Source organism: Pseudoalteromonas issachenkonii (assembly GCF_002310795.1).
Classification (GTDB): Bacteria; Pseudomonadota; Gammaproteobacteria; order Enterobacterales; family Alteromonadaceae; genus Pseudoalteromonas; species Pseudoalteromonas tetraodonis.
The window spans coordinates 576713-634383 of record NZ_CP011030.1; the positions used below are offsets into that span (position 1 = coordinate 576713).

General features: G+C 39.6%; 55 protein-coding genes (1 of these 55 cut by a window edge). 34 read left to right on the forward strand and 21 right to left on the reverse strand.

What is annotated here, in order from left to right:
* The 9 genes from murD to lpxC form a co-directional block, all read left to right on the forward strand.
* On the forward strand, positions 1-700 hold the 3' portion of the coding sequence (gene murD, locus PISS_RS02665; protein WP_058154150.1) for a UDP-N-acetylmuramoyl-L-alanine--D-glutamate ligase. The gene continues 635 nt to the left of window position 1, outside the view; only the last 700 of its 1335 coding nucleotides appear in the window; its start codon lies off the left edge, out of view; the stop codon is at positions 698-700.
* Positions 697-1872 (forward strand): cell division protein FtsW, encoded by a 1176-nt coding sequence (gene ftsW / locus PISS_RS02670; protein ID WP_008465286.1) that lies wholly within the window; start codon positions 697-699, stop codon positions 1870-1872. The genes murD and ftsW overlap by 4 nt, the downstream gene beginning before the upstream one ends.
* The gene (gene murG / locus PISS_RS02675) at positions 1869-2945 is read left to right on the forward strand and encodes an undecaprenyldiphospho-muramoylpentapeptide beta-N-acetylglucosaminyltransferase (RefSeq protein ID WP_058154151.1); all 1077 of its coding nucleotides are present in this window, start codon (positions 1869-1871) and stop codon (positions 2943-2945) included. The genes ftsW and murG overlap by 4 nt, the downstream gene beginning before the upstream one ends.
* A gap of 42 nt (positions 2946-2987) precedes the next feature.
* A complete protein-coding gene (gene murC / locus PISS_RS02680) occupies positions 2988-4397 on the forward strand; it encodes a UDP-N-acetylmuramate--L-alanine ligase (RefSeq protein ID WP_232311356.1) in 1410 nt (469 codons plus the stop codon).
* Complete coding sequence (locus PISS_RS02685; RefSeq protein ID WP_058154153.1) at positions 4394-5314, forward strand: D-alanine--D-alanine ligase; 921 nt, start codon at positions 4394-4396, stop codon at positions 5312-5314. The genes murC and PISS_RS02685 overlap by 4 nt, the downstream gene beginning before the upstream one ends.
* Position 5315: 1 nt before the next feature.
* Positions 5316-6095, forward strand: a complete 780-nt coding sequence (locus tag PISS_RS02690; protein ID WP_058154154.1) for a cell division protein FtsQ/DivIB — start codon at positions 5316-5318, stop codon at positions 6093-6095.
* Complete coding sequence (gene ftsA, locus PISS_RS02695; RefSeq protein WP_007582937.1) at positions 6092-7324, forward strand: cell division protein FtsA; 1233 nt, start codon at positions 6092-6094, stop codon at positions 7322-7324. The genes PISS_RS02690 and ftsA overlap by 4 nt, the downstream gene beginning before the upstream one ends.
* 21 nt (positions 7325-7345) lie before the next feature.
* Complete coding sequence (ftsZ, locus tag PISS_RS02700; protein WP_058154155.1) at positions 7346-8590, forward strand: cell division protein FtsZ; 1245 nt, start codon at positions 7346-7348, stop codon at positions 8588-8590.
* Positions 8591-8696: 106 nt separating this feature from the next.
* On the forward strand, positions 8697-9608 hold the full coding sequence (lpxC, locus tag PISS_RS02705; RefSeq protein ID WP_058154156.1) for a UDP-3-O-acyl-N-acetylglucosamine deacetylase: 912 nt from the start codon (positions 8697-8699) through the stop codon (positions 9606-9608).
* An 81-nt stretch (positions 9609-9689) separates the two neighbouring features.
* Here the strand turns inward: lpxC and yjjG are convergent, their stop codons facing one another.
* The 3 genes from yjjG to PISS_RS02720 form a co-directional block, all read right to left on the reverse strand.
* Positions 9690-10364 carry a pyrimidine 5'-nucleotidase gene (yjjG, locus tag PISS_RS02710; RefSeq protein WP_058154157.1) on the reverse strand — a complete coding sequence of 225 codons (675 nt, stop codon included), beginning with the start codon at positions 10362-10364 and terminating at the stop codon, positions 9690-9692.
* A 13-nt stretch (positions 10365-10377) separates the two neighbouring features.
* Complete coding sequence (gene yjjX / locus PISS_RS02715) at positions 10378-10923, reverse strand: inosine/xanthosine triphosphatase (RefSeq protein ID WP_096040826.1); 546 nt, start codon at positions 10921-10923, stop codon at positions 10378-10380.
* Between the two features lie 63 nt (positions 10924-10986).
* Complete coding sequence (locus PISS_RS02720; protein WP_058154158.1) at positions 10987-11886, reverse strand: phosphoribulokinase; 900 nt, start codon at positions 11884-11886, stop codon at positions 10987-10989.
* A gap of 157 nt (positions 11887-12043) precedes the next feature.
* Between PISS_RS02720 and PISS_RS02725 the strand changes: the two genes are divergently transcribed.
* Both PISS_RS02725 and PISS_RS02730 read left to right on the forward strand, forming a co-directional pair.
* A complete protein-coding gene (locus tag PISS_RS02725; protein WP_058154159.1) occupies positions 12044-12919 on the forward strand; it encodes a TolB-like translocation protein in 876 nt (291 codons plus the stop codon).
* Between the two features lie 75 nt (positions 12920-12994).
* A complete protein-coding gene (locus PISS_RS02730; protein ID WP_007376965.1) occupies positions 12995-13360 on the forward strand; it encodes a hypothetical protein in 366 nt (121 codons plus the stop codon).
* An 82-nt stretch (positions 13361-13442) separates the two neighbouring features.
* Here the strand turns inward: PISS_RS02730 and PISS_RS02735 are convergent, their stop codons facing one another.
* From PISS_RS02735 to PISS_RS02760, 6 genes are all read right to left on the reverse strand, one after another.
* A complete protein-coding gene (locus PISS_RS02735; protein ID WP_058154160.1) occupies positions 13443-16016 on the reverse strand; it encodes a M1 family metallopeptidase in 2574 nt (857 codons plus the stop codon).
* A 148-nt stretch (positions 16017-16164) separates the two neighbouring features.
* A complete protein-coding gene (locus PISS_RS02740) occupies positions 16165-16845 on the reverse strand; it encodes a site-specific integrase (protein WP_024605975.1) in 681 nt (226 codons plus the stop codon).
* 99 nt (positions 16846-16944) lie between these two features.
* Entirely contained in the window at positions 16945-17295 is a 351-nt protein-coding gene (locus tag PISS_RS02745; protein ID WP_002958007.1) for a DUF2750 domain-containing protein, read from the reverse strand.
* A gap of 17 nt (positions 17296-17312) precedes the next feature.
* Entirely contained in the window at positions 17313-17891 is a 579-nt protein-coding gene (locus PISS_RS02750; protein WP_024605976.1) for a glutathione S-transferase family protein, read from the reverse strand.
* 64 nt (positions 17892-17955) lie between these two features.
* Positions 17956-18237, reverse strand: a complete 282-nt coding sequence (locus PISS_RS02755; RefSeq protein ID WP_002958009.1) for a peptidylprolyl isomerase — start codon at positions 18235-18237, stop codon at positions 17956-17958.
* Between the two features lie 86 nt (positions 18238-18323).
* The gene (locus PISS_RS02760) at positions 18324-18899 is read right to left on the reverse strand and encodes a glutathione peroxidase (protein ID WP_002958010.1); all 576 of its coding nucleotides are present in this window, start codon (positions 18897-18899) and stop codon (positions 18324-18326) included.
* An 81-nt stretch (positions 18900-18980) separates the two neighbouring features.
* Here PISS_RS02760 and PISS_RS02765 point away from each other — a divergent pair, with 81 nt between their 5' ends.
* The 3 genes from PISS_RS02765 (at position 18981) to PISS_RS02775 (ending at position 22765) form a co-directional block, all read left to right on the forward strand.
* Positions 18981-19469, forward strand: coding sequence for a GNAT family N-acetyltransferase (locus PISS_RS02765; RefSeq protein ID WP_058154161.1), 489 nt, complete (start codon positions 18981-18983; stop codon positions 19467-19469).
* 119 nt (positions 19470-19588) lie between these two features.
* Positions 19589-21583: a hybrid sensor histidine kinase/response regulator gene (locus tag PISS_RS02770; RefSeq protein ID WP_058154162.1), complete on the forward strand. Its 1995-nt coding sequence runs from the start codon at positions 19589-19591 to the stop codon at positions 21581-21583.
* Positions 21584-21637: 54 nt separating this feature from the next.
* Positions 21638-22765 carry a response regulator gene (locus tag PISS_RS02775; protein WP_058154163.1) on the forward strand — a complete coding sequence of 376 codons (1128 nt, stop codon included), beginning with the start codon at positions 21638-21640 and terminating at the stop codon, positions 22763-22765.
* Between the two features lie 34 nt (positions 22766-22799).
* Here PISS_RS02775 and queG read toward each other — a convergent pair whose 3' ends face one another.
* The 4 genes from queG to PISS_RS02795 form a co-directional block, all read right to left on the reverse strand.
* Positions 22800-23933: a tRNA epoxyqueuosine(34) reductase QueG gene (gene queG, locus PISS_RS02780; RefSeq protein ID WP_058154164.1), complete on the reverse strand. Its 1134-nt coding sequence runs from the start codon at positions 23931-23933 to the stop codon at positions 22800-22802.
* A gap of 66 nt (positions 23934-23999) precedes the next feature.
* Positions 24000-25220 carry a methyl-accepting chemotaxis protein gene (locus PISS_RS02785; protein ID WP_058154165.1) on the reverse strand — a complete coding sequence of 407 codons (1221 nt, stop codon included), beginning with the start codon at positions 25218-25220 and terminating at the stop codon, positions 24000-24002.
* 45 nt (positions 25221-25265) lie between these two features.
* Positions 25266-25970 carry a glycerophosphodiester phosphodiesterase gene (locus PISS_RS02790; protein ID WP_039485289.1) on the reverse strand — a complete coding sequence of 235 codons (705 nt, stop codon included), beginning with the start codon at positions 25968-25970 and terminating at the stop codon, positions 25266-25268.
* The gene (locus PISS_RS02795; RefSeq protein WP_002958018.1) at positions 25967-26833 is read right to left on the reverse strand and encodes a DMT family transporter; all 867 of its coding nucleotides are present in this window, start codon (positions 26831-26833) and stop codon (positions 25967-25969) included. The genes PISS_RS02790 and PISS_RS02795 overlap by 4 nt, the downstream gene beginning before the upstream one ends.
* Positions 26834-26991: 158 nt before the next feature.
* Between PISS_RS02795 and PISS_RS18865 the strand changes: the two genes are divergently transcribed.
* From PISS_RS18865 to rlmB, 6 genes are all read left to right on the forward strand, one after another.
* Positions 26992-27162, forward strand: a complete 171-nt coding sequence (locus PISS_RS18865; RefSeq protein ID WP_167380508.1) for a hypothetical protein — start codon at positions 26992-26994, stop codon at positions 27160-27162.
* Positions 27159-28259, forward strand: a complete 1101-nt coding sequence (locus PISS_RS02800; RefSeq protein ID WP_058154166.1) for a sensor histidine kinase — start codon at positions 27159-27161, stop codon at positions 28257-28259. Before PISS_RS18865 ends, PISS_RS02800 begins: the two co-directional genes overlap by 4 nt.
* A complete protein-coding gene (locus tag PISS_RS02805; RefSeq protein WP_058154167.1) occupies positions 28259-28873 on the forward strand; it encodes a response regulator transcription factor in 615 nt (204 codons plus the stop codon). Before PISS_RS02800 ends, PISS_RS02805 begins: the two co-directional genes overlap by 1 nt.
* 100 nt (positions 28874-28973) lie before the next feature.
* Positions 28974-29708 carry an enoyl-CoA hydratase/isomerase family protein gene (locus PISS_RS02810; protein WP_058154168.1) on the forward strand — a complete coding sequence of 245 codons (735 nt, stop codon included), beginning with the start codon at positions 28974-28976 and terminating at the stop codon, positions 29706-29708.
* Positions 29709-29909: 201 nt separating this feature from the next.
* Entirely contained in the window at positions 29910-32405 is a 2496-nt protein-coding gene (rnr, locus tag PISS_RS02815; RefSeq protein ID WP_058154169.1) for a ribonuclease R, read from the forward strand.
* On the forward strand, positions 32402-33145 hold the full coding sequence (gene rlmB / locus PISS_RS02820; RefSeq protein ID WP_002958023.1) for a 23S rRNA (guanosine(2251)-2'-O)-methyltransferase RlmB: 744 nt from the start codon (positions 32402-32404) through the stop codon (positions 33143-33145). The genes rnr and rlmB overlap by 4 nt, the downstream gene beginning before the upstream one ends.
* Positions 33146-33474: 329 nt before the next feature.
* On the opposite strand, the gene PISS_RS02825 is transcribed toward rlmB, so the two are convergent.
* Positions 33475-35631: a TonB-dependent receptor family protein gene (locus PISS_RS02825; protein WP_058154170.1), complete on the reverse strand. Its 2157-nt coding sequence runs from the start codon at positions 35629-35631 to the stop codon at positions 33475-33477.
* 212 nt (positions 35632-35843) lie between these two features.
* Entirely contained in the window at positions 35844-36689 is an 846-nt protein-coding gene (locus PISS_RS02830; RefSeq protein WP_058154171.1) for a LysR family transcriptional regulator, read from the reverse strand.
* 126 nt (positions 36690-36815) lie between these two features.
* Between PISS_RS02830 and PISS_RS02835 the strand changes: the two genes are divergently transcribed.
* The 6 genes from PISS_RS02835 to PISS_RS02860 all read left to right on the forward strand — a co-directional run bounded on the left by PISS_RS02835 (position 36816) and on the right by PISS_RS02860 (position 44685).
* A complete protein-coding gene (locus PISS_RS02835) occupies positions 36816-37415 on the forward strand; it encodes a hypothetical protein (RefSeq protein ID WP_058154172.1) in 600 nt (199 codons plus the stop codon).
* A gap of 98 nt (positions 37416-37513) precedes the next feature.
* Positions 37514-38596 carry a glycine cleavage system aminomethyltransferase GcvT gene (gcvT, locus tag PISS_RS02840; RefSeq protein ID WP_058154173.1) on the forward strand — a complete coding sequence of 361 codons (1083 nt, stop codon included), beginning with the start codon at positions 37514-37516 and terminating at the stop codon, positions 38594-38596.
* A 73-nt stretch (positions 38597-38669) separates the two neighbouring features.
* On the forward strand, positions 38670-39059 hold the full coding sequence (gene gcvH / locus PISS_RS02845) for a glycine cleavage system protein GcvH (RefSeq protein WP_024590231.1): 390 nt from the start codon (positions 38670-38672) through the stop codon (positions 39057-39059).
* A gap of 161 nt (positions 39060-39220) precedes the next feature.
* Positions 39221-42112 carry an aminomethyl-transferring glycine dehydrogenase gene (gene gcvP / locus PISS_RS02850; protein ID WP_058154174.1) on the forward strand — a complete coding sequence of 964 codons (2892 nt, stop codon included), beginning with the start codon at positions 39221-39223 and terminating at the stop codon, positions 42110-42112.
* Between the two features lie 995 nt (positions 42113-43107).
* A protein-coding gene (locus PISS_RS02855; protein ID WP_096040827.1) for an IS3 family transposase occupies positions 43108-44255 on the forward strand; the annotation gives its coding sequence in 2 pieces (ribosomal slippage) (positions 43108-43345 and positions 43345-44255; 1149 coding nt in all).
* Positions 44256-44277: 22 nt separating this feature from the next.
* Positions 44278-44685, forward strand: a complete 408-nt coding sequence (locus PISS_RS02860) for a hypothetical protein (protein ID WP_058154176.1) — start codon at positions 44278-44280, stop codon at positions 44683-44685.
* On the opposite strand, the gene PISS_RS02865 is transcribed toward PISS_RS02860, so the two are convergent.
* Positions 44682-45650 carry an IS30 family transposase gene (locus PISS_RS02865; RefSeq protein WP_058154177.1) on the reverse strand — a complete coding sequence of 323 codons (969 nt, stop codon included), beginning with the start codon at positions 45648-45650 and terminating at the stop codon, positions 44682-44684. The two genes, PISS_RS02860 and PISS_RS02865, sit on opposite strands and share 4 nt — an antisense overlap.
* A 97-nt stretch (positions 45651-45747) precedes the next feature.
* On the opposite strand from PISS_RS02865, the gene PISS_RS02870 reads away from it, so the two are divergent.
* Positions 45748-46395 carry a hypothetical protein gene (locus tag PISS_RS02870; RefSeq protein ID WP_157066900.1) on the forward strand — a complete coding sequence of 216 codons (648 nt, stop codon included), beginning with the start codon at positions 45748-45750 and terminating at the stop codon, positions 46393-46395.
* Between the two features lie 164 nt (positions 46396-46559).
* On the opposite strand, the gene PISS_RS02875 is transcribed toward PISS_RS02870, so the two are convergent.
* Positions 46560-47708 (reverse strand): hypothetical protein, encoded by a 1149-nt coding sequence (locus PISS_RS02875; RefSeq protein ID WP_058154179.1) that lies wholly within the window; start codon positions 47706-47708, stop codon positions 46560-46562.
* A 1229-nt stretch (positions 47709-48937) separates the two neighbouring features.
* On the opposite strand from PISS_RS02875, the gene PISS_RS02880 reads away from it, so the two are divergent.
* Positions 48938-49576: a hypothetical protein gene (locus PISS_RS02880; RefSeq protein ID WP_058154180.1), complete on the forward strand. Its 639-nt coding sequence runs from the start codon at positions 48938-48940 to the stop codon at positions 49574-49576.
* A 266-nt stretch (positions 49577-49842) separates the two neighbouring features.
* Positions 49843-50256: a hypothetical protein gene (locus tag PISS_RS02890; protein ID WP_058154182.1), complete on the forward strand. Its 414-nt coding sequence runs from the start codon at positions 49843-49845 to the stop codon at positions 50254-50256.
* 497 nt (positions 50257-50753) lie between these two features.
* Here the strand turns inward: PISS_RS02890 and PISS_RS02900 are convergent, their stop codons facing one another.
* From PISS_RS02900 to PISS_RS02915, 4 genes are all read right to left on the reverse strand, one after another.
* Entirely contained in the window at positions 50754-51062 is a 309-nt protein-coding gene (locus PISS_RS02900) for a hypothetical protein (protein WP_024596321.1), read from the reverse strand.
* Positions 51063-51446: 384 nt separating this feature from the next.
* On the reverse strand, positions 51447-51692 hold the full coding sequence (locus tag PISS_RS02905) for a DUF4235 domain-containing protein (RefSeq protein WP_002958040.1): 246 nt from the start codon (positions 51690-51692) through the stop codon (positions 51447-51449).
* A 271-nt stretch (positions 51693-51963) separates the two neighbouring features.
* Positions 51964-52347 (reverse strand): hypothetical protein, encoded by a 384-nt coding sequence (locus PISS_RS02910; protein WP_058154183.1) that lies wholly within the window; start codon positions 52345-52347, stop codon positions 51964-51966.
* Positions 52348-52721: 374 nt separating this feature from the next.
* Positions 52722-53690, reverse strand: coding sequence for an IS30 family transposase (locus tag PISS_RS02915; RefSeq protein WP_058154177.1), 969 nt, complete (start codon positions 53688-53690; stop codon positions 52722-52724).
* A 219-nt stretch (positions 53691-53909) separates the two neighbouring features.
* Here PISS_RS02915 and PISS_RS02920 point away from each other — a divergent pair, with 219 nt between their 5' ends.
* The 5 genes from PISS_RS02920 to PISS_RS02940 all read left to right on the forward strand — a co-directional run bounded on the left by PISS_RS02920 (position 53910) and on the right by PISS_RS02940 (position 57660).
* Positions 53910-54404 (forward strand): hypothetical protein, encoded by a 495-nt coding sequence (locus PISS_RS02920; protein ID WP_007378461.1) that lies wholly within the window; start codon positions 53910-53912, stop codon positions 54402-54404.
* Between the two features lie 573 nt (positions 54405-54977).
* Positions 54978-55547, forward strand: coding sequence for a superoxide dismutase family protein (gene sodC, locus PISS_RS02925; RefSeq protein ID WP_083494648.1), 570 nt, complete (start codon positions 54978-54980; stop codon positions 55545-55547).
* A gap of 16 nt (positions 55548-55563) precedes the next feature.
* Complete coding sequence (locus tag PISS_RS02930) at positions 55564-55797, forward strand: ChaB family protein (RefSeq protein ID WP_058154184.1); 234 nt, start codon at positions 55564-55566, stop codon at positions 55795-55797.
* A gap of 228 nt (positions 55798-56025) precedes the next feature.
* The gene (locus PISS_RS02935; RefSeq protein WP_058154185.1) at positions 56026-56625 is read left to right on the forward strand and encodes an acyl carrier protein phosphodiesterase; all 600 of its coding nucleotides are present in this window, start codon (positions 56026-56028) and stop codon (positions 56623-56625) included.
* A gap of 99 nt (positions 56626-56724) precedes the next feature.
* Positions 56725-57660, forward strand: coding sequence for a hypothetical protein (locus PISS_RS02940; RefSeq protein WP_058154186.1), 936 nt, complete (start codon positions 56725-56727; stop codon positions 57658-57660).
* The last annotated feature ends 11 nt before the right edge of the window (positions 57661-57671 follow it).

Here is a 57671-nt window from a genome sequence, read left to right on the forward strand (position 1 = left end):
ACACTTAGTGATTAATGCTGACGATAAGCAAACACACCCTGTGAGTCGCACGTTAGCACCACAACTGAGTTTTGGTGAAACACAAGGCAATTACCACTTAGCACAGCACAATAACGAAGCGCACTTTATGGTAAAGGACGAAGCTTATTTACCAGTAAGTGCTTTAGCCGTTGTGGGTAAGCATAACTATTTAAATACGTTGGCAGTGATGGCATTACTCAGCCCATTTGCAATTACTAAGGCGCACTACAAAACCGCATTAGCTCAATTTAATGGCTTAGCGCACCGTTGTCAGTTTGTGGGTGAGTTTAATGGCGTTAAATACTTTAACGACTCTAAAGCCACCAACGTAGGCGCAACAGTGGCGGCAATAGATAGTTTAGCGGGTAAGCACGAAAACCTAGTGGTGATTGCTGGTGGTGATGCTAAAGGTGCTGATTTAGAGGTGTTAAAGCCTTATATTGAAAAGCATGTAAAAGCGCTGATTTGTTTTGGTAAAGATGCCAAAGATTTAGTGGCACTGAGTGCTAAAGGTCATTTAACCAATAATATGTCTGAGGCTGTGGCGCTTGCAAAGCAATTAAGTAAATCGGGCGATACCGTTTTACTCGCACCTGCCTGTGCCAGCATTGATATGTATAACAATTATATGCAACGCGGCGATGATTTTGTGCAATGTGTATTGCAGGGGCAGTCATGATTGCTTTTGCGGATATTAAAGAGGCTCTCACCCCTAAACCTTCAGCGCAGCTTTATGATGTGCCACTGCTTTATTGCATGCTAATGCTGATTGGTGTGGGCTTTGTGATGGTAACCAGTGCCTCAATGCCGACAGCCGATAGACTGTTTGGTAATATTTATCATTTTACTATCCGCCATGGCATTTTTTTAGGGCTATCGTTTTGTTTATTTTGCATTAGTACTCAAGTACCTATGTCGTGGTGGAAAAAAGCTAACCCCTATTTATTACTAATCGGTTTAGTACTGTTATTAGTGGTACTTATTGTAGGACGTGAAGTCAATGGTTCGACCCGCTGGATACCCGTAGGACCGTTTAATATTCAAGCCTCGGAGCTCGCTAAGTTGTTCTTCTTTAGTTATATCGCAGGCTACTTAGTACGTAAGCGCAATGAAGTTCAAGAAAACATAAAAGGCTTTGCTAAACCCATAGCGGTATTTGCAGTTTATGCAGCACTTATTTTAATGCAGCCCGATTTAGGGACTGTGGTGGTGATGTTTGTTACTACGGTTGGTTTGTTGTTTTTAGCCGGTGCCAAGCTTTGGCAGTTTTTTGCACTTATTTTAACCGGTATTGCGCTAGTGGTTGGGCTTATTGTGTTAGAGCCATATCGTATGGCCCGTGTGGTTGGCTTTTTAGAACCTTGGGATGACCCTTTTGGCAAAGGCTATCAATTAGTGCAATCACTAATGGCTTACAGCCAAGGTGATTGGTTTGGCCAAGGCCTAGGAAACAGCGTACAAAAATTACAATATTTACCAGAAGCGCACACCGACTTTATTTTTGCTGTTATTGCTGAAGAGTTAGGTTTTATGGGGGTGCTGAGCATTTTAATGGTACTGGGTACTTTAGTATTTAGAGCTTTACTCATTGGCCAAAACGCGCTTAAAAACGGCAAAGAATATGAAGGCTACTTAGCCTTAGCAATTGGTATTTGGTTTGCGTTTCAAACTATGGTGAATGTGGGCGCCAGTGCCGGTATTTTACCAACCAAAGGATTAACCTTGCCGTTTATTTCTTATGGTGGCTCAAGTTTATTAATGATGACCATAGCAACCGGTATTTTATTACGTGTAGATTTTGAGACCAAGATGGCAACGAAACAAGCCACGTCAGGTGGAGCTAAGCGATGAGTAAAAAAATAGTCGTTGTAGCAGGGGGCACAGGTGGACATATTTTTCCAGGGATTGCCGTTGCTGATTATCTCAAACAGCAAGGTTGGCAAGTTAGCTGGATAGGCACCCCAGATAGAATGGAAGCCAGTGTCGTGCCCAAGCACAACATAGAAATTGATTTTATTGATGTAAAAGGCGTGCGAGGGAATGGTTTAAAACGCCTTATTAAAGCGCCATTCATGGTTATTAATGCAATATTGCAAGCGCGTAAGGTATTAAAACAACAACGCCCTGACGTCGTTTTAGCAATGGGGGGGTATGTAACTGGCCCAACAGGTATTGCGGCAAAAAGTCTGGGTATTCCTTTGGTGATTCACGAACAAAATGCCGTAGCAGGCATGAGTAATAGGTGGTTGGCTAAATGTGCTAATCGCGTGTTAGCGGCTTTCCCCAGTGCTTTTGCCAATGGCAAATCAGAGCTGGTGGGTAATCCTGTACGCCAGAGCGTGATTGATATTACTGAGCGCGAAGTAACCAGCCCTATAAATATTTTAGTGGTGGGTGGTTCGTTAGGTGCGCAAGTGCTCAACCAAATACTACCTGAAGCATTTAAGCGCTTAAATGACACCAGTGCTATTAATATTTGGCATCAAACCGGTAAAGGGCACCTTGCTAGTGTAAGTGAAAGTTACCAGCAGCAACAAATGGGCAATGAGCAAGTGACCGTTGCTGAATTTATTGATGATATGGATACTGCTTATAGCTGGGCAGATATTGTGATTTGTCGTGCGGGTGCGCTTACGGTAAGTGAAATTGCCGCAGCGGGTAAAATGGCGGTATTTGTGCCGTTTCCACACGCGGTTGATGATCATCAAACAGCCAATGCACAGTATTTAGTAATGGCAGAGGGGGCGTTATTAATGCCACAGGGGCAATTTAATAAGCGCAGTATTGTTGAACTTTTAAGCCCCTATTTAGCCGAACCTTTATTAATAACTAAAATGGCTGGCAAAGCAAAACAGCAGGCTATTTTAGATGCCACAGCAAGCGTAGCGATGCACTGTGAGCAAGTAACAAATAAGAGAACATAAGTGAAACAGACATTAGCAAAAGAAAAATATACACGCCCAGCGATGCGCCGCATTGAAACTATTCACTTTGTAGGAATAGGCGGTGCAGGCATGGGCGGCATTGCAGAAGTACTTGCTTTTGAAGGTTACCGTATTACCGGTTCAGATATAGCTCACAGCGCAATGACTGAGCGTTTAATTAAAGCCGGTGCTGAAGTATTTATTGGCCATCATGAAAATAACGTAAAAGACGCCAATGTGGTGGTGGTTTCAAGTGCAATAGATAAAACAAATCCTGAAATTCAAGCCGCGCAAGCTGCGCGTATTCCGGTGGTTCGTCGAGCAGAAATGTTAGCTGAACTGATGCGCTTTCGCCACGGTATCGCCATTGCGGGCACCCATGGTAAAACGACCACAACCAGCTTAATTGCGAGCATTTATGCACAAGCCGGGCTCGATCCAACTTTTATTATTGGTGGTTTGCTTAACAGTGCTGGCAGCAATGCTAAGGTAGGTAAAAGTGACTTTTTAATCGCCGAAGCAGATGAAAGCGATGCCTCATTTTTGCATTTACAGCCTATGGTTTCGGTGATCACTAATATTGAAGAAGATCACATGGAAACCTACGGCGGTAGTTTAGAAAAAATGAAAGATACTTATGTTGAATTCATTCATAACCTGCCTTTTTACGGGTTAGCGGTGGTGTGCATTGATTCAGACGTTGCTGCTGAATTGATCCCCCGTTTTGGTCGTCCAGTGATCACTTACGGTGAGTCACACGAGGCTGATTACCGAATGAGTGACTTTAGCCAAACAGCGAACACATGCCAATTTACGGTGACTAATAAACAAGGTGAGAGTTTAACCGCCAAGCTGAATATGCCGGGTAAACATAATGCCCTTAATGCAACCGCAGCGATTGCCGTGGCTAAAGATCAAAATATTGCGAATCATGCAATTTTAGCGGCTTTAGATACTTTTGAAGGTATTGGCCGTCGTTTTCAGCACTACGGTGAATTTGAAAATGAACGCGGCAGCGTGATGCTTGTTGATGACTATGGCCATCACCCATCAGAAGTGGCTGCTACTATCACTGCAGCACGAGAAGGCTGGCCTGATAAGCGTTTAGTGATGGTGTATCAGCCGCACCGTTATACGCGTACACGCGACTTATACGAAGATTTTGTAAAAGTACTTGCTGATGTAGATCAGTTGCTATTGCTTGATGTGTATAGCGCTGGTGAAGATCCTATTGTAGGGGCCGACAGCAAAAGCTTATGTCGTAGCCTTCGTCAACGTGGCAAAGAGCCGCTACACGTAGCAACAAATGCTGAGCTTGCAGGTGTTTTGGCCGCAAATTTACAAAACAATGATTTAGTATTAACCCAAGGCGCTGGTAATATAGGTCAGTTAGTTAAAACATTAGTTGCAACGGGTATGTCGATAGAAAAACTTAAGCAAGGTGAAGTATGACTCAGGTAAACACACAATTTGGTAAAGTAGCGGTACTGCTAGGTGGTAACTCAGCAGAGCGTGAAGTGTCTTTACGATCGGGTCAGGCTGTTTTAAATGCGCTGCAAAATAGTGGTATTGATGCAATTGCATTTGACCCACAAAGTCGTTCTTTGTGGGAGTTAAAAGAATTAAATGTAGATCGCGTTTTTATCGCTTTGCATGGCCGTGGTGGCGAAGACGGCACAGTGCAGGGAGCACTTGAATTTATGGACTTGCCTTACACGGGCAGTAATGTACTAGGTTCAGCACTTGCTATGGATAAAGTACGTTGTAAGCACTTATTTAAATCAGCGGGTTTAAGCACTGCACCTTATACCGTAGTTGATGCTAAAAAAGGCTTTGATGCTGCAGCCATTATGGATGAATTTAAAAAGGTCATGGTTAAGCCATCGCATGAAGGTTCAAGCATAGGTATGGCGCAAGCAAGTACAACACAAGAGCTTGAAGATGCACTAGCTAATGCATTTAAGTTTGATAACCAAGTACTTGTAGAGCAGTGGATCACTGGTCGTGAGTTTACAATCACAGTGCTTGGCGACGATGTACAACCAGTCATTGAGATGACGACACCTAATGGCTTTTACGATTACCAAGCTAAGTATCAATCAAATACAACCCAGTATCATTGCCCTGCAGATTTATCAGAGCAAGATACTAAGTACTTACAAGCCATATCGCTAGATGCGTTTGATTTAGTGGGTGCAAGTGGTTGGGGTCGTGTTGATGCTATGCAAGACGAGCAAGGGAATTTTTACCTGCTTGAAGTAAATACAGTACCAGGCATGACTGAAAAGTCACTAGTACCGATGGCTGCAAAAGCGAACGGGGCAACTTTTGAACAATTAGTTGTTCGCATTTTGGAGCAAACCCTTTAATATGCATCCCTTTTTAGAGAAAGCGCAGCAACTAAAACAGCAACTTAACTGGTCGCTGATTTTTGGAGTGAGTTTTTTTCTAGCCGTGGTGATAGGGTTAATTGAAATAACCAGTGGGGTTTCGCATTGGTTAGTTGAAAATAAAGATGCACAAATTAAGCATTTAACGGTGCTGGGGTACCCTAAGTACACCGATGAAAAAGCAATAACAGCGGCAATTAAAAAAGCCGATTTAAGTAGTTTTTTTGAACTTGATGTTAAGCACGTGCAGCAGCTAGTTCAAGACTTGCCTTGGGTTGCTACCGCTTCGGTACGTAAACAATGGCCTGATACTATACAGGTGTATGTAGTTGAACATGAAGTAGTTGCTCACTGGAATAGCGACTTGTTGCTCAACCAAAGTGGCCAAGCATTTCAAGCCAGCAGCGATAAGTTAGATGATAACTTACCGCAGTTATATGGCCCAGAAGGTAGCGAAGAAGAGGCGTGGGTTGCTTTTAAGCAATTTGATGAAATGCTCAGAGTTAATGGTTTAACATTAACAAGTTTGGCATTATCGGAGCGTTTTTCGTGGCAACTTTGGCTAGATAACGGAATTCGCTTAAATTTAGGGCGTAAAGATAAAGCCAAGCGTGTACAACGTTTTATAGACGTTTATCCACGAATGGAACAACGTGCAGATGCACAAGTAGATACAATCGATTTACGGTATGATACCGGCCTTGCAGTAAGCTTTAAGCCAATGCAAGAAGAACAATTACAAAATAAGAGTAAGGCATGACTAAGTCAGCAGAAAGAAACCTAGTAATAGGATTAGACGTTGGCACCTCGAAAGTGGTTGCCACGGTAGGTGAAATCACCGCAGATAACAAGCTCAGCATTGTTGGTGTGGGCAGCCAAGTATCTCATGGTATGGATAAAGGCGGCGTTAACGATTTAAACTTAGTGTCTGAGTCTATTCGACGAGCAATAGACGAGGCCGAGTTAATGGCTGATTGTCGTATAAGCTCTGTGTATTTGGGTATTTCTGGCAAACATATACAGTGTCAAAACGAAAGTGGTGTTGTGGCTATTAATAACACCGAAGTAACCGATGAAGACATTGAAAATGTAATACATATTGCGCGTTCTGTGCCTATTTCAGCAGAGCGTAAAATGCTACATGCATTGCCGCAAGAATACAGCATCGATATGCAAGAGGGCATTAAAAACCCACTAGGCATGAGCGGCGTTCGTATGGAAGCGCGTGCACATATCATTACGTGCTCAAACGACATGGCAAAAAATATCGAAAAATGTGTAGAACGCTGTGGTCTTGAAGTCGATCAACTTATCTTTACTGCCCTTGCGTCTTGCTATTCTGTACTAACAGATGACGAAAAAGAGCTAGGTGTTGCAGTACTTGATATTGGTGGCGGTACTATGGATATCACCATTTATATCAATGGTGCACTTCGTCACTCCGCGGTTATTCCAGTGGCGGGTAACCAAGTTACTGGTGATATTGCAAAAATATTTCGCACACCTATATCACATGCCGAGTCACTCAAAGTACAATACGCATGTGCTAGTAGCCAAATGGCAAGTAGCGAAGACACAATTGAAGTACCAAGTGTAGGCGGACGACCAGCAAGATTAATGTCGCGCCATACATTATCTGAGGTGGTAGAGCCTCGTTTTAGAGAATTATTTGAGCTTGCGATGGAAGAAATTCGTCGTTCAGGCTTAGAAGACCAAATTGCGGCAGGTCTCGTTATAACAGGCGGAACCGCTAAAATGACTGGCGCTATGGAAGTGGCAGAAGACATCTTCCAAATGCCAGTAAGAATAGGCAAACCAATCGGGATGGTTGGTTTGACAGACTATGTAGATGATCCTTCGTACGCAACCGCTGTTGGTTTGTTACAATACGGGCGTACCATGCAATCGATGAATGCACAAAAGTCGAAAGCAGAGGATAACAATAATTGGTGGAACCGCATTACTAAATGGTTCCAAGGCGAGTTTTAAGACTCAAGTCGGAGAGTAAACATGTTTGATATAATGGAACAACACAGCGAAGAAGCTGTAATAAAAGTAATCGGCGTGGGCGGTGGTGGCGGTAACGCTGTTGAGCACATGGTAAAACAACAAATAGAAGGCGTACGTTTTATAGCCGCTAATACGGATGCGCAAGCATTACGTAACTCTGCTGCCGATATTACAGTTCAGCTAGGCACGCAAATAACCTCTGGGTTAGGTGCGGGCGCAAACCCTGAAGTAGGCCGTAAGTCGGCTGAAGAAGATGCAGATACAATTCGTGCCAGCCTTGAAGGCGCCGATATGGTATTTATTGCAGCCGGTATGGGCGGTGGTACAGGTACTGGTGCTGCACCGGTAGTTGCTAAAATTGCTAAAGAACTCGGTATTTTAACCGTTGCAGTTGTAACACGTCCTTTTGATTTTGAAGGTAAAAAACGTGCAGCAGCCGCTGAACAAGGCATTAATGAATTGTCAGAAATTGTAGATTCACTTATTACAATTCCTAACAATAAATTGCTTAAAGTTTTAGGGAAAGGGACTACACTTCTAGATGCCTTCGCTAAAGCTAATGACGTATTATTTGGTGCGGTACAAGGTATAGCAGAGCTAATTACACGTTCTGGTTTAATTAACGTGGATTTCGCCGATGTTAGAACAGTAATGTCTGCAATGGGTACTGCAATGATGGGAACAGCGTCTGCGTCAGGTCCTGATCGTGCACAAGAAGCTGCAGAAGCCGCTATCTCAAGCCCACTACTAGAAGACGTTGATTTAACAGGTGCTAAAGGTATCTTAGTTAATATTACCGCTGGTATGGACATTGCGATTGAAGAATTTGAAATTGTTGGTAATCACGTTAAAGCACTTGCGTCAGAAAACGCAACGGTTGTTGTTGGTGCGGTAATCGACCCAGAGATGACTGATGAGCTACGTGTAACGGTTGTTGCAACTGGTTTAGGCGGCGATCGCCGTCCACAGTTTGGTATTGTTGATAACGGCTTTAAAAAAGCATCAGGTTCTGATGTTGCAAGCACATCAAACCAAACGAGCAGCATGTACGTGCCAAGCTTTGCAAGCCAAGATACAAACGCTGAAGAAAACACGACTAAAGAGCAAGCGCAAAGTAAAGAGAAAGCGCCTTCAACGAGTTCAAGTAGTTCAAGTTCTTCAGCGCAAAATAGTAAAAAAGCAGATAAATCAGAAGGTGGTGATTATTTTGATATTCCCGCTTTTTTACGTAAGCAGGCAGATTAACATTTAATAATACTTTTGTTTGAAATATGTACAAATATTGAAAGGCAAAAGGATTTATGTTAAACTCCGCCGTCTAACTGTAACTGATTTAAAAGTGAGCATACCTATGATTAAACAGCGTACGATTGCACAAGTAGTCAAAGCCATAGGAATTGGACTTCATAAAGGTGAGAAGGTCACAATAACTCTCCGACCTGCGAGCGCAAATACTGGGATTGTATTTCGTCGTGTCGACCTTGATCCGGTTGTTGATTTTGAAACAACACCTGAAGCCGTTGGTGATACGCAATTGTGTACCTGTTTAATTAACAAAGATGGTGTTCGCTTATCAACTACTGAGCATCTTATTGCAGCTGTTGCTGCAATGGGCATTGATAATCTAATTGTAGAATTGGACAGCTCAGAAGTGCCGATTATGGATGGTAGTGCATTACCATTCATATATCTGTTACAAAAAGGCGGAATTGAAGAACAAAACGTTGCTAAACGCTTTATCCGTATTAAAGAAAAAGTACGTATTGAAGAAGGTGATAAATGGGCCGAAGTAGAACCTTACGACGGATTCCACATCGATTTCGAAATTGCCTTCGATCACCCAGCTATCAATGAAAGTCGCCAACGTATTGGGTTGGATATAACAACGCAAAGCTTTATTGAAGAAATTAGCCGTGCGCGTACTTTTGGATTTATGAAAGATATTGAATACATGCATGCAAACAACCTAGCGCTAGGTGGTAGCATGGATAGTGCTGTGGTACTTGATGAATTCAAAGTTTTAAATCCTAATGGCTTACGTTATAGCGATGAGTTTGTTAAGCACAAGATATTAGACTGTGTTGGTGACATGTTTATGACAGGTCATAATCTTTTGGGTAAAGTAACTGCATTTAAATCGGGTCATGATTTAAATAATAAATTACTACGTAAAATTATGGCTACAGAGTCAGCATGGGAGTGGGCAACATTTGAAATGCCTGTGACGATGCCTGCACCCGGTCTTGAGTTAGCTCCAGCCTAAAAGCAGTAAAAGAACAGCTCACAAACAGTTATAAAAAATGACGCTAATAAGCGTCATTTTTTTTGCGTAAAATTTACCCTATTATAACTCTAAAAGAGCTTGTAACTGATTTAAATGAGTTACTGTATAGGTTGGTTTTATTCCATCGGCTAATTGCTCACCAGGGTGTTGTAACCAGCAAGTATCAATACCTGCATTGTTGCCGCCAAGTATGTCACTTGCAGCAGTATCACCCACCATAAGTATCTCGCTTTTATCTGGGTTACCCATTAGCTCAAATGTGTGCTCAAAAATCGCTTTATTTGGTTTTGCTATACCCACAAGTTCAGATATTACTAACCATTCAAACATATCTTTTAAGCCAGTATGCTCAAGGCGTACGGTTTGTAAGCGGGCAAATCCGTTAGTAATAATACCTAATCGAGCATTTGGCTTAAGTTTATTTAAAAGCTCAATAGCACCAGGTAATGGCTCGCAAATTTGCGCCATAGCATCTAAAAAAGCATCGTTTAGCTCTTTTGCGGGCACATTGAGTTTTGAAGCCCATTCATTAAAGCGTGCTACTTGTAAGTAATCTGCGCTAATAGTGCCATTTTGATAATCAACCCACAGCTGCTTATTGGTTTTTTGATAATGAATATAGTCGTCTTGGCTAAAATCTACGTTGTAAGCTTTAAACATGCGAGTCATGCCCGCTAAAATATCAAACCTAAATAAGGTTTCGTCTGCATCAAACAATACATAGTTGTATTTCATTAAACTTCCTAAATTAATTTGTTTGGCTGTAGAGATCTACGTGTAGAAAGGGCGCCATAGCTAAAGTGAGTGCTTGTGTATAGGTGCTTTCGCGCGTGGCGTGATTGTTTGTAAGTAACCCAATAGCGCCCCCTTTTTGTTTAACGTTGGTGGTATTAAATGCTTTGTCCATTACATCGCCAAGCTCTTCGCCGTTAAGTAATGCGTTATAAAGCACTTGAGGCAAGGGGAGGTTGCTGCTGCGCCCTACAACCTGATTTAAGGCATTATCAATAACTACGTAAGCAAAGGTTGCTGCACCATAGCTAAATTGCTCTGCACCGCCTTCCATTGCCACGTAGTAGTGAGCTTGGTAATGCTCTTTGCAATAATTAACACGGTTTTGTGCGCCAACACGTGTTTCTTCTTCGCCAATAGGTTGATCTGGCACATTGGATAGGGCATCAACACCTTGGCAATCAATTTCATGTTCAGGGAAATACATTGCAAAAATATGTTTAGCCGCGTTAATTTTTACAGGGTTTTTAGAACCCACAATAATTTTTAATGAGTACAACACAATGTCCCTTATTGTTACTAAAATCAGCAGTGTACGTGAGAGAGCTCAATCTTAGAAGAGGAGTTAAATAGGTATATCCAAAGGTGCTAAGTTTTCCAGTGCACGCTTTTTCAAAATAATATCTTTAATAAGTGGAGTAAGAACCAGCTCCATAGCTAAGCCCATTTTGCCCCCTGGTACTACAAGCGTATTAATACGAGACATAAAACTGCCTTCGATCATCCGTAAATAATAAGGAAAATCAACATCATCAATCCCCCTAAAGCGAATAACTACAAAGCTTTCATCAAGAGATGGAATATCTTTGGCGCTAAATGGGTTTGATGTATCAACGGTCGGCACGCGTTGAAAATTAATATGGGTACGAGAAAACTGCGGGGTAATATGATTTATATAGTCATCCATACTGCGCACAATAGAGCCCATAACCGCTTCGCGAGAGTGGCCTCGTTCGGATGTATCGCGTATTAATTTTTGAATCCATTCAAGGTTAATAATTGGAACCATGCCTATTAATAAATCGACATGCTTTGCAACGTCTACATCTTGATCAACTACACCACCGTGTAACCCTTCATAAAACAAAATGTCAGTATTATGGTAAAGATCTTGCCAAGGTGTAAATGTACCTGGTAATTGATTGTACGGAACGGCTTCATCAAAGGTATGTAAGTAGCGGCGTAACTTTCCTTGACCTGTTTCGCTATAGTTTTCAAACAGCGTTTTTAAAGCGCCAAAGTCATTGGCCTCTCTGCCAAAGTAACTAATATGTTTACCTTCTTGTTGTGCTTCTCGAACTTTTTTATCCATTTCGGGGCGAGTGTAACGATGAAAGCTATCTCCTTCGACAAAAGCCGCTTGAATATTAAGGCTACGGAAAATATGTTTAATTGCATTCGTTGTGGTGGTTGTACCCGCACCAGATGAACCCGTAATCGCAATAATAGGATTTTTAGCTGACATGTTAATTCTCTTTTTTAGGACCAGGTTTTATAACCAGACTAAACTTAACATTATTTTAAGTCGTTTGGGTATCTTAAGAGTTGACTGACTTAGCTCAAGTGACGCCATCAGCAAATAACGTTATCATGAGGTGCTTAAAATTAAAACGAGAGAAAGCATGAAACTTATTAAACCATTACTTGGATTATTTTCTATAGCAGCGCTGAGCCCAATAGTGGTGCAGGCTAGCATGCCAAAAAGCCAAGTATTACTTGCTGATTTAAATACACCTTTCGGGGTACAAGTTAGTATTGTGAGCGATAAAAATAGTTATAACAACCAACCGCACTTAACAAGTACAGGTTTATACTTTACTCATGAAGTAATTAATAAAGGGCAAAGCCAAACTGATATTGCTTATTATGATTTCACGTCAAAAAAAGTTACCAATATAACTAACTCTCCCGTAAGCGAATACTCACCAACAGTTATGCCAAGTGGTGATGCGATATCAGCGATTGTTGTAGAAGCTGACGGTAAGCAAAAATTGTGGCAATACCCACTCAAAAATGAAGATGCGCCACGTCGTATTTTTGATTGGATTGAACCTGTTGGATACCATGCATGGGGTGTCCAAAATGATTTAGTGATGTTTATTTTAGGAAAGCCTCACACGCTTCAATATACTTCTGTTGCACAAGCGAAGGGGGAAATAGCTGCCAGTAATATTGGCCGAACGCTTATTTATAACAACTCAATGGCTGCATTTTTATTTAGTTACACTAAAAACGAGCAACACATTTTAGCGAGTTTTAATCCACAAGATAAACAAGTTGAAGACCTATTAAGGTTACCGGCTCAAGTTCAAGATTTTATTTTAAAAGATAATGCGACCATTGCTTATGCTATTAAAAACCGCGTTTATCAGCGTAAACTTGATGGAAGTGATGAAGTATCGCAATGGCTTAATTTAAGCACCTACTGCGAAACAAATATAACAAGAATGAGTTACAACAATGAAAAACTCGCTTTTGTATGTGATATTACAAAGTGAAGCAGACAAATAAATTCAGATTTTATTGTGTGTATGCGTTAATCTAATACGCAAATTAACTAATAGGGATTACACGTGGCTTATAGTGCAGACGAGCTGACAGAACAGCTCATTAAATTACAGTGCAGAAGTAATTTTAAGATTAAAAATATTGCAGAGTACATGTTAGTAAACTCTAAAGAAGCATTTTATACCCACAGCGAAAGCGGCAAGGGTAAAATAGTAATTCGCCCAGCATTTGAAGTGTTTAGCGATGATTTTAATGATATAGATGGCGTGACGCGTGCGCAAGGGTACTTCCATAGCAGTGAGATGACACGCTTTCCTACGCGCATTTTTAAAAGCGCTCAACCTATTCACTACGGTGTTGCGTTTAAAATAAATTCTGAGCAAGCAGCCAAAGATTTTATAGCCAAGCTAACTATGATTATTGGTAATTAATAAAGCAAAAATATAAACGTAAAAAGCCGCTGAATTTATTTTCAGCGGCTTTTGTATTTTTATAGCTCAATAAACCTAATAATTACTTACTTTTTAAAAAGCTATTAACCGATTCAAGTTCACGTGTTTTAAGCGCGATACAATCGTTTGTGCTTTCTTCAAGCTTACTTAATGTGCGAGCGTAACCAGCTACATCAGCTACTTTTTCGTTAAAGAAGGTTTTTGTTGTCGCTAAACTTTCTGCATCACAGCTTGCAGTTGTAAAGTACGGCAAGTTAGGTATAAAGAACGGCGGTAAGCTTGCTGTTACTTTATCGTAGTTACTGTAAACCCAATCAATAAATAATGCTTGGCGCTCATCTGTGTAACTTTGACCTGACAAAATAGTACGCATGTCAGATGCCGTTACTTCATCCGTTAAGCTATAAGCTAATACCGCTTTTTGTAACTCAGGTTTACCAAAAAAGCCCATAGCTGCAAGCATGTTTGTGCGTACTTGCGGATCTTTAGTCGTTTTAAACGTTGTCATGAATTGATCAAGCAGCGCTTTGTCACCATGAAAAGCAGCAAGAGTTAAGTACGTACCCGCTAAGTATGGGTCTACTTTTTGTGGATCATTTAAATAAACTTGCGTTTGTTCTTTGGCTTTATTGATGACGTTTTGATCTTCACCATCAAAACCTAAGCGTGATACAACGGCCGCACGAAGTTGTGCAATAGCTCCATCTTCACCCGCTTTTGCTTCTAAACCATATTTTTTAGCAGCAGGCGTTACTGCACCGCGAATAAATTCAGGCCATAGGTCTTTATTGCTATCGTCTTTAAAAGTGCGCTGTTGCGACACTAAGTAACCTAGTGCGGTATTTGCTACGCGAGGGTGGCTATCGCTTACGAACACTTCAAGTGTTTGCATTAACTTAGCAGCAGATATAACACCAGCATCAAGTAGCGCATCAGTAGCAGATAGTAACGCTAAGCGTTCACGGTCACTCAGTACGCTTGGCGCCTTTTTAACAAGTGCGCTAAATTGTGCATCATCCATTACCCAGCGGTAGTAGCCTAATGCACCTTGGTCGGGATAAATCCACTCTGGTTCAAAGTCTAAATCTAGTGTTTGGCTTTGTTTATTAAGTAATACGTTTGCTGTTTTCACTTTATCGCCAGCACCATATTTAATTGCCACCGGTACATTCCATAACTGCTCTGGCGCATCAACGCCTGCGTTTACAAAGCGGCTTTGTGAAATAGTTACTTTGCTACCTTGTTGAGTTACTTTAACTAGTGGGAAAGAAGATTGCTCAATAAACGATTTTAAAACACTCGCTACGTCTTTATTTGACGCTTTACCAAGTGCTTCCCATAAGTCGGCCGCTTCAGCATTTTTATATGAAAACTCTTTTAAGTAGCTTTGAATACCTTTTTGAAATGCATCTTCGCCAATCCAGTTTTCAACCATAGCAAGTACTGAGCTGCCTTTACTGTAAGCAAGACCTAAACCGTCCATAATGTCGGCTTCGGTTTTAATTGGCTTACGAATAGGCTTGGTGCTTAGGCGTGCATCAAGTGCCATTACGTTGTTTTGTGGCAGGTCTAAGTGCGATTCAAACTCAGGGTTAAGCTGCTTAGTAATTTTTGCAGCCATCCAGCTAGCAAATGCTTCGTTTAACCATAAGTCGTTCCACCATTTCATGGTTACTAAATTACCATACCATTGGTGAGCAAGTTCGTGAGCAATAATTGATACATTACGCTGTTTTTTACTGCGTGTTGCTGCAGCTAAATCAACTAATAAAATATCTTCTCGGTAGGTTACTAAGCCTGAGTTTTCCATTGCGCCAAATGGAAACTCTGGTACCGCTACTGAGTCTAATTTTTTGTAAACGTAAGGAATACCAAAATACGCTTCAAGTGCGCCCAGTACTTTTGGCATGTTTTCTTTTGCGTATTGGGCTAAGTGAATTTTACCTTGAGGGGTAATTACACGACCAGGAATTGGCATGCCTTTAATATCTAATTCTTCAAATGGGCCAACAGCCATCGCGACTAAGTATGAAGGAATTGGCGGCGTTTTATCAAAAAAGTGTGTGGTCATATCGCCATCAACCGTTGTTTTTAGTTCTGGCGTATTTGAATATACTTTTTGTGATGTAGGCGCAGTAATCGTTAACTGAAATGGAATTTTGTAACTTGGCTCATCAAAAACAGGAAATGCACGGCGTGCATCACTCATTTCAAATTGAGTAAATAAGTAAGGTGTGCCTTGGTCTAACGTTTTGTATAAACCAACACTTTGACGGTTATATGGCGCTGAAAAATCAACTTTAAGGGTGTATTTACCTGGTTGAATTTGCTCATCACAGCTAAATTTAACTTTACCTGTTTTAAGCATTTCGTTGTTTAAGTCACAGTTTTCGTCGCCAAGCAGTTGCGCCATTTTAACAGCGTAAGCTACGCCATTTAATTCAATGTATTTTGTTGGTTTTAGTACTTCTAGGGAAATCTCAGTCATCCCTGTGAATGTATCTTGGCTCGGATCGAGTGTTAACGATACCTGTTGAGAACTTGGTTTTGCGAGTTTTTCAATAACGAATTCGTTAGCGTTTGCAGCACCCATTGCCAAAGCAACGCTCACTGTTAAGAGGCTTTTAAGAAACATAGTGATCCCTAGATTGTTGTTGTTAGAAACTACCCTAAATAGGCTTTTTTATGCTCATATTATTAGGGGGTTAGATATCCTAACAGTTTTTTTTAATAGAGTAATTGATTATAACGGTGACTTTAAGGGGAAATAGTAACAAAGTTTGTCAGTGGCTTTCGCGTGTTATAAAACGCTGCCAATGCAGGTGTGAGTTAATTATACGTATTTTTTGGATCACGTTATTTAATAAAAGCACGTCCTTAAATTCATTATGTGGGTATTCGTTAAATCCCATGAGGTAATTAAAGGCGTCTTTAGAGTTGGCTTGCAGAGCATGTATACGCACTTGTTGCTCAAAGTTAAGACGAAGGCTGCTTATTGCTGTTTTCATACCGAGTTGATCAACGTTTGGTATATCACACTTTTGTAAATAGCCGGCTCGCTCACCTTCACCTGAAAACCAAATACGGACTTTTTCACTGTATCTGCCAGTTTTAGCGGGTAAGTCGAACATTAATCGTTGTTGATTTTGTGATTTCATGAATGCTAAGTATTCATTAAACCCGGCATCTATAAGTGCCTGATGCACTGGAACTAAGCGAGGTTTTATCTTACCGTGAGTATGAAAATTAAAACATAAGACATCTTTTTCAAGAGACAGATCATCAAGCGTTAGATAGCCAATTTCATCGCTATATGCACCACTGTAATATGCAATTAGAGGAAGCCAAAAATGCCAGTGTTTTGGTTGCTCACGTGCAACTTTAAAATCACCGTATATATATCCATTATAAAGAGTGTGCAGTTCCATGGCTGAAAAGGGCCGGCGACCAAGATGGGTTTTCAACGTAATACCTTGAAAATAATGATGTGTTTTATTTTATACCCAACTAGCAGTAGATGCTAGTCGGGTTTTATCCGCTCTTAATATAAAGCGTATAAAGTATTACTCACTTAATGCGCGAGCTAAACCAGTAGGTTCAATCTCTGTACATACTTGGTCATCATTCCAGTTAATGCCAACAAGTGCGTTATCTTCATTTAAATCTTCAACCCATGCATCTAAAAATTCATCAAGATTGATTTCTACAGGGCTGTAGTCTTTCCACTCTTCTTTACATTGCGCTTTAGCTGCTTCTTCACTTTCCCAAAGCAGTAGTACGTCAGTTTCGTCAAATTGGTTAGAATCGCACACTACAAAGCCATTATCTTCTGCACCAAGTGCCCAAATTACTTCGCTAACACGTACTTTTTCTACAAAGTTAACTAGTTGTGATTCAATTTCGATATCGCTCATGTGTTTACCTTTTTAAATTAGTGACGAGGATTAGTATCTATTGCTGCTTGACGCTTGCCATATTGCTTATGAAAAGCAACAAGCTCTGAATACTGACTAAAGTCAGTTAATTCACGAAAGCAAATCCAATCAAGCAGGCAGTATAAACTGATGTTGAGGTATTCACAGCTTTTAAATTCTTCATCGCTTAAATGGGTATTTAAAAAGCTTAATGTTTGTTCAATTCGTTCGTTTTGCAAATTAAAAAAGAGTTTATCGCTTTTGGTGTCAAATCCAGAGCGTTCACATAGCAGCATTTCTACTAGCGAATCGTTACAGGCATTTATAGTCGTAAGTAAGTGCTCTTGCGGCCACGTTAGTTTTGGTTGCCCTGTTTTTTCAAGTAAATAGCGCAATATAGAATTAGAGTCACTAAGTGTTAAGTCGCCATCTACCAGAATGGGAATCTTTCGAGCTGGATTTTTACTGGCCATAGTAGGGCGATCTTGCTCAGAAAATATATCAAGACTCACAAGCTCTAGTTTACAGTTGTTTTGTTGTGCCCAAATTCTAATTCGGCGCACGTAAGGTGAAGGTACAGAACCAATTAATTGCATAATTACTCCATAAAAAAGCCGCATAAGCGGCTTTTATAAAACGTTACTTACGATACAGTTAAATTTATTCTGAACGGCTAGTAACTTCAAGTAAATGATAACCAAATTGAGTTTGCACAGGGCCTTGTACTTGGTTAATTGGAGCTGAAAACACAACTTTATCAAACTCTGGAACCATCATACCAGGACCAAACTCACCAAGTGCACCGCCATCTTGACCTGATGGGCAGTTTGAATGCGCTTTGGCTAATTCAGCAAAGTCTTCGCCTTGCTCAATTTTTGTTTTTAAGTCTAAGCATTGTGCTTCACTGTCTACAAGTATATGTCGTGCGCTTGCTACTGTCATAAAATCTCCCGAGTATAGTGTGGTGTTTTTTTAACCGAATTAAAATATCATTCTAGTTAGTTTGAACTAATTGTACCAGTATAAACTTATTTATCAGAAAGCACAGTTTCAATTGCAGCAATCATTTGTTCTGAATCAGGTGCTGCTTTGCTGTTAAACCGTAAAACCGTCTCACGATCAGCAGACACTAAATACTTATAAAAGTTCCAATTTGGAGAGCTAGTTTGCTCATTCAAATATTTAAAAATTGGATTCGCTTTACTACCACGCACTTCGCTTGTAGCAAACATAGGGAAGGTTACACCATAATTTACAAAGCATACTTTTGCAGTTTCTTTTTCACTATCCTCTTCTTGAAAAAAATCATCAGAAGGGAAGCCTAATACGACTAAACCTTGTTCTTTGTATCGCTGATATAGCGCTTCAAGGCCTTTAAATTGGGGTGTAAAACCGCAGTTGCTTGCCGTGTTTACTATTAATAAAGGCTTATTTTTAAATTGGCATAAATTAATAGATTCTTTTGAGCGCAGCTTTCGAATATCGACATTGGTAAAATCTTGACAGTCTTGGGTAGAGGTTTGGTTTATAGTTGATGATGTTTCAGCGTGGAGTGGGGCATTAATAAATAAAGCCATTAATCCTATTATAATTTTTTTTAGCATTACATTACCTAAACTTTTCAATTGTTTGATTGGATAATCATACGCTAATATGAAACAAATTGATCAACCTTTGAATGACCTATGACAACCCGTTTAGCAACTATTGACGATCTTAGTGAAATTGTAGCCATTTATAACGAAACCATTGCAGGGCGAATGGTAACTGCAGATACGCAAGAAGTTACTGTTGACGAAAAGCGTGACTGGTTTAATAGCCATAACGATAAAAGGCCTATTTATGTTTACTGCGAAAATAACCAAGTACTTGCTTGGGTAAGTTATAAATCGTTTTATGGGCGTCCTGCTTACGATGGCACAGTAGAGATGAGCATTTACATTACCCGTAAAGCACAAGGTAAAGGGCTTGGTAAAAAGCTAATGATATTTGCTCAAACACAAGCTAAGCAATTAAATATTAAAGTATTGCTTGGTTTTATTTTTAGTCATAACTTACCGAGTGTTAAATTGTTTAAGCATTTTGATTTTGCAATATGGGGTGAGTTGCCAAGCGTTGCCATAATGGATGATAAGGCGTATAGCCTTACTATTTTTGGAAAACATCTGGAATAAATTATTTTTCATAATGTTGTAATATTTTTTTACAAAATAAGACGAAGGGTTTATGCCAATTAAATAAAAATAGTCTACGCTATTAACATATTAAGTTTATTAATTTGAAGTGTAGCTTGATGATTCGAAAAATATTAATTGTTGATAGTAGCAGTGTCATCGCAATGCGTGTGAAAGTGCTTTTAGAATTAATAGGATGTGAAGTCGAATTAATTCATTTCAGCATGCTAGACATGTATACCAATATAGGCGACTACGACTTAGTTGTTGTTGCCAATGGTGTGCCTGTTGATTCTATAAAACCGCTTGTAAGCGAAGTAGCGCAAGAGCGTTTTATGCTGCTTGCTCCAAAAGCACAAAGTGGTGAGCAACTAACTGCGTTTAGTGAGCTAAATCATGTTGCGCCTGACGCAACCGTGATATATCCATTTTTTTCTAATAAAGAAATTACTTCTCTTTTAGAGAGCCTACTAGAATTAGGCTCTAATCATATTTTGCAATTACCCGCTATTTTACTCGTCGATCATGTTCCTGAGCGTCTCGAAAAAATGAAAAATAGCTTAATCGGTGCTCATATCGAGACCCATACAGCAACCACCTCTGCAGAAGCTTTAGAAATTACGAAAGAAAAGCAAATCGATATACTGATAAGCGATTTTATTTTAGATGACGGAACCGGTTTAGAAATTTTTTCAAACTTAAAAATAATGCAACCACATTGCCGTTGCTTATTATTTACCTCACGTCCCGATCAAGTTTCAATGATTGAAGCTATTCGTCAAGGTGTAGAAGACGTACTTATTAAGCCATTGAACGACAGCTCATTATTACAATCAATACATAAACTGTGGCAAACAGAGCTATTAAAACGCCATAACGCAGAACTTGTCGAAAGGCTACAAGATACAGTTGATGCCCTGATTGAAAAAGACAGCCTACTTCAGGTTATTTATAAGCATACGCCCGATGCAATTATGTTGTTTGAGAAATGCGGTAGAGTGATAGAAGCTAATGATGCTTGCTTGAGACTATTTAACTTACCGTTTAATGAACTCGAAGGTAAATCAGTATTTGATTTTTTAGATGATGATTCAATTTTAGGTATTAAAGATAAGATTTCGACATTAAATAGTAATCGACAATTTAGCTGCGATTTACGTTTATCTAAAACAGCAGGAGGTTATATACCCTTAGTTGGCTCTTTTAATGAGATAGATCACCATGGCGAAATAGCACTTGCGGTCATATTTAAAAATGTAACCCATCTTAAGCAAAAAGAGGATTTATTACTTGAAGCAAAAGATGTTCTTGAAGAGCAAGTAAGAGCACGTACTTCACAACTCGAGCATGCTAAAAATGTGGCTGAGGCTGCAAACTTAAGTAAATCAGAATTTTTAGCAAACATGTCGCATGAACTTCGAACACCTATGCACTCTATTTTAAGCTTTTCTCGTTTTGGTTTAAGTAAATTAGAAGCTGGAGATTTTGCAAAAGAAAAACTCATTAAGTATTTATCGCGAATAGAGAGTAGTGGTGAGCGTTTACTGTCGTTACTAAATAATTTACTCGACCTATCTAAGCTAGATGTAGGCAAGTTTCCATTTAACCCTCGTCCCTATAATTTAGCGAATATTATTAAAACAAGTATTGATGATGTGTCTGGTACGGCAATGGAAAAAGAAATTGAGATTATATTTACCGCACAGCCATTACCTGTAATTGCACAATGTGATGAAGAGCAAATAAACCAGTTACTTCGAAACGTACTAGGTAACGCACTTAAATTTAGCGAACCTAAAAGTAAAATACGGGTAAATTTAGAGTCAGATAATAAGCTTGCTACTATAGAGGTTACCGATAATGGGGTCGGTATACCAGAAGATGAGTTGGAGCATATTTTTACTAAGTTTGTGCAAAGCAGTAAAACAAATAGTGGTGCTGGTGGCACAGGGTTAGGCCTTGCATTGTGTAGAGAGTTTGTATCTTTACACCAAGGTGAAATCACTGCACGTAACAACGAAAATGGTGGTGCAACTATATCTATACAAGTGCCATTAGAAATAAACTTAGACGAGCATTTAGCTGAAGATCAGTTAATACAACACACTAATTAATTGTTTTTTGGCATACCAAGTAACTTTTTAAAGAATTTAAATGGATGATAAATTATGGCCTTAACTAAAATACTTGCCGTTGATGACGAACCCTTTAACCTTGAAATTATTGAGGAAATTTTAGAGGATCTTGATTTTGAATTACAAGTAGCAACGAATGGTCCTGAGTGTTTAAACATGGTTGAGGGCTATATGCCTCAGGTTATATTGCTCGACGTAAGTATGCCGCAAATGAACGGCTATGAAGTATGTAAGGCACTTAAAGCAAACCCAAATACAGCACACATTATTGTTATGTTTGTGTCTGCTCGTGGCACAGTTGAAGAGCGCATGGAAGGCTACTCGGTTGGTGCAGAAGACTATATTGTAAAACCCTTTGGCCATGATGAACTTAAGTCAAAGCTTAAAAATTTAAATCAAGTACTCGTTGAAAAACAAAGCCTAGAAAAGCAAGTTGAAGATGCAACATCAACTGCATTTAATGCAATGGCCAATAGCAGTGAAATGGGGCAAATAGTTAACTACGTTGAAAACATAGGCTTTATTAACGATCCTCAAGAGCTAGGTAAAGCGCTTGTAGATTGCCTGCAGTCTTTTGATTTACAAAGCAATGTAGAATTTAGAGAAAATAATGAAATTAGCCACTTTGCGCTAAACGGCGTGTGTTCACCTATTGTGGTGGAGCTATTTGAAATGCTGAAAAACAAAGGGCGCTTACATGAGTTTTCGCACCGAATTTTAGTTAACTATGAATTGATTAGCTTACTTATTTTAAATATGCCCGATCATGACCCTGATAAGCATGGTCGTATACGCGACCACGTATGTTTTATTGTCAGTGTTACCGAGCAGCAGCTACGCGCCATCATGACCAAGAAAATGCTTGAATCACAACGAGCGAAACTTAATGCCGTAGCAAGTACTGTTCATAGTAAGTTTCATAGCTTAATTAGCTTGTTGAATGAAAACCGTCAAAACAACGAAAAAGTGTTTAAACAGTTACAAGAAGAGCTCGAAGAACGTATCCCATCAATGGGACTGGATGAAGATCAGGAGGTGTTTATTTATAAAAAAGTAGATGAAACTATCCAAAACTCAGTAGCAAGAGAAGAGTCTGTTAAACAAGTCAAAGCAGCCTTTACAGAGATAGAACAAGATCTATCGTTACTTTTGAAAAACTAGTTACTTCGCAATATAAAGGTTTACTTAAGCGGTGCTATGCATCCCTTGGTAAGCCTTTTTCTACAATTCTAATTAACCTAGCTGTTTTACGAATTTGTAATCGTTGTTTATCGTTTTGCTGAGCAAGTGCCCATTCAATATGCTCTAAAACAAGTTCGCTGCATATTTGGCTTTTATCTTGTAGGGCATTAATAATAGCGGGACTAAACTCTGCATTACCTAAACCAACTGCTAAATTACGTAACCAACGTTCGTGGCCAATGCGACGAATAGGGCTGCCTTCGGTATTTTTTAAAAATGTAGGCTCATCCCAAGCAAACAGCTCAAGTAAATCTTTATCTTTTAATTGAGTGCGAGGATGAAAGTCATTTTCGTCAGTTATTTGTCCATAACGATTCCAAGGACATACCAACTGACAATCATCACAACCATAAACACGATTGCCTAATAAAGAACGGTACTGCTCTGGTATTGGCCCTTGGTGTTCTATGGTTAAATACGATATACATTTACGTGCATCAACAACGTAGGGCTCTACAATTGCACCTGTTGGGCAAAGAGTAATACAAGCAACGCATTTACCGCAGCCTTCAAAGGTGTTTTCTGCATCAATTGGTAGAGGTAAATCAATAAATAGCTCGCCTAAAAAAAACCACGACCCCGCTTCTTGGTTAATTAATAACGAATGCTTACCACGCCACCCTAAACCGGCTTTTTCGGCAAGTTGACGCTCAAGTACAGGGGCTGAATCTACAAAGGGTCTAAAGCCATACTCGCCAACTTCTTGCTCTATTTTTTGGCCGAGTTTTTTTAAACGATTACGCATTAATTTATGGTAATCGCGACCTAATGCATAGCGGCTTATATATGCTTTTTCTTTATTTTTTAAGGTTTTTGCAAAGCCAGCATCGGGAGGCAGATAATTCATTTTTACAGATATAACACGCTGTGTACCAGGTACTAATTCAGCAGGGCGGGCGCGTTTCATACCGTGGGCAGCCATATAATCCATCGAGCCGTGGTAGCCTGCATCAAGCCAACGTTGCAATTGGGCTTCGTGCTTAGATAAGTCAATATCAGTAATGCCCACTTCGCTAAAGCCAAGCTCTTGCCCCCAGGTTTTTATTTGCAGGGCTAATTTTTCATAGTCTGGGGTAGGGTTGCTCACACGCTTTACACACTTAAATTAATAGCTGCGTAATTTACCATATTTCTCTGAGCCCGAAAACGCTTCTTAGTGCACAAAGCGTTTTAACTGTTGTTGGGTTTGCAAGCTTAGCTGTTGAGATTGCTCGCTATCGGCTAATGCCGTATCTATTTGTTGTTTAGCTTGCTCCCCTAAAGCTACGATTTGCTCTACCGATTGGTGAGTCGTACTTTGGGCGCCCTCAAGCAAATGTACAGCACTGGCTATTTGTTGCAGCTGCTGCTGGTTGTGCTCAAACTCACTAAGCATTTTAGTAAAGCCATCACAGGTTGCACTAATTGAGCTTTGTGCGTTATTAGAGTGAGACATTAATTGCTCTGACTCTTTATTTGTCTCGTTTACCAAATCATTCATCTGATTTATAAAGTCGCTAATCTGCCTAGTTGCGCCACTTACCTTTATTGAAAGCGTGCGTACTTCGTCTGCAACTACGGCAAATCCTCTACCAGCTTCACCCGCTCTAGCTGCTTCTATTGCGGCGTTGAGGGCTAACAAATTAGTTTGATCAGAAAATTCTTGAACCATTTTTAAAATACTACGAATGTTTTCACTGTTCTCTTTTAGTCCCGCAATTGTATTTGAAAAGCTACCTAGCATATTAGTAATAAGTTTAACCTGCTCTACTAAAGCAGCGAGTTCTGACGCAGATAGTTTTACAAAGTTAAGGTGTTCATTATTAACGTTATGTACGCTATCTGTATTATTTACTATGTTTTGTAAGCTTTGGGTTATTTGCATACTGGCATTAATAATACTGTGGCTTAACTGTATTTGTTGCTCACTTGATTGCTCAGTATTTTTCATTGATTCAGTGACTTGTGTATTGCTGTGTGCACTAGCTTGAGCACTGTTATATGTTGTGCTGAGTAACTCACTTAAATGGGCAGTAAATATATTGTATTGTGAACTTAAATCTTTAAATTCGTCATAGGAAAAGTGGGGAAGTTTTGCTGCTAAATTTACATCTTGTTGGTTTATTTCTATCAAAGTATCGCGCATAGCAGTAACAGGGCGAACAATTAAAAAACGCATATAAAAAAGAGTAAAAATAAAACCAGATATAATCACAAGCGAAAGCAGCCAAAATAGCCCTGTACTTTGCTGTTGTTCGCTTAAACTCTGATGCAGCCAAAATAACGTAATTGCTTGGAACAATAATACAAAACTTAAATTACCGACTATTTTACGGGTTAACGTAAAAAAGAATGTTTGCTCTATATAGTTATAAATTTTCATAAAACCACTCATTATGCTCAAGCCCTACGATTGTTATTTAAGTGAGGGGAATGTAAGTTAGCCTTTTTGTAACGACAACAAGTAAGCTTTGGTTCGCGCTGGGTAATTTGTAAAAATTCCGTCTATGCCATACTCAAGCATTAGCGCTATATCTTCTTCCCTATCGACTGTATAAGCATAAATCTTTAGGCCTCTTTTTTTTGCATCCTCTGCAAAAGCCTTATTTATAAAGGTTTTATCTGCATGTACGCTATAAGCGTTTAAATCACTAGCAAACTTTGCATAGTTAATTGGAATAGAAGAAGTAAGGGCGCCTATTTTAAGCCATGGTAGCTTGTTTTTAAGCCACTGTAGTTGATGGTGATCAAACGATGATACTAAAATATTGGCTTTCGATATTTTTTTAGCTTCAATGTTTTGTTCTAATTGAGCCACAAACCTTTCTAGTGCAAACGTGTGTTTAAGCTCAATATTTAATAAAGATTTATTGTTATTCCAATCAAACAGCTGCTGAAGAGTAGGGATTTTTTCACCATTTCCAGCATCAAGCTTAGAGAGCTCATGAGCGGTAAAGTTACTCACCCTGCCTTTACCGCTGGTGGTTCTATCAAGCCATGAATCATGTATTACCATGTAATCATCTAAGGAACTTTGAATATCTACTTCAATACCATCAACATCTACTTTTAACGCTTCTAAAATAGCGCTTTTGGTGTTTTCAGGAAAATCCCCACTGGCACCACGGTGTGCAAATACTTTCATTGTCGAGCCTTTTTAGTGATTGACCACGTTTCAAAACAAGCGGCACTCACTATGAGTGCACCACCAACTAACGTCATAATAGTAGGACGTTCATGAATAATTACTATAGCCAGTATGGTGCCATAAAGTGGCTGCAAGCAAGAAATTAATCCCGCAGTTGCCGCTGATAAATGCTTTAAACTTGCTGCAAATAACGAGTGCGGTGTAGCTGTAAATATAACACCCGCTACAGCAATTAAAATCAGGTCGTGATTACTAACCTCATACACTGGTACTTCTATAAATGCACACAACATAATGCTTGCCACTAAGGTTTGATAAAACATCGTTTGCGGCCCGCCATATTGGCTAAAGTAGCGCTTATGAGTAATGTTTCTTATTGAAAAAAACAATGCCGATATCACACCTGTTATTACACCCAAGGTTACATCGTCGCCCAAGTTTGCACTTGGTACTAATAAGTAAATACCTAAAACAACCACCGCTGCACTTATTATATCTTTTGCTTTTGGCCTGCTTTTATTAAATAAGGGTTCTAAAAACACCGTCATTACGGGGTAGCTAAAAAATGCCAGCATTCCAATAGTTATACCGGCCATTTGCATACCAGCAAAATAGGTAACCCAGTGAATACCCACAGCAACACCTAAAAATAACGCAATAAGATAGTCTTTAGGTTTGTTGAGTTTAATTTGTTTTTTTTGAAAATAAAGCATGGCTAAAATAGCCATTCCTGCAATTGCAGTTCTGTAAACGGTAATATCTAAAGCATTTAAACCAATAAGTTTGGCAAATAGAGCGGTCCCGCCAAAAAGTAATACCGCTATGTGTAAATAAATTAAACTTTGTTGCTGAGGCTGCATTTAGTTTCCTTGTTGTACTTTTTGAATATATTAACATTGCTTAAAAATTCTTAAGATGAATTTTTTCCACATGACAAAAGTCATTAAAGTTGATGACACTTCACACTCTTATTATTTTTGTACGCGGGCATAGTTACCTTACTCAACAGGAGGTAATTATGAATTCTTTAATTTTAATCAGCTTAACTATTAATGAAGTGCTAGAGGCGTTAAGTTTTACTATTACGTACGCAGATTGCTTTATGCTGGTATGCATTTTTATGTTATTTATATTTATTAATAAAAATAGTGCTATAAGTAAAAATAATATGTCTGAGGTATTAGTATGAGCTCGTTAAGCAGCTTTTCTCAACAAAGTGATAAAGGTTTTTGGAAATATGGACATTTAATTTTTACCGGCTTTTATTTACTCCCGCTAATAATTAATTTTGCGAGCTTTACCGTTAACCAAATTGTTATGTCTTTAGCCTTCTATGTTGCTTTTATTCTTTTGTATATAAAAGCAATAAACTGTAAAAGTGCAGGGGTGACTAAGTTATTTGTAGCCATGCTCTTAATTTGTTTTTGCGCTACTTTTTACACCACAGGTACGCCTACTTTATTTGGTTTCGTAGCCTATATAGCAGGCTACTCTTACAGCTCCCGTCAAAGAATTTATGCTGCGATCGCAATTATATTCACGGTTTTATTAAGCACATATATTGGTGATATAGGTAAGGTTCAATACTTTTTAGGCGTTGCTTTGATTCTATGCGCCACATTATTTAGTTACGGTATTGCAGCAAAAAGAGAAAGCTTATACAAAAAGCGCGAACAAGAAAGCGCTAACCAACTAGAGCAATTAGCAGCTATTGCAGAGCGAGAACGAATAGCTCGCGACTTACATGATATTTTAGGCCATTCATTGTCATCTATTGCTCTAAAGGCTGAGCTTGCTAATAAATTAAACCAAGGAGAGCGCTACGCTCAAGCAAATAGCGAAATTGCACAAGTGGCCGATTTGGCAAGGCAGTTACTTAGCGATGTAAGAAGCGCCGTAAGTGATTTAAAACAGCTTAATCTTGTCAGCCAAGTAGCACAGTTAAAGCAAAGGTTAATAGAGCAAGGGTTTAACGTTTCATTTAATGTGGTTTTAAATGCTCTGCCCGCTAAAGTAGAGGGTATAGCAGGCCTTATAATTAAAGAGGCAGTTACTAACTTATTACGCCATAGCAATACAAAAAATTGCGAAATAAATATAGAACAAACAGCGCAGCAGTTACTTATAACCGTAATTGACCATGGTCCGTGCAGTACATTGAATTCGGGCAATGGTCTAAATGGTATTAAAGAGCGAGCAGAGCAACTAAATGGCAGTGCAGCATTTACCTGTGGCGATAATTTTACTTTAAAAGTAGTGCTGCCAATTACAGCTAAGGATTTATAATGATCAGAGTGTATTTAGTGGAAGATCAGGCGCTTGTGCGCGACGCAGTAGCAGCATTGTTAGGGCTTGATTTTAATATTGAGATTATTGGGCAAGCAAGTAACGGGCAAGATGCACTTAATGCAATTGAGGCGCTTGATAGTGATTTACACCCCGATATAATTTTAACTGATATAGAAATGCCGACCATGAATGGTATAGAGCTTAGCGAAAAAATAGCCGCTAAGTTCCCTGCTATAAAAATGGTTATTATGACCACATTTTCTCGTGCAGGTTATATTAGGCGAGCGCTTACGGCAGGTGTTAAAGGTTTTATTTTAAAAGAAGCACCCAGTGAAGAGTTAATAAATGCGCTTAAAAAAGTAATGCAGGGGCAAAAAGTGATAGACCCAGAGCTTGCTATTAATGCATTAGACGACGCCGATCCGCTTACTGATAAAGAACGCAAAGCCCTTAAACTTGCAAGCGACGGCCTTAAAACAAGCGACATAGCCAAGCAGCTATTTATAAGCGAAGGGACTACGCGTAACTACCTATCAGACGCTATTGCAAAATTAAATGCCACTAACCGCATAGATGCTGCGCGTATAGCTAAACAAAAAGGGTGGCTTTAATTAGTGGGTTTATAAATTATAAGCAAAGTATTATTATGTTATGCATAAAAGTAACGAACAGCGCTTAAAATTAGCTTAAAAAGCGCTAAAAGAGGTTTTAATGGCAAATTTAATAGAACTAACAACTAAAAATAATATCGCTATACTCACCATGAATACCGCTGAAAACCGCCATAACCCAGCGTTTTTGGCTGAGTTTAATTTACACCTAGACCACATTGAAGCAGATCAAAACATTAAGTCAGTTATTTTAACGTCTTCAAGTGATAAAAACTGGTCATTGGGTATCGACCTTCAATGGATGTCTAATCCAAGTATTTTACCTGCAGCAATTTCTGACTTTATGATTCAAATAAGTGACTTATTTAAACGCATAGTTACTTTTCCTATTCCTATTATTGCTGCGTTAAACGGGCATACCTATGGTAATGGTTCTGTACTTGCGTGTGCGTGCGACTTTAGATTTATGAAATCAGACAAAGGCTTTTTTTGTTTTCCTGAAGTGGATGTAATGGTGCCGTTTGTTCCGTCGATGTTTCCTATAATTAATAAAGCTATTTCGCAAACCTTCTTTAATCGTCTAGCTATGTCAGGAGAGCGGGTTGGGGCACAGCAGTTGCTAGAGAACAAAGTAGTTGAAGCTGTGTTTACAAATAACGACGAACTACAAGCGGGTGTACTTGAGTTTGCCCAGCAGTTTAATAAAAATCGTTGGATTTACGCTCAAAATAAAACACAAATGAATAAGCAGATTTTACTTACGATGAAAGAAGAAGATCCAAGCTTTATTTATAATATAAGTAAACTGCTGTGGAAAAACCTACAAAAAAAATAGTATAGATTTTAGCATTGCTACGAGATGACTAAACACTTTGCAGTTAAGGGATCGTTAAGCCCCATTGCGCTAGATTTTTAAACTATACACCAAGGTAAACAGCAAGGTAAAAGTGCTTTCTTAAAAGTTTAATAGCTTTTACCTGTCTCATTATAACTATATGGGTTAAAATACCTACATAACCAACTAACAAGATAGTGAATGTCAAACCAAGATCCAAATCTCAGTCGAGAACAAGAAAAGTACGAAAACCCAGTCCCTAGTCGTGAGTTTATACTTACTCACCTTCAAGAGCGTTCAAAGCCTGCTAACTACGCGCAATTATGTGAAGAACTAGCAGTAAACGATGACGAACGCCAAATAGCATTTAAACGCCGCCTTCGCGCTATGGAGCGTGACGGACAGCTGTATTTCAATAAATTTAAATGCTATGCCCTAATTGACGAAGCCGGTTTAACCAAAGGCAAAGTAATAGGCCACAGAGACGGTTTCGGCTTTTTAGAAGTTGAAGGCGAGAGTAAAGATTGGTTTATTGCTAAGCACCAAATGAATATGGTGTTACATGGCGACATTGTACTAGCTAAAGGCACTAAACGTGGTTCTGGCTCAAAATGCGATGCACGTATTATAAAAGTGCTTACTAACGAGCGCGCGCCAATTGTTGGCCGTTACTTTGTTGAGCACGGTGTTGCTGTTGTAGTCGCTGAAGACCCGCGCATAACGCAAGATATAATGATTTTACCAGGCAACGAAAACGGTGCCCGCCATAACCAAATGGTGCAGGTTAAAATTACGCAAAATCCAAGCCGTAACATGAACGCGGTAGGTAAAGTTATAGATGTACTTGGTGAGCATTTAGCCCCAGGTATGGAAATTGAAGTTGCACTGCGCAATCACGATATTCCACATGTATGGCCAGAAGAAGTTGAAGCACAAGTTGCTCACCTAGGTGAATTTGTTGAAGAAGCTGACAAACAAGGTCGTGTAGATTTACGTGATTTACCACTTGTAACTATTGATGGCGAAGATGCACGCGACTTTGATGACGCCGTATATTGTGAACCTAAAAAATCAGGTGGCTGGCGCTTATGGGTTGCTATTGCCGATGTATCGCATTACGTAGGAATGAACACGCCGCTTAACAAAGAAGCAATTTTGCGTGGTAACTCAGTGTATTTTCCTGAGCAAGTTATTCCGATGCTACCAAAAGTGCTTTCTAACGGATTATGTTCGCTTAATCCAAAAGTAGATCGCTTATGTATGGTTGCCGAAATGACCGTGTCGAGCGCGGGTAAACTTTCGGGTTATAAGTTTTACGAAGCGATAATGAACTCGCATGCACGTTTAACTTACACCAAAGTAAATGCCATTTTACAAAACGACGAAAAACTACGCGAAGAATACTCAGCCGTTGTGCCACATTTAACTGATTTACAGCAAATGTACATGGCACTTAAAGCAGCACGCCAAGACCGTGGTGCCATAGAGTTTGAAACCCTAGAAACACGTTTTGTATTTAACGCTCAGCGTAAAATAGAGTCAATAGTGCCTGTTATTCGTAACGACGCGCACAAACTCATTGAAGAATGTATGATTTTAGCCAACGTATCAGCGGCTAAAATTCTTGAAAAGCACGAAGCAAGCGCGCTTTATCGCGTGCATGACGAACCAGACCAAGAAAAACTAGGTAACTTTACTAAGTTTTTAGGCGAGTTAGGTATTGAAAGTACATTAAGCGACGAGCCAACGCCAAAAGAAATAACGCAAGTATTAGCGCGACTAGGTGACCGCCCAGAAGCTGAACTTATTCAAACTATGTTACTGCGTTCAATGAAACAAGCTGTATATCAGCCAGATAACATTGGTCACTTTGGTTTAGCGTTATCGGCTTACGCGCATTTTACATCGCCAATACGTCGTTACCCAGATTTAGTAGTGCATCGTGCTATTAAAGCAGTAATAAAAGCACAAGGTCAGCAAACGTCTGGCGAATATGCTTACACCGATGATGAAGTTGATCAACTAGGTGAGCAGTGTTCTACAACAGAGCGTCGTGCGGACGATGCAACTCGCGAAGTAGCTGATTGGCTTAAATGTGAGTTTATGCAAGACCATGTAGGTGAAGAGTTTGATGGTGTTATTTCATCGGTCACTAACTTTGGTTTGTTTATTCGTTTAGATGATTTACAAATTGATGGGCTTATTCACGTTACTAATTTAGGCGACGAGTTTTTTGCGCATGATGCTGCAAAACACACCCTAATAGGTGAGCACTCTCACAAAGTTTATCGCCTTGGCGATAAGGTAACAGTTAAAGTTGCGTCGGTTAGTTTAGACGATCGCCGTATAAACTTAACGCTTAAAGGCGATGTTGCACAAGACAGATACTCACGTCGTCGTGCACCAAAAAAAGGTTCAGGTAAGTCTGAGCATGCGCCAGCAAGTGTGCGTTCGCAATTAAAAGCAGGCAAAGTACCAGGTAAAAAGTCGCACAGTGATGACAAACCAAAAGGTAAAAAAAAGCCAGCAAATAAAGATAAAGGCAAGCCTGCAAATAAGTCTGCAACAAAACCTGCAGATAAAAAAGCAGCAGACTCTGCCGTAAAGAAAAAACCAAAGAAGAAGGCCGTTAAAAAGCCTAAAAGAGCAGGCAAAAATGCCCGCAAACGTACTAGCCCAGGAGCAGACAATACGTGAGTAATGAATTAATTTTTGGCTTTCATTCTGTTGAAGCAATTTTAGAAAGCGAACCAGAGCGCTTTGTAGAAATTTACGCCCTTAAAGGCCGTGACGACAAACGCTCAACTCCGATTATTGATGAAGCACGTAAATTTGGTATTTCAGTACAGTTTATGCAGCGTAAAGCCCTTGATAGCAAATCAAAGGGTGAGCAGCATCAAGGTATTATTGCTAACGTAAAAGCAGCGCCAACGTTTAATGAAAAAGATCTTGATGCGATAATCGCTCGTGAAGACACACCGTTTTTACTTGTGCTTGATGGTATTACCGATCCGCATAACTTAGGCGCATGCCTACGTAGTGCAGACGCGGCAGGTGTTCACGCTGTGATTGTACCTAAAGATAAGTCGGCAAAGCTTAACGGTACCGCACGTAAAGTGGCCTGTGGCGCAGCCGAAACAGTACCGCTTATTCAAGTGACTAACCTTGCACGTACGCTTCGCGAAATTAAAGATGCAGGCGTATGGGTTGTAGGTACCGCTGGCGAAACTGATAACCACGTATTTGATGCAAGCTTAACGGGGCCAATGGCTATTGTTATGGGCGCAGAAGGCGAGGGTATGCGACGCTTAACACGTGAGCATTGCGATATGCTTGTTAAAATCCCAATGGCGGGTACTGTTTCAAGCTTAAACGTATCGGTAGCCACGGGTATTTGTTTGTTTGAAGTATTACGCCAACGTAACGCAAATAACTAATATATAAAACGATAAGTTTTATGTATTAAAAAGCCGAGATTGAAATTCAATCTCGGCTTTTTTGTGTCTGTAATTTACGCTTTTAACTTTGCACCAATTGTACTGAATTGATGCTCTATTATAGCGATAGGAAAATAACTCTATAGCAAGGCAAAAATAACGAAATATAGTTGTTCTTATATGAGTTATTTTTAACGCAGCTAGTGAACCATTTCTCCTATACAAAGCGCAGGTAAACGGTTTAATAACAAGGCAATAATTTAGATGTGTAGTGGTCTTACATAAAAAATTATTAACGCTGTTAGTGAACCGTTTAACCAGCTTTAAGCTTAAAAGCTATAAGTGTAGCCCATCTGTACCGTACGCGGCTTACCTGGCTGAATGCCACCGTTTGAACGGTTAGCAACGTATGTTTTATCAAACAAGTTATCAACGCTTAGGTATACTTTTTGATTTTCATCGATTAAGTATTTAGCAGCTAAATCCCATACTACGCGGCTATCAATTGCGTTTAAGCCCGATTGCGTTAAGTTAGCATGCGCATCAGATACGTAACGTATTTGGCTGTTAACTACAAACGCAGAAAACTCAGCACCTAACGATAACGCTACTTGGTTTTCTGGTACGTAAGGCATTGCATCGCCTTTTTCTACCGCGCCCCAAATTTCTGAATCAAAATCGTTTTTAAACTCAGAGTCTGTGTAGGTGTACGTTAATTTAACTGGGAACATAGCTGTATCAGTTGCAAAAGTACGTGCTGCACTAAATTCAAAGCCCGCTACTTCTACTTCACCGTAGTTGTATTGGTCGCCAATGTTGTCGTCGCTACAACCAACCGCTGCAGTACAGTTACCGTGCATGTTGTCGTAGTCTGAGTAAAACGCAATTACTTCACCGCTAAAGCCATCCATATTGAAGCGAGAGCCAAACTCAATGTTTACACTTTCTTCTTCTTCTTGGTCAGCATTACCAGGTGCAGCTGGTGCATAACCTTTTTGAATGCCCGCAAGTAGCGTTACGTTTTCGTTAAGCGTGTAAGTAGCACCTAGTGACGGGACTAAAATTTCAGTGTCGTTCGACACATCTTTAGTTAAACCGTTGCTGCGTGTTGGATCTGATTTAGACCACTCTTCACGCGTAATAGTAATGTCTTCATAACGAAGGCCTGCACTTACTACTAATGCATCAATTGTCCACTCATCTTGAATAAACAAGGTGCTTGCTTCTGCGCTATCTACGCGGTTGCTATCAGAGCCCGGAACGCCTTGCTCTGTAAGCGTTAAGCTTAGGTCTTGATTAAGTGTGTATTTGTCTTCCCATTGAAAACGATCCATTTCGTCTTCGTGGTAACGTACGCCAACAGTCACATAGTGATCGCCTGCCGGAATATGTAATTCAGACTGAATACCTTTGGCTTGGTAATCGCGGTTATTAGCTTTAATACCAATACCTTCAATACCTTCGCTTGTTGGGTTTGCTTCAAATGCACTGTATTGCTCAAGGTAGCTTTCGCTTACTTTGCTGGCTTTATACCAGTTACGATGAAAATCGTTTAAGTAAGCCGTAGCTAAAAACTCATAGCCATCACCAAAACGGTATGCATAGTTAAGTTGGTATGCGTTGTGGCGCGTATTCATTTCATCGTTTTGCGATGCAGCATAACGACGGTAAGGACTTTGTTTATAGTCTTCGTCAGTTAAGCCCATGTATGTTTCGTCTGATGTTTCGTCAGAGTACTTAATTTTTAGCTCAAGATTATGCGCATCGTTTTGACCAAACGTATGGCCAAACTTTAATAGTAAATCTGTTTTTTCAAAGCCGGTGTTGTCATTGCCTACTGGCAGCTCTTTAAAGCCGTCTGCGCCGTAAGTAAATACTTCAATTAAGCCTGCTGTGTTGTTTTTTTCTTTACCAAAGTAAGCGTGGCCTTTGTAGTAACCGTCGCTCCCAAGGGCTGCATCTACCATACCTTTTGAGCTATTTGGCTCAGTTGGTAAGCTGCGCGAAAGTAAGTTTAAAACACCACCTGTAGTACGCGGGCCGTACTTGACTGAGGCTGCGCCTTTTAATACTTCAATAGACTCCATACGACCCATAGTAGGGAAGTAGTAAGCAGAAGGTGCTGAATATGGTGCTGGTGCAACTAATACACCGTCTTCCATTACTGATATTTTATCGTTACGACCAGTACCTGTGCCGCGCATACCAATATTAGGACGAAGGCCATAACCGTCTTCTTCTTGCACGTAAACGCCCGGAACAGACGCTAAAACGCGAGAAATATCGGTAAACTGGAATTTTTGAAGTTCTTCTTCAGAAATAAACGTAGCCGAACCAGGAATATCGTTAATTGCTTGCTGAGAGCCAATAACAGTAATTTGTTCAAAGCGTTGTTCTTTATTGCTGGTGTCTTTTGCTATTGCAGTAGCACTAAAAGACAAAGCAACCGCAGTTGCCAAAGTAGATACTAAAAACTTAGGGTTCATTGTGTTCCTAATCATGTCAATTATCTTAATTGGCGTAATTTGAACACGTTAACGAATACGAATCAATGTTATTAACTGTTTAATTATTCAGTTTAATAGAACTAAAAACACCTACTTATGCTACTTAATTAACTAAATTGTTTCTTTTGTATTGTTTTGTAATTGTTTTACTAACTATAAAGGCTGAACGAATTATATGTGCTACGTAAGCGCTAGCCCAAGCGTAGAGCTATAAATTCAGCGAGTTTATCTACCGCATTTTCCGACTCACCCGAACTTTTAACCAAGCTAATACCAATATTACCAAGAGCTGGTAAATGCTTGGTTTGAACCTGATAGTTAAGCTCACTCGGTACTGTACTTTTGGCAAGTACCGTAATACCTAAGCCTTCTTTTAATGCAGCAATAAGGCCGGTTAAATCGGCGTTGCTATAAACTATTCGGTATTTAATGCCTGCACTTTTTAACGCATCAGTAGCACGGCGACGATAAATACACCCCTCTGGTGCGGTAACTAGGGTAACCACCTCATTATGCGCAAGTGACAGGTCGCCCACCCACACTAGTTCGTCTTGCATAAAAATAGGGAACTTATCTGAGTTGAGTCGCTCATTTAGCGCAAGTACTAAATCGAACTGATCTTGGCGAGAAGCCGAAAGCAAATGCTTACTTAAACGCGACTTAACCTCTAACGACACCTCAGGGTAGAGCGCCACAAAGTCGCCAATAATAGAAGGTAAAATACGCGCTGCAAATTCGCTCGGAATACCCAAGCGCACTTTACCTGCAATGTTTTCTGAGGTGAACTGCTGCAAAATAGCATCGTTGTGTTGCATCATTTGTTTTGCCATAGGCAATAATAGCTCGCCGTACTGGTTTAATACTTGGCGCTGCCCTTGTTTTTTAAATAGTTTATAGCCAAGCACGTCTTCTAAGCGCTTTATTTGCAAACTTACAGCAGGTTGCGACAGGCCAAGTAAATCGCCTGCTTTAGCAAAACCACCTACCTCAACTACCATCACAAAAGTACGTAAACCGTCTGTTGATATGTTTTTCATATTTAAAATTACAATTTATATGGCTATATATATAAGTATTATTTATCAATTGATAAATAATTACAATTTGTTGTTGATAGGCGTGGGCAATATACTTTTATAATCGAAAATACATAGGTGTTTGTTATGACTTTTAACCCAATAATGTTTGCCCGCCACAGCAACGCAAGTAGTGCGGTTACTAACGCTTTGCAAACTAACAACAATCACGTTGTAATGGATTTTAGCGGCACCGAAACCAGTGTATTTTTAAGCACTATTTTAGGCCTTGATTTAACTAAGCTTACCGCCAGCGGTTTAGGCTTAAAAGGCACGCTTGATGGCGACTATAATTCTGACTACAGTTTTGCTGTTTATTACTTTAGCGAAACCGCCTTTAGATTCGTACTACCACACAACGCAAGCCTTCAACTACAAGCGCTTATAAACGAGCAGCAATTACGTTTTGATATTGATTATGTAGTACGCACCGATCTGGCAAGCTTTATTTTAAGTGGCGACAACGCATTTGATACCCTAGTTAATGCTTTTAAATTAACACCAGGTTTGCGCCTTTCTGACGCGCAACTTTGCTACGGTGCACAAAGCGGTGATGTATTTATTACCGCCATTGATAAAAACGACGAACAACACTTTGTATTAGTAGCTAAACAACAAAAATTACAAAAATGGCAAAGCTACATGCAAGCGCAAGGTTTTGCACTTATGCATAGTGAAGCCGCATAACGAATACAAACAACAGGTAAGCATAACAATGCTTGCCTGTTTTTATATCTATTTAAGCCACGCCCTAAACAGGGTTAATTTAAACGTGAAGGAATGTTATGACTTCTAAAACTGTACTACATGCTAAGCACCTAGAAGCGGGCGCAAAAATGGTTGATTTTCATGGCTGGGAAATGCCAATCAACTACGGTTCACAAATAGAAGAACACAACGCCGTACGTAACGATGCGGGCATGTTCGACGTATCGCACATGACCATTGTTGATATACAAGGTGAGCAAGCAAAAGCATTTTTACGTAAGCTAGTAGCTAACGACGTTGCAAAATTAACCGTACCAGGCAAAGCGCTTTACACAGGCATGCTTAACGAGCAAGGCGGTGTAATAGACGACTTAATTATTTATTTCTTTAGTGAAACGTTTTACCGCCTAGTTGTTAACTCAGCAACGCGCGAAAAAGACCTAGCGCATTTAGCTAACGTATCGAGCGACTTTGACGTAACTGTTACAGAGCGCCCAGAGTTTGCAATGGTTGCAGTACAAGGCCCTAACGCTAAAGCAAAAACAGCCACTCTTTTAAATGCTGAGCAACAAGCCGCTGTTGAAGGTATGAAGCCATTTTTTGGTGTTCAAGTAGGTGATTTATTTATTGCCACAACGGGTTATACTGGCGAAGACGGTTACGAAATAGTAGTACCGAACGACCAAGCAGCCGATTTATGGCAACAACTGCTAGACGCAGGTGTTAAGCCTGCTGGTTTAGGTGCACGCGACACGCTACGTTTAGAAGCAGGTATGAACCTTTACGGCCTAGATATGGACGAAAGCGTATCACCACTTGCAGCTAACATGGCATGGACCATTGCATGGGAACCAGAAGATCGTGACTTTATTGGCCGTGACGTACTTGTTAAGCAACGCGCAGAAAAAAGCACTGACAAACTAGTTGGCTTAGTGTTTGAAGAAAAAGGCGTTTTGCGTAGCGGTTCTAAAGTAATTGTTGATGGTGGTGAAGGTATTATTACCTCAGGTACTTTTTCACCAACACTTGGTTTTAGTGTAGCCCTTGCACGTGTACCACGTTCAACAGGCGATACAGCTCAAGTAGAAATGCGTAAAAAATTAGTAAACGTTAAAGTAGTAAAGCCTAGCTTTGTACGTAACGGTAAATCAATAATTTAAATAATTTGGTTATATCAATCAGTGTAATTACAGTGATTGATATCCTCCCAATATAAACCAAAGGACAAATAAAATGAGCAACATTCCTAGCGAGTTAAAATACGCACCTTCACACGAGTGGGTTCGCAGTGAAGGCGACGGTACATTTACTGTTGGTATTTCTGAGCATGCACAAGAACTTCTTGGCGACATGGTATTTGTTGAATTACCAGAAGTTGGCGACGAAGTAGACGCTGGCGAAGACTGTGCAGTAGCAGAGTCAGTTAAAGCAGCATCAGACATTTACGCACCTATCAGTGGCGAAATTGTTGCTATTAACGAAGAACTTGAAGACTCACCAGAAACAGTAAACAACGACGCTTACGGCGACGGTTGGTTATTCCGTATTAAAGCATCTGACGAGTCTGAGCTAGACAACTTATTAGACGCTGAAGGTTACTCGCACACTATCGACGAAGAATAATTATTCTTTGTAGATAACTAAAAGCCCCGTTTAATGTATAAAAATGGGGCTTTTATGATTTTACAGCTCACAACCCCATACTGAGTGAACTGTTAAATCGTCAAATATTTTAATTAATGCTAGTTACCCATTAGCATTTAGGATCATAGGAATCTGGATTCATGTCAAACGCCAAATCTCTTGAAGAACTAGAGCAAAAGCAAGATTTTATTCGCCGCCATATTGGGCCAAGCCCAGCACAAGTAAGCGATATGCTAAGTGCTTTAGAAGTATCGAGTGTGCAAGAGCTCATTGACCAAACTGTACCTGCAAGCATTCGCTTAGAGCAGCCATTAACAGTTGGCGAAAGCCGTACTGAAGTTGAAACACTAAGCTACCTAAAATCAGTAGCAAGCAAAAATAAAGTTTTCAAATCGTACATTGGCCAAGGCTACCACCCAACTAACGTACCGCACGTAATTTTACGTAACGTACTAGAAAATCCAGGTTGGTATACAGCGTACACACCGTATCAGCCAGAGATTGCACAAGGGCGTTTAGAATCATTATTAAACTTCCAAACTATGACCCTAGATTTGACCGGTCTTGATTTAGCAAGTGCATCACTACTTGACGAATCAACAGCCGCTGCAGAGGCTATGGGTCTTGCAAAACGCGTATCAAAAGCTAAAAAAGCCAATGCCTTTTTTATTGCAGACGATGTACACACACAAACAATCGACGTAGTAACGACGCGTGCCGAGCAGTTTGGTTTTGAAATAATTGTAGGTAAAGCAGAAGATGCCGTTAACTTTGATATTTTTGGCGCATTGTTCCAATACCCAACTACATCAGGCGAAGTGGTAGACATAACTGACCTAATTGCTGGCATACAAAGCAAAAAGGCGATTGCCTGTGTTGCTGCCGACATAATGAGTTTATTACTGTTAAAAGCACCGGGTAAACTAGGCGCAGACGTAGTACTTGGTTCGGCTCAACGTTTTGGCGTACCTATGGGTTACGGCGGTCCACACGCTGCATTTTTTGCAACACGTGACGCATACAAACGTTCATTACCAGGTCGTATTATTGGTGTATCTAAAGACCGTTTAGGTAACGACGCACTACGTATGGCAATGCAAACGCGCGAACAACACATTCGTCGCGACAAAGCCAACTCAAACATTTGTACAGCACAAGTATTACTTGCCAACATGGCAGCGTTTTACGCGGTGTACCACGGCCCACAAGGCTTAAAAACTATCGCGCAGCGTATACATCGCTTTGCTGATATTTTAGCAAGTGGTCTTAAAGCTAAAGGCATCGCACTTAAGCACAGCACTTGGTTTGATACACTAACAGTAGTAAGCGACAGCAAAGACGACGTAATAGCGCGTGCAATTGCAAAAGGCGTAAACTTTGCAACAAATCACGAAGGCGAGTATTCAATTTCGGTATCAGAGACAACAACACGTGCCGATATTACTGAGTTATTCGATATTATTTTAGGCGAAGGCCATGGCCTAAGTGTTGACGCTATTGCAGCCGACGTTGAAGCAAATGGCAGCGAGTCAATCCCTGCAAGTTTAGTACGTGACGACGAAGTACTAACGCATCCAAACTTTAACAGCTACCACAGTGAAACAGACATGCTTCGCTACATTAAGCGACTAGAAAGCAAAGACTTATCGCTTAATCACTCAATGATCTCGTTAGGCTCATGTACCATGAAACTAAACGCAACTGCCGAGATGATCCCAATTACGTGGCCTGAGTTTGCAAACCTTCACCCATTCTGCCCGCTGGATCAAGCAGAGGGTTACCAAATAATGATTGGCGAGCTACACGACTGGCTAGTAAACATTACCGGTTACGATGCAGTATCACTTCAGCCAAACTCTGGTGCACAAGGTGAATACGCAGGCTTAATCGCGATTCGTAAATACCACGAATCACGCGGCGATGCACACCGTAATGTATGTTTAATCCCAAGCTCTGCGCACGGTACTAACCCTGCATCAGCGCAAATGGCGAGCATGAAAATTGTGGTAGTTAACTGCGACAAAAACGGTAACGTAGACATGAGCGACCTTAAAGCGAAAGCTGAGGAAGTGTCTGAAAACTTATCGTGCATTATGATCACATACCCGTCTACTCACGGTGTATACGAAGAAACAATTCGCGAAATTTGTGACATTATTCATGAGCACGGCGGCCAAGTTTACATGGACGGCGCAAACATGAACGCACAAGTGGGCGTAACAAGCCCAGGCTTTATTGGCTCAGACGTATCGCATTTAAACTTGCATAAAACGTTTTGTATTCCACACGGTGGCGGTGGTCCAGGTGTTGGCCCAATTGGTGTTAAATCGCACCTTGCGCCGTTTATGCCAAACCACAGCGTAATTAACGTACCAGGTACTAACATTGGTAACGGTGCGGTATCGGCAGCGCCTTACGGCTCAGCCGCTATTTTACCTATTTCATGGGCTTACATCACCATGATGGGTTCAGAGGGCTTAAAACAAGCCACTGAAATGGCAATCGTTAATGCTAACTACTTAACGCATGAGCTAAGCAAGCACTTCCCAATTTTATACCGTGGTCGTAACAACCGTGTTGCTCACGAATGTATTGTTGACTTACGCCCGCTTAAAGAGCAATCAGGCATTACTGAAATGGACGTAGCTAAGCGCTTGCAAGATTACGGCTTCCATTCACCAACTATGTCGTTCCCAGTAGCTGGTACATTAATGATTGAGCCAACTGAGTCTGAATCAAAAGGTGAGATTGACCGCTTTATCGAAGCAATGGTGTCGATTAAAGGCGAAATTGAAAAAGTAATCTCTGGCGAATGGTCAATCGAAAACAACCCGCTAGTATTTGCACCGCATACACAAGGCGACGTGTTAGGTAACGAATGGGACCGTGCATACGACCGTTTTTACGCTGCATTCCCAGTGCCTGCAGTGGCTAAAAACAAGTTTTGGCCAACCGTTACACGTATAGACGACGTATACGGCGACCGTAACTTAGTATGTTCATGCCCAGCGGTTGAGACATACCGTGACTAAGAGCAGAGACTAATTTTTTGAACTTTAATGGGTAGTAAGTTCCATTATAGTTTGGAAATTTATCAAAATTATAAAAGCCGTTGCAGCAATGCAACGGCTTTTTTGTGTGGTGATTCCCCATAAATAATATGGGCGTAGGTTGGGTAGAGTGAAACGAAACCCAACGAATCACAAATATACTTACTCGCTTAAAAGCCAAGAGTATGTGTTATTTATTGTAGGCGTTTAGCTTGCTGACGCGCGGGCGGCAGCCCGAATAAGTATTTGAATTGGTGCTTAAGGTTATCGTCACCGATAACGCGAATACGTTTCACGCTTCTAGAAATTAAAAAACCTTATTCAAGGTTTTGTCGCGCTGGCGACGGCAGCCAAAGAGGGGCTGCCGCTGGTCCCTCTCTGGACGCTCTCAGCGCACCCGAGCATCACGCTTAATCCTTCAAACCACAATTGATGTGAACGTAAACGGCGAAGATAGGCCATCCATGGCCTAGTTTCGCCTTATCGCGCGTCCATGCGCGACATTACTCATCAATTGCTTATTTTCAGGGCATGATGACGGGGAAGGGTGTTAAACGTTAGGTTGGTGCTTGGTGTTAGCAAGAAACAAGACCTGACCCTCTGCATTTTGTTTATTAACTTGTTGTTTAAATATACTTATTTTAAAAATAGTGAGAATATTGATGAGAGCAATTCTATTCATTTTTAATTAACGGCATACGATTGATAATACGGAGTAGTAATAGTGATAAATCAAATAAGGAAATTACTCAATTCACTACAATATCATATTGATAAAAATATCAACGACACGCTTTACCAAAATAAAGAATTTCTTCACAGCAAGTGGAGCTTTTTTGAATACAACATCTTGCGTTGGTCACAGCGGCACAACTATTACATCTTTCTTACCGTTGTATTGGCATGTTTATTTGGACCTCCCATAGTTTGCTAGACACCCACTAAGTTACATTGTAACTTCTATTAAGAGGTGTTTTATGAGCAAAGGCAAACGTTATACCCAAGAGTTTAAAGAAGCGGCTGTTAAACAAATTACTGAGCGTGGATATTCAGTTGCTGAAGTCGCTGAACGATTAGATATTTGTACCAAAACGTTATATCACTGGCGGAGCCAATTATCAGATAAACCTAAATCCGTTCAATCATTCGATGAAAAACTGAAGATCGCCAAATTAGAGGCTGAGTTAAAACGTGTCACGGAGGAACGAGACATTTTAAAAAAGGCCGCAAGGTACTTTGCCAGCAACCCCGAGTAAAGTACGGCTTCATTCGTGATCACCAAGATGAATTTTCTATTACGACGATGTGCCGCCTTTTTAAGCTGCACCGAAGTGGTTTTTATGCGTGGTTAAAAAAGCCCTTAAGCGATAGAGCGCTTGAAGATAATCGTTTGCTGAAGCTCATTAAAGAGTTTTATGTAGCCAGTGGCGGCACGTATGGTAGCCCTTGGATACATGCAGACTTGCGTGAAGCAGGTGAGCAATGCAGCGTAAACCGTGTTGCGAAGATCATGCGACAACATAAGCTTAAAGCGCAAATTGGATATAAGCGTCGCCATCTTAAAGGCGGTAAGACATCGCGGATTGCAGATAACTTATTAGCGCGTCAATTTAACCCGCCAGCGCCGAACCAGTCGTGGGTGAGCGACATAACTTATATAAGAACCTATGAAGGTTTTTTATATGTGGCAACAGTGATGGATTTATTCTCTCGGCGCATTGTGGGCTGGTCGATGGATAAAAATATGGATAAGCAGTTGGTGATAAATGCACTGTTGATGGCTGTATATCAACGTCAACCGAAGGCTGAGGTAATGGTACATAGTGACCAAGGTAGCCAATACGGTAGCGCTGACTATCTCGCATTTTTGAAAGAACATAATCTTGTGCCTTCGATGAGTCGAGCTGGGAACTGTCATGATAATGCAGTTGCTGAAAGCTTTTTTGCGACAATTAAAAAGCGAATAATTAAGCGTAAGATATACTCGACACGCGAAGATGCGAAAGCTGAGATATTTAATTTTATAGAAATGTTTTACAATCCAAAAAAGCGCCATTCACACACAGGCGGTGTTTCACCTGCTAAGTTTGAAGAAGCGTACTATTCTGAGTTAAAAACTGTCTAGTGAAAGCTGGGAAGTCCATAGTATGAATAGAGCTTATGTAGAAATTGCAGTATCACTTTCTAATAATCAATGGCAGCTAGAACAGAAATGGTACGATATTATTTTTTCTGACGCTTTCCGCCACCAAGATCAAGAGTCACTTGTTCGCGATTTACAAGATTGGATTAAGCTTTCTGAAGATATTAAAGAGCCACTTCTAACTATTGAAGAAAATTTACGTACTAATGTAAGCAACTTTAAAAACTCTATTCAGCAAGTAATTGACAGAATTAATCAACGACAAAATGCGCTTGTTGCTCAGGCTGAAATTGACGAAGAATTATTGACTAGATTTGGATTGACCTGTTCTCAGGCTATCTTTGGAGATGAGAAAGATTCAGAGTTCCCAATAAACTTGCGCGGATTCAAATCTGAAGTGCATAACGTTTAGGCGGCTTTAGCCGCCAAGTGATCCTGCATCAATTTTGCAGGCGTTTCAAATCCAAGTGTCTTCCTCGGACGATTATTAAGTTGCTCAAGTACTGGTATAACTTGCGCTGGTGTTACCGCCTTAAAATCTGTGCTCTTCGGCCAATACTGGCGTAGTAATCCATTCGTGTTTTCATTCAATCCGCGCTCCCATGAGTGATAAGGGTGAGCAAAATAAACAGGAACACTTAAAGCCTCTGTGATTTGCTCGTGATAAGCGAACTCTTTTCCATTGTCAGCCGTGATGGTATGAAGCGCTGACCTATATGGCCTTAATAGTTCTATCGTCGCCGCAGTGACGGCTTGTGCTGTTTTGCCTGCCACCTGCGTTGATACAGTGAATTGGGTGACCCGCTCTACAATGGTAACAAGGGCGCCTCGATGACCTTTACCTATGACGGTATCTATTTCCCAATCTCCGATACGACCTTTCTCATCAACTATTTGTGGGCGTTCTTCAATGCTAACGCGATTTTTTATTTGCCCTCGGTTTGTTTTACCATGACTGCGCTTGTGATATTTCTTACCGTGTCGGCGCAGATGTAGGTATAACTCACCACCTGCTTTTTTATCTTCCCAGATATACAGATAAATGCATTCATGGCTGACAGACCGTTCACTTTCTTTACGCAACCATCCCGTTATTTGTTCAGGGCTCCACTTCTCATTAAGCTTCTGGGTAATTAAAGCCATCATTTCAGGTGTCATCTTAAGCGGTTTTCTTACACTTCTTCGGCGAAACAAAGCCCGCTCATGAGCTTGTTTGTGTCTGTAACCTCGCTTACCTGTATTTCTAGAAAGCTCTCTTGAAATCGTAGATTGCGATAAATTAGTTAGCTCAGCAATACTTTGTTGCGTAAAACCACTTTTCTTTAGAACGGCGATCTGGCATCTTTGCGCATAGGTCAGTTGTTTGTAATGTCTCATTGTAAAATCTCTTGCCGGAGAAAAAGTAGTTAGCTTATGAGCAACTGACCACTTAATCTACCCAAAACAAGTTATGCACTTACAATTTGAATCCAGGTTGTTTAAATCTACAAGTTTTAACGGCAATACTGATGAAAGCAATTTATTTAAAATTAACATCCAAAAATATCTAAAAGAGAAAGTAGCTAAAAATATTGAAACGAACAGAGTAATTAATGAAGAGGATTGGTTGAGGCAATCCACTAAAGATAATGTTCAAGTCAATATTTTGCGAAAGGTTTTATGGTACAAAAATACGGATGAAAAAGTATACTCAAGTGCTGAAAATAATATCCTTGATTTGACTGAATTAGCCAAAGATATAAATAATCCTGTTTTGTTTTCAGGAAATATGGATTTAAACCGTTTTCTCCGTGAAGCTCGATATAGACATGAGCTTGCCGATAAGTTTGATATTTCCTTTATTGATGGTTTTGGCAATAATTACATTTGTCATTTTGGCAATGTAATAGTGTTTAGCCTTCGCTTTTCTGATGTGAATTTCAGTTTACTTACTACTAAAGATTTATTCGAATCAATAGAGTTTGGCAAAGTAGCAGATAAGCAGTTTGTTGAAGTTAAATACGAAGCAAGTGAAGATGATAATAATGTAGGAGTGTTATCTTTAAATTACTGGATGAATATAAAACTTGTAGATGGTTTGCCTTGCATAAAAACAGAAATAAAAAACAAGGATGAAGAATAAATATTTTGGCTGTAAATTTTACAGCTTGTAACAATTCAGTAGGACCAGCTCTTTCTTTTTACCTTTTGAAATTAAGGAAAAATAAAAACCTGCCCCTAGTAAACCCATTTAAAAAAGGGCAATATTATTGCCCTTTATTACGCGCTTAAACTTGTTTTTATAAACTATAGCGCGACTAAGCTTTGCTCTAGCATTGCTTTTATTTGTTTTACTATTTTAGCTTCTGTTTCAGGTTCGAATTGTTGTATACGTGGGGTATGAATATGCCCTGTAGGTACACTTGAATTAAGCGCATCGCGCAGGCGAATACTTCGGTACGATATTTCGTTAGACAAGTAACCACCGCCGCCGCCATTTACCGCAATACTATTTTTAAGCTCGCCGTACGAACCCGCTTTATAGGTTTTTTCAAGCGTGGTGACTTCGTGATTGTCGATAACTTTATAAGGGCCTTTGGCTTGTTGCATGTAAGTTATAGGCAAGCTAAATTTTACAAACTCGTTGCCCGGGAGTGGTCGGCCATTGAGTTTTGGTATTACTGGGCTTGTTTGCGTTCCACCATACACAATATTGGCATTATCGGGAGCGGTTACACTGCGGCGTTTACCCGGGAAGTGCTCTAAATCAAATTCTGTTCTGCCCATACTTACGGTTACTACCATGTCTACATTATTAAGTGCGTAGTAGGGGGCAAGTAGCGACTCTATTATTCCTTGATCAAAATCTTCGTAGCGCACAGGCACCATAACGGTGTTAATTTCTGCGCTTATGCCGTTGTAATTAATAACTTGGCCGTCGAGTAATAACGCCGCAACACCTGAAGGATTACTTTGGTTTATGTTTCTATCGAGTAAAAAAGGGTCAAAGCCTGTAAGTAATATTTTTTTAGTGCTGCCTGATGAAAAAGCAAGATCGGTGCGGCCTCTGCTGCCTTCCTCAAGTAGGGTTAGTAAAGTATTTAGTTGAGCCTGCGTAATTGAAAATTTAGGCGATGTTGTGCGTATTACTTTACTTGAAAGCAGGCGTGCCCAGTAGAGCTCTCGGTCGTCGTAGTTATTGGTTTTTATTATGCGTTGTTTGGCGTTTTCCCACAGTTCAAAGCTAAAGCTTTGTACTAATATTTTTGCACTTTTAAAGTTGTTTAATTCTTTAAATTGTTGCTCAAAACTTGATACTTGTGGGGTAAATGCATTTAAAACATTTGGCATTGCTGATTGTGCTTTGTTGATACGCTGTTCTTCAACAGTTAAAGGATTACTAAAAGCAGCGAATGAAGAGGCAATTAAGCTGGTCGCTAATAATACTTTGATCATAATATTCCTAAGATAAAGCTATTGTTTTATGTGTAATTTACTATCCTATTATTACTAACTTAGGGCAACCAATTAACGTTGAATCGACTGAAATTTGCTTTTGTTGTTTGTTATGCAATTCAACACTGCAACATACTAAGGAGCTCAGTGCGGCCTTGTTCTTCTTATTTTTCAGCAGTATTGAGTACAAGCGCTTGCTGTTTTATTTGCACTGCAGAGTGTTTTTCTATTAATAAAATCGCAAATTAGCGAGCGGCTAAAAAATGGAGTCGTAATGCGGGCATTATTCAAAAGCTCGTAGACAGACAGCAACCGTAGTTTGGTTTGAGTAAAGCGAAACCCAACGCATAGCCAATGTAATAAATTCAGCTACAGATAAATACCAATGCTATTGGTTGTAGGCGCTTTGCTTGCTGGCGCGTCGGGCGATAGCTCGAAAAGTTTTACAAAGTTGTCAACAGACGCCTCTACTATTAATAAAGCCTAAGTTACTTTGATAATTAAGTAACTGTGGAACTCCCATAGTTTGCTAGAGGCTCTTTTTTAGCTAAGTATTTAAAGCTGCTTTGGCGTTTGCTAAATAGGTTTGTGATACTGGTACTTCCAAACCATTTTCCATAATAAGCATAAGTTTTCTGCCTAGGTTAGCGTGTTGAACTAGTAACGGGGTTGGTAAAACTATTAGATTTGATTGAGCCAGCACGTTAACCGCTCATATTTTAAATACAGGATATGCGCAATGTTTAAGCTACAAAGGGTTGGTTATGTGTAAGCATAAGCCACAGACTTGTTATAGCGCAGTGTGTAAACACAGACAGGAGCTGGACTAATATTGGTACTAAACGATGACTGAGGCGAAGCCAAGGGCCTTAAATAATCATCAATAATTTAGCCTAAATTCATATGGGTGACTGGTGCATATCCACACCAATCGACGTCATTACTAGGTGGGTAGTTATATTTAAATTAAGTTCAAATAATAAGAATACTTGGTTTTTGAATAAAGAGATCAAGAAAACACAGCTGCTAGTTTGACCAAAACCTTCTAATGAGTTACCTCTTTAACTCCTAAGGTACCGTGAAGATGAAGTAGTTTCTGGATGTTTCGTTTTTCTATAACAGAAGAGAATTTAAAAAGTTGGCAACAAATCTTTACCAAAAAGTTGATTTAAATTATCTTAATTAGTATCATTTTAGCTACAAGCCCCCACAACGACAAGGAAGAGTTGATGAAATCACCTTATGTAACAGAACAATATAAATCAGATCCTATTGGTTTTCTAATTAATATTTTAGATGCTAAAAAAATTGAAAATAAGATTAGAAACGAAGATGATATCTTACCTATATTAACTGGCCTGATTGCCTATAGACAGTTAAGTCGCTATAAACAGACACAGATAAATGCCGCAATTTTAGCAATAAAAAGTGGACCTGTTAAAGAGCATCTATATGGGCTTGTTGCACAGTTAGCATTTAATCCAAAGTGGTTTAGCTGGAGTTTGAGTGACAAAGAATTAAGAGCCTTTTTTGAAAATAATAAAGACTTAGCTAAAGCAACTGCCGTTTTAGGTGTGGCGTCCGTAGGAACAAGCGTCCCTGCAATTTTAGAATCGCTTTTAAATATAAAAAAAACCGGGGTTAAAGCTGCGGCTAAAGAAGCAATAGTGAAAGCCTCTAATAGTGAAGTAGTTAAATCCGCCGCTTCACAATTTACTAGAAACTCAAAAGTTCTTATTGGTAGTAGTTATGCAGCGGCATATGTTACTGTTATTTCTACTTTTTTGTGGTACTGCTCAAGCAAAAATGAAGCGGCTGCAAAAAAAGAGTTAATCTTAAGAGGTTTAATTAAACTGGAAGATATTTAAATGATATTAAAAGGCTGCATAGTAATATTTTGCTTAATATGCATCAATCTTTTTGCTCGACATCATATAACTCAAAAGAAAGCTAAAGGTCATTCTAATAAGGACTTGTTAATAATCTCATTTATCTTTTCAAGTCTACTGGCGATTCTAACATTGGCTATGCTAGCTATTGGTACTGAGTTCGTTTGCTCGATTCAATCTATAGGCTTGTTTATCATATATTGGAGTAATATATATGGTTTGCTAAAAGTATGGAGAAATGCTGAGTGAAACTAATTAAGCCTTTTTGTTTAATAAGTATTATACTTTTTAGTCAGCTTGCGGCAGGAAATGATTTATATTTTGATGTGGGCAAAGCTACACCTTACCTTAGTGTTTGCTCTCTTAAAAATGATTTATCTGAAAGTAATAGCGTTGTTGACTTTGCTAATGGTGTACTAAGTGAAATATATCATTCTTCTGAGGAATCGAAAAAGGAAGTTGCTGCTTTAGGAGCTAATGAATATTTTGACCAGCTAAGTTATCAATCTGCACTCGGTGTTACTCAAGAATATGAGCTTTACACTTTACCAAGGTGCGAACGCTTTGCAATTAATATTTTGAATAAGTTATGCTCAGATAAAGTGAGAGGCTTATCAATGCTAGAGTCCGCATGTGAAAAGGCTAAACAGTATCTTTAAATAACAAAACTTAATAAGATTATATTACAAATTAATTTAGGATGGTTTTTAAGGCTTAATTTTCGATTAGCTTTAATAAAAGGCTAAAGGGGTTAAATCTCGGCTTCATATATCAATGGTCTAGATTTATAGTTTATTGCTCATTGAGTTAATTATTATATCTAGACCGTTGCGAATAGAGTTGAGAATGCATTTATAATGTGTGAATCGTGGAGGAGGGCGTGAAAACACCTTTTTGAGTGATGACGACTTTAAGTGTTTTTTATACTGTATTGAACAAGCAAGCCTTCGTTTTAATATCGAAGTACATTCGTATTGCTCAATGATCAATTACTATTACCTGCTGATAAAAAAGACGAATTTGACCTCTATGGATTTTGCTTTCGGTCCTAATGAAAAGTAAAAAGCCGTTGCGGCAATGCAATGGCTTTTCATTATGGTTTTATTTGCTTTGGCAATACGAGCATAAGGCTTTATACCCCTTTAAAAACCTCGCTTTAATCATCTGGCCCTTTTAAGGTAAACACTAAATGTTTACGCATATCCTTTAAAATCACGCCTTTTTTAAGCATTGCGCCGCTTAAGCGTTTTTGCCATTTTAATAAATCTGGCTCTGCGGCTGCTAAGGCTTGCTCGTTTTCAAACTGAAAGCACAGCAGTAGTGAACTTGGAAATAAGTGATATTCCACATCAAACCAGCATTGCAACATACCAGGGAGCTCAGCACGGCCTTGCTCTTCTAATTTTTCAGCAGTATTAAGTACAAGCGCTTGCTGTTTTATTTGCACTGCAGAGAGTTTTTTCATTATTAAAATCCAAGTTAGCGGCTAAAAAAGGCAGCCGGAATATGGGCATTATACGCAAGCTTGTAGGCAGGCAACAACTTTGAAAGGGAGTTAATGTCCAATAGAGTGTATCTGCTTAAAATAAAGGGTCATGTTGCAAGGTACCTCCAGTTTTTCAATCTATGTAGGTCAGATAAGTGGCGCAGCCGCGCCATCCGACTTTTTAAGTTTCATCACTGAACCCCGATTTGGGTATTAATCCATTTTTTAACTCAATAGTTAAGTAACCTTAACCTAGGCTTTTGCCAAGTTGCTTGCGACAACTCGGGAGTGGTTGTCGCAAGCCGCCTTTAGCGCCTCACCACATTACGCTTAATACTTATAAGAGGTATTAATTGGGTAGGTTTATTTGGAGCGGCGCTTGTCTAGTACGTAGCGTACGGCCATTCTTGCAACACCCGCACCAATACCTGAGACTACAGCCCATGTAACGGCCTCTTTAAGATCTGTTTCTTCGCTTGGTCTATCTTTTGGGGCTGGTTCGTTGGTAACCTTTTCCCACGATTTTTGTAAAGTTTTCCTTGTTAACATACCTGCAGATGCAGCGGCGAGACCTATACCTATTGTCGTAATTAGCTGTTTATTACTCATATTATCCTCGATTATTTAGTTGTAACTTGAGTTATTAATAGGTAACTCTTTAAGTAAGAACAGTAGTAACAGCAATTTATATACCGATAGGCTTAAAATAGGTATTACGAGAAACACAAAGCATTTATATCTACCCGCAATAATACTAATCAATTTGAAGCATGAGCCTGATGCTAACTTAGTTGAGGGTTGGTGGTTGCAGAGCAACCAATACCGTGGCATTAGTTAGAATATTAGGTTAAAGATTACTCTACTGTTGTTAGGGTATTTCTTAAGTTAATAACTCAGTACCTAGTAAGGCGTCAATATAGGCGAGCTCTTCGCTAAAAATGCCATTCAAAAAAGCGTTTTGCTCAATTATTATAGTGTCATTAGGTTGGGCTTTGTATTCTTGTTGGCATCTTGTAAGCTCGCTGGCTAGCCATTGGCAGGCTTTGCCAGCAGTGCTTATCGCTGTTTTTAAAAATGATGACCATTTTATTTTTTGTAAATTAAAGCGATAAAGCATAACTGCAATAGCCCCATAAGCTTGTTGCTCAAGCGAAGGTACATCTTCACTATTTACTGAAAGGTGACTTAAAAGCTTGGTATTAATTAGCGATTGTTGAAGTGCAGCTTGCTGTGATTGACTTAAAAAGTTGTTTTCGTAATCCATGGGCAGCCTATATCTGCTGATAGCAGGGCAATATAAAAAGGAGATTTAGCACAGTATTTTACGATTCATGCGCACCGAAAAATGAACCACAGTGATAACAAAATTAGACTGACTCTTTACTGAATTAATAAAACACAATTGTAACTGGGTAGAGGGTTGAAGAGGGTAAGCGTCTTTTTTAACCTTCAAATCGCATGAAAAATAATTCTCGGTTGGTGTTTTTAATTTATTGGTAAGCACGGTAATAACCATAAACAAGAGAGTGATAAAAACCACTCTTTATTTCGCAAGAAATTTTGTTTATGTAGATAGGAGTTTTTTACAAAATTTAGCAATTTTTACTCTCGCGGATTCAAATCTGAAGTGCATAACGTTTAGGCGGCTTTAGCCGCCAAGTGATCCTGCATCAATTTTGCAGGCGTTTCAAATCCAAGTGTCTTCCTCGGACGATTATTAAGTTGCTCAAGTACTGGTATAACTTGCGCTGGTGTTACCGCCTTAAAATCTGTGCTCTTCGGCCAATACTGGCGTAGTAATCCATTCGTGTTTTCATTCAATCCGCGCTCCCATGAGTGATAAGGGTGAGCAAAATAAACAGGAACACTTAAAGCCTCTGTGATTTGCTCGTGATAAGCGAACTCTTTTCCATTGTCAGCCGTGATGGTATGAAGCGCTGACCTATATGGCCTTAATAGTTCTATCGTCGCCGCAGTGACGGCTTGTGCTGTTTTGCCTGCCACCTGCGTTGATACAGTGAATTGGGTGACCCGCTCTACAATGGTAACAAGGGCGCCTCGATGACCTTTACCTATGACGGTATCTATTTCCCAATCTCCGATACGACCTTTCTCATCAACTATTTGTGGGCGTTCTTCAATGCTAACGCGATTTTTTATTTGCCCTCGGTTTGTTTTACCATGACTGCGCTTGTGATATTTCTTACCGTGTCGGCGCAGATGTAGGTATAACTCACCACCTGCTTTTTTATCTTCCCAGATATACAGATAAATGCATTCATGGCTGACAGACCGTTCACTTTCTTTACGCAACCATCCCGTTATTTGTTCAGGGCTCCACTTCTCATTAAGCTTCTGGGTAATTAAAGCCATCATTTCAGGTGTCATCTTAAGCGGTTTTCTTACACTTCTTCGGCGAAACAAAGCCCGCTCATGAGCTTGTTTGTGTCTGTAACCTCGCTTACCTGTATTTCTAGAAAGCTCTCTTGAAATCGTAGATTGCGATAAATTAGTTAGCTCAGCAATACTTTGTTGCGTAAAACCACTTTTCTTTAGAACGGCGATCTGGCATCTTTGCGCATAGGTCAGTTGTTTGTAATGTCTCATTGTAAAATCTCTTGCCGGAGAAAAAGTAGTTAGCTTATGAGCAACTGACCACTTAATCTACCCAAAACAAGTTATGCACTTACAATTTGAATCCAGGTCTAATAATAAGAGTGTTAGTACGGAGTTTTGTTTTATGCTTTTGATTTTAAATGATAATTTACTTGGTTTGAGTTTTGCTTGGTAGTAAGTGTATTTTCTTAAATAAATAAAGGAGTTATTATGAGTACCGTTATTACTGGGTTATTCGAAAGTGCATCACAAGCAACACTCGCAATTTATAGATTAGAAGCTTTAGGTATTAATGAAGCTGATATTAGTATTGTAGCCAACGACTCATACGCAAAGGAAGATTTTGCTGTAGACGAAGGTACTAAAGCTGCCGAAGGCGGCATTATAGGCGCGGCTTCAGGTGGTATTCTTGCTGCAATTATTGGTGGATTTACTGCTGTAGGGACTGTAGCAACAGGTGGTACAGGCTTATTAGTTGCCGGTCCATTAGTCGCTGCATTTGCCGCTGGTGGCGCAGGCGCTGCAGTAGGTGGTACTTTAGGTGCCGCAGTAGGTGCGTTTATCCCCGAGCACGAAATTAAGTATTACGAAGACGCCATTGAAAAAGGCTCTATATTAATTGGTATTAAGTACGATAGTGACAACAAAAACGCTATTGAAGAAATACTTAACAATGCAGGCGCAAGTAACGTTTCTACGGCTTAACGCTAACTAATTAGTTTCAAAATTAATTAAAAAGGTGAAACTTAGTTTCACCTTTTTTTCGTTTTTAACGGCGGAGCAATCATAAATATTAACGTAATTTTTTGTCATTAAATAAACTCCATATATAAGTAAATTGGTTTTAAACATGCTTTGATTATAGAAAAGACTTATTTAGATAGGCGCTTTTTATTACATGTCGTAAGGCCCCCCTAACAACACCAACTCTCGAGACTACCGCCTATATAATAACGGCCTTTCAATTTGGCTTGTCTTTTTGGACTGGATCTTTGGTAATCTTCTTTTATTAGTTTTGTAAAGTTACCATTCTGTTTGTAAATATGCCTTGGTTTTTGCTTAACTTTTGGGTGAAAGTCAGTTTTTTTAATTAATTAGTTATTTATTTAAAATTAATAAAAATTATAAATTTACTTTTTAATCAATACATTAAAAATAAATAATACATAAATTCATGTTTACGCGTAGGACTGGTATATACATTGAAACTACTTGTTTAATAGTCGCTTAATTTAGCGTTATTGTTTTATTAATTTGATACTAAACGAGGAGATGATGATGAATTGTTTGCAGTTTGATTCAAACGCTAAAAGATCTTTAACCCGCGTTTTAAAACCAACTTTTGCGATACTACTTACCGGTGTGTTACTACAAAATAGCGCACTGGCTAATGTAAAAGTTCAAATGCACCAAGTTACTAAATCAGGCCAAGGGCAATTACTAGGTACTATTACACTAACAGAAAATGATAAAGGTGTTGTTTTTTCACCAAGTTTAAAAGGTTTAACACCGGGGCAGCATGGTTTTCATGTTCACCAATTTGCTAGTTGTGAACCCAAGAAAAAAGGCGATAAGGTTGTACCGGGAGGCGCCGCTGGTGGGCATTTCGACCCAAAAGCTAGCGAGCATCACGATTCTCCTTGGGGAGATGGCCATTTAGGCGATTTACAGGCGTTGTATGTAAATGAAAGTGGCCAAGCTAAATCACCTGTTTTAGCGCCAAGGCTCACGCTTGAAAAACTTAAAAAACACGCAGTAATGATTCATGAAGGAAGTGATAACTATGCAGATAAGCCAAAGCCATTAGGTGGCGGTGGCAAACGTGTTGCTTGTGGTGTAATTGAGTAAATATAAGGAGAAAGTTATGCCATATAAAAATCGTGATGAATTACCTAAGTCGGTAAAAAGTAACTTACCTAAACATGCTCAAGAGATATATCAAGAAGCGTTTAATAGTGCGTGGGATACCTATAAGGACCCTAGCGATAGAAAAAACGACGATGACCGCGAAACAACAGTGCATAAAGTAGCTTGGTCGGCGGTTAAAAATAGTTATAGCAAAAATGATAATGGAAATTGGGTAAAGTCGAGTAACTAGCTTTGATCAAACTAATAACAAAGCTAACGCATTAAAAAGCCGCTGTAGCTGATGTAGCTGATATAGCGGCTTTTTATATACTCGTTTTATAGTTGCGCTGTTTATACAATACTTTGCATTATGTTTGAGTAAAAACTGGTAAGCAAAACCATAAGTACTGCTTTAAACACGAATGTGAGTTTGGTTTAAATTTACGTTATTATTTGTATTAGCCAATCAGAGAACACTTTGAATTATTTAGCTCATCTTTATTTAGCGCAGCCCACAGCCGATTCTCACTTTGGGAACCTGTTGGGTGACTTTGGTGGAAAAAGACATGTAAAGCACTTACCAAACACAGTTAAAAATGGCCTCGATAACCATTATTTAGTTGATAAATTTACCGACTCTCACCGCGAAGTTAAACACGCTAAACAATACTTTTCACCCGAGCGTAAACGCTTTGCTGGTGTGGCTATTGATGTGGTGTTTGATCACTTTTTAATTGTGCATTGGCAACGATTTAGCAAGCAACCTTTAAGTGATTTTAAGTACACCAGCTATCAGCTTTTAAATAACCGTATACCTGTTATGCCACCGCGTATGCAGCATGTTGTAACAAGTATGACTAAAAATGATTGGTTTAAAGAGTACGAAACCGTTGAGGGAGTAGGGCTTGCGCTCGATAATATAGCCAAACGTATTCGTTTTACGAACACCTTTGCAGGTGCGGCTGATGACATAGCGCAGAATTACGATGAATTAGAAGCCGTGTTTTTAGCGTTCTTCCCGGAGCTAATTAAGCATGTAAGTGAGTTTGACCTTGAAAGCACCCCAAAAATGGCATAAAGCGCATTATTTAAAGTTTTCATCAATTGTTAATATTTTGTGATAAGTTAAGGTGAAAAAAACGCTACTCTAATACAAATTAATTTTTGAGTGTTTTTAATGAATCGCAATTACTTGGTTATTGTGGGCTTTGCTGTTTTATCGGCATTTCAATCTGGTGCTGTATTGGCTTTCGACTTTGACTTAAAGTCGGTACGCACAACTATTTCAAACCCAAGCACTAGCCACGCGCTAATATACGATGACTTGGATGGGAGTAATCAAAAAATACTGTTTTCGTTAGAGCCCATAAATAACCAGCGTGTGGGTGTGTTTTTTGATATTAACGACATTGAAATTGGCTACTCAGCCGATATTTTTGAAGATGATGTTGAAACAAAAACACAAGATATACTGCTCTCGTATAGAAAATTTAAAAATTCTAAAATCACATTTAACTATCAAACGCTTGAAGGGCTGCAAAGCACGGCTAGCAATTTAAGCGGCAATCAAACGGATCAAATTTTCTCGCAAAATACACGTTCAACCAAGTTTGAGCTATCTGGCCAACACAACTTTTATACCTTTAATAATAAAGAGTCTTTGTTTGAGCATTTTTTTCTTAATAGGCCAAAGCTAAGCAGCAAATTTGATTTGTCGTTAAGTGTTGTTGGCGCTTGGTCTTTCAAGCATGTATCTCTTGAGAACAAAGATAATATTGTGTTTCAGGCTGATTTTTTAAGTTCACCTGTGCCACAGATCACTAAGTTAATTTCTAATTCGTATGGGGCGAGTATTGGCTCGCTTTTATCATTTTCGTTACCGCATAATGTTCACGTATTTGCTGAATACAAAGTAGGTAAAGGGCATATTCAAAACACAAACCCTGGGCTGGGGTTAAAAGATTCGGGCGCCGAAAAAGTCGAGGCATACGGTGGTGGAATTTCTTGGACTTCCGACAATAAAAAACTTATGGTCGTACTACGTGCGTGGGAGCAAACAGGCCGGCATATAGATACGTCTTTTGGTAATTTGTCAGTAATTAAGTTTTTTTAGTATTGAGTGCT

Coding starts and splice junctions, on each gene's coding strand:
- PISS_RS02755 (WP_002958009.1), bottom strand. CDS start 18,237: ATGACAGTAGCAAGCGCACGACATATACTTGTAGACAGTGAAGCACAA.
- PISS_RS02835 (WP_058154172.1), top strand. CDS start 36,816: ATGACTTTTAACCCAATAATGTTTGCCCGCCACAGCAACGCAAGTAGT.
- PISS_RS02720 (WP_058154158.1), bottom strand. CDS start 11,886: ATGTCAGCTAAAAATCCTATTATTGCGATTACGGGTTCATCTGGTGCG.
- PISS_RS02865 (WP_058154177.1), bottom strand. CDS start 45,650: ATGAGACATTACAAACAACTGACCTATGCGCAAAGATGCCAGATCGCC.
- PISS_RS02790 (WP_039485289.1), bottom strand. CDS start 25,970: ATGAAAGTATTTGCACACCGTGGTGCCAGTGGGGATTTTCCTGAAAAC.
- PISS_RS18865 (WP_167380508.1), top strand. CDS start 26,992: ATGAATTCTTTAATTTTAATCAGCTTAACTATTAATGAAGTGCTAGAG.
- PISS_RS02775 (WP_058154163.1), top strand. CDS start 21,638: ATGGCCTTAACTAAAATACTTGCCGTTGATGACGAACCCTTTAACCTT.
- PISS_RS02880 (WP_058154180.1), top strand. CDS start 48,938: ATGAAATCACCTTATGTAACAGAACAATATAAATCAGATCCTATTGGT.
- PISS_RS02875 (WP_058154179.1), bottom strand. CDS start 47,708: ATGATCAAAGTATTATTAGCGACCAGCTTAATTGCCTCTTCATTCGCT.
- PISS_RS02725 (WP_058154159.1), top strand. CDS start 12,044: ATGAAACTTATTAAACCATTACTTGGATTATTTTCTATAGCAGCGCTG.
- rnr (WP_058154169.1), top strand. CDS start 29,910: ATGTCAAACCAAGATCCAAATCTCAGTCGAGAACAAGAAAAGTACGAA.
- PISS_RS02860 (WP_058154176.1), top strand. CDS start 44,278: ATGAATAGAGCTTATGTAGAAATTGCAGTATCACTTTCTAATAATCAA.
- PISS_RS02800 (WP_058154166.1), top strand. CDS start 27,159: ATGAGCTCGTTAAGCAGCTTTTCTCAACAAAGTGATAAAGGTTTTTGG.
- PISS_RS02915 (WP_058154177.1), bottom strand. CDS start 53,690: ATGAGACATTACAAACAACTGACCTATGCGCAAAGATGCCAGATCGCC.
- PISS_RS02805 (WP_058154167.1), top strand. CDS start 28,259: ATGATCAGAGTGTATTTAGTGGAAGATCAGGCGCTTGTGCGCGACGCA.
- PISS_RS02830 (WP_058154171.1), bottom strand. CDS start 36,689: ATGAAAAACATATCAACAGACGGTTTACGTACTTTTGTGATGGTAGTT.
- PISS_RS02765 (WP_058154161.1), top strand. CDS start 18,981: ATGACAACCCGTTTAGCAACTATTGACGATCTTAGTGAAATTGTAGCC.
- PISS_RS02770 (WP_058154162.1), top strand. CDS start 19,589: ATGATTCGAAAAATATTAATTGTTGATAGTAGCAGTGTCATCGCAATG.
- PISS_RS02685 (WP_058154153.1), top strand. CDS start 4,394: ATGACTCAGGTAAACACACAATTTGGTAAAGTAGCGGTACTGCTAGGT.
- PISS_RS02760 (WP_002958010.1), bottom strand. CDS start 18,899: ATGCTAAAAAAAATTATAATAGGATTAATGGCTTTATTTATTAATGCC.
- PISS_RS02900 (WP_024596321.1), bottom strand. CDS start 51,062: ATGAAAAAACTCTCTGCAGTGCAAATAAAACAGCAAGCGCTTGTACTT.
- PISS_RS02905 (WP_002958040.1), bottom strand. CDS start 51,692: ATGAGTAATAAACAGCTAATTACGACAATAGGTATAGGTCTCGCCGCT.
- ftsZ (WP_058154155.1), top strand. CDS start 7,346: ATGTTTGATATAATGGAACAACACAGCGAAGAAGCTGTAATAAAAGTA.
- ftsA (WP_007582937.1), top strand. CDS start 6,092: ATGACTAAGTCAGCAGAAAGAAACCTAGTAATAGGATTAGACGTTGGC.
- PISS_RS02910 (WP_058154183.1), bottom strand. CDS start 52,347: ATGGATTACGAAAACAACTTTTTAAGTCAATCACAGCAAGCTGCACTT.
- murC (WP_232311356.1), top strand. CDS start 2,988: ATGCGCCGCATTGAAACTATTCACTTTGTAGGAATAGGCGGTGCAGGC.
- PISS_RS02795 (WP_002958018.1), bottom strand. CDS start 26,833: ATGCAGCCTCAGCAACAAAGTTTAATTTATTTACACATAGCGGTATTA.
- PISS_RS02735 (WP_058154160.1), bottom strand. CDS start 16,016: ATGTTTCTTAAAAGCCTCTTAACAGTGAGCGTTGCTTTGGCAATGGGT.
- PISS_RS02690 (WP_058154154.1), top strand. CDS start 5,316: ATGCATCCCTTTTTAGAGAAAGCGCAGCAACTAAAACAGCAACTTAAC.
- ftsW (WP_008465286.1), top strand. CDS start 697: ATGATTGCTTTTGCGGATATTAAAGAGGCTCTCACCCCTAAACCTTCA.
- sodC (WP_083494648.1), top strand. CDS start 54,978: ATGAATTGTTTGCAGTTTGATTCAAACGCTAAAAGATCTTTAACCCGC.
- PISS_RS02825 (WP_058154170.1), bottom strand. CDS start 35,631: ATGAACCCTAAGTTTTTAGTATCTACTTTGGCAACTGCGGTTGCTTTG.
- PISS_RS02810 (WP_058154168.1), top strand. CDS start 28,974: ATGGCAAATTTAATAGAACTAACAACTAAAAATAATATCGCTATACTC.
- PISS_RS02750 (WP_024605976.1), bottom strand. CDS start 17,891: ATGCAATTAATTGGTTCTGTACCTTCACCTTACGTGCGCCGAATTAGA.
- PISS_RS02930 (WP_058154184.1), top strand. CDS start 55,564: ATGCCATATAAAAATCGTGATGAATTACCTAAGTCGGTAAAAAGTAAC.
- PISS_RS02745 (WP_002958007.1), bottom strand. CDS start 17,295: ATGAGCGATATCGAAATTGAATCACAACTAGTTAACTTTGTAGAAAAA.
- PISS_RS02940 (WP_058154186.1), top strand. CDS start 56,725: ATGAATCGCAATTACTTGGTTATTGTGGGCTTTGCTGTTTTATCGGCA.
- gcvH (WP_024590231.1), top strand. CDS start 38,670: ATGAGCAACATTCCTAGCGAGTTAAAATACGCACCTTCACACGAGTGG.
- yjjG (WP_058154157.1), bottom strand. CDS start 10,364: ATGAAATACAACTATGTATTGTTTGATGCAGACGAAACCTTATTTAGG.
- gcvT (WP_058154173.1), top strand. CDS start 37,514: ATGACTTCTAAAACTGTACTACATGCTAAGCACCTAGAAGCGGGCGCA.
- PISS_RS02920 (WP_007378461.1), top strand. CDS start 53,910: ATGAGTACCGTTATTACTGGGTTATTCGAAAGTGCATCACAAGCAACA.
- gcvP (WP_058154174.1), top strand. CDS start 39,221: ATGTCAAACGCCAAATCTCTTGAAGAACTAGAGCAAAAGCAAGATTTT.
- lpxC (WP_058154156.1), top strand. CDS start 8,697: ATGATTAAACAGCGTACGATTGCACAAGTAGTCAAAGCCATAGGAATT.
- murG (WP_058154151.1), top strand. CDS start 1,869: ATGAGTAAAAAAATAGTCGTTGTAGCAGGGGGCACAGGTGGACATATT.
- PISS_RS02785 (WP_058154165.1), bottom strand. CDS start 25,220: ATGAGTGGTTTTATGAAAATTTATAACTATATAGAGCAAACATTCTTT.